The 57671-nt window shown below is 35.5% G+C and carries 48 protein-coding genes (2 of these 48 only partly in view); 21 read left to right on the top strand and 27 right to left on the bottom strand.

Annotation, left to right across the window (positions count from 1 at the left end; all coding sequences use genetic code 11):
- From EM308_RS04495 to EM308_RS04470, 6 genes are all read left to right on the top strand, one after another.
- Positions 1–664, top strand: partial view of a PSP1 domain-containing protein gene (locus EM308_RS04495; RefSeq protein ID WP_035632842.1) — the final stretch only. 746 nt of this gene lie to the left of the window's left edge; 664 of the gene's 1410 nt are visible here — the last part of the coding sequence; its start codon lies beyond the left edge, outside the window; its stop codon occupies positions 662–664.
- Complete coding sequence (locus EM308_RS04490) at positions 648–1127, top strand: gliding motility lipoprotein GldH (protein ID WP_035632839.1); 480 nt, start codon at positions 648–650, stop codon at positions 1125–1127. Before EM308_RS04495 ends, EM308_RS04490 begins: the two co-directional genes overlap by 17 nt.
- A 9-nt stretch (positions 1128–1136) precedes the next feature.
- A complete protein-coding gene (locus tag EM308_RS04485) occupies positions 1137–3455 on the top strand; it encodes a penicillin-binding protein 1A (protein ID WP_035632837.1) in 2319 nt (772 codons plus the stop codon).
- A 620-nt stretch (positions 3456–4075) separates the two neighbouring features.
- Complete coding sequence (locus EM308_RS04480; protein WP_035632833.1) at positions 4076–4780, top strand: CoA transferase subunit A; 705 nt, start codon at positions 4076–4078, stop codon at positions 4778–4780.
- Between the two features lie 91 nt (positions 4781–4871).
- Positions 4872–5528 carry a CoA transferase subunit B gene (locus EM308_RS04475; protein ID WP_035632830.1) on the top strand — a complete coding sequence of 219 codons (657 nt, stop codon included), beginning with the start codon at positions 4872–4874 and terminating at the stop codon, positions 5526–5528.
- 187 nt (positions 5529–5715) lie between these two features.
- Positions 5716–6330 carry an outer membrane beta-barrel protein gene (locus EM308_RS04470; RefSeq protein WP_035632828.1) on the top strand — a complete coding sequence of 205 codons (615 nt, stop codon included), beginning with the start codon at positions 5716–5718 and terminating at the stop codon, positions 6328–6330.
- A gap of 164 nt (positions 6331–6494) precedes the next feature.
- Here EM308_RS04470 and EM308_RS04465 read toward each other — a convergent pair whose 3' ends face one another.
- The 18 genes from EM308_RS04465 to hemA all read right to left on the bottom strand — a co-directional run bounded on the left by EM308_RS04465 (position 6495) and on the right by hemA (position 22765).
- Entirely contained in the window at positions 6495–8096 is a 1602-nt protein-coding gene (locus tag EM308_RS04465; RefSeq protein WP_035632826.1) for a fumarate hydratase, read from the bottom strand.
- A gap of 270 nt (positions 8097–8366) precedes the next feature.
- A complete protein-coding gene (locus tag EM308_RS04460; protein ID WP_035632882.1) occupies positions 8367–8840 on the bottom strand; it encodes an FKBP-type peptidyl-prolyl cis-trans isomerase in 474 nt (157 codons plus the stop codon).
- 80 nt (positions 8841–8920) lie between these two features.
- Positions 8921–10360 (bottom strand): nucleoside recognition domain-containing protein, encoded by a 1440-nt coding sequence (locus EM308_RS04455; RefSeq protein ID WP_035632822.1) that lies wholly within the window; start codon positions 10358–10360, stop codon positions 8921–8923.
- A gap of 214 nt (positions 10361–10574) precedes the next feature.
- Positions 10575–11288: a 3'-5' exonuclease gene (locus EM308_RS04450; RefSeq protein ID WP_035632820.1), complete on the bottom strand. Its 714-nt coding sequence runs from the start codon at positions 11286–11288 to the stop codon at positions 10575–10577.
- A 140-nt stretch (positions 11289–11428) separates the two neighbouring features.
- On the bottom strand, positions 11429–11899 hold the full coding sequence (locus EM308_RS04445; protein WP_035632818.1) for a methylated-DNA--[protein]-cysteine S-methyltransferase: 471 nt from the start codon (positions 11897–11899) through the stop codon (positions 11429–11431).
- Positions 11900–11916: 17 nt separating this feature from the next.
- Complete coding sequence (locus EM308_RS04440; RefSeq protein ID WP_035632816.1) at positions 11917–12117, bottom strand: helix-turn-helix transcriptional regulator; 201 nt, start codon at positions 12115–12117, stop codon at positions 11917–11919.
- The gene (locus tag EM308_RS04435) at positions 12107–12601 is read right to left on the bottom strand and encodes a hypothetical protein (RefSeq protein WP_035632814.1); all 495 of its coding nucleotides are present in this window, start codon (positions 12599–12601) and stop codon (positions 12107–12109) included. The genes EM308_RS04440 and EM308_RS04435 overlap by 11 nt, the downstream gene beginning before the upstream one ends.
- 167 nt (positions 12602–12768) lie before the next feature.
- Positions 12769–13149 (bottom strand): c-type cytochrome, encoded by a 381-nt coding sequence (locus EM308_RS04430; RefSeq protein ID WP_051877588.1) that lies wholly within the window; start codon positions 13147–13149, stop codon positions 12769–12771.
- A gap of 7 nt (positions 13150–13156) precedes the next feature.
- The gene (gene hemB / locus EM308_RS04425; protein WP_035632809.1) at positions 13157–14155 is read right to left on the bottom strand and encodes a porphobilinogen synthase; all 999 of its coding nucleotides are present in this window, start codon (positions 14153–14155) and stop codon (positions 13157–13159) included.
- 136 nt (positions 14156–14291) lie between these two features.
- Positions 14292–14750: an IS200/IS605 family transposase gene (tnpA, locus tag EM308_RS04420; protein WP_035632807.1), complete on the bottom strand. Its 459-nt coding sequence runs from the start codon at positions 14748–14750 to the stop codon at positions 14292–14294.
- A gap of 47 nt (positions 14751–14797) precedes the next feature.
- Positions 14798–15736 (bottom strand): oxygen-dependent coproporphyrinogen oxidase, encoded by a 939-nt coding sequence (hemF, locus tag EM308_RS04415; RefSeq protein WP_051877587.1) that lies wholly within the window; start codon positions 15734–15736, stop codon positions 14798–14800.
- A gap of 53 nt (positions 15737–15789) precedes the next feature.
- Positions 15790–17451 carry an ATP-binding protein gene (locus EM308_RS04410; protein ID WP_035632804.1) on the bottom strand — a complete coding sequence of 554 codons (1662 nt, stop codon included), beginning with the start codon at positions 17449–17451 and terminating at the stop codon, positions 15790–15792.
- 92 nt (positions 17452–17543) lie between these two features.
- Entirely contained in the window at positions 17544–17924 is a 381-nt protein-coding gene (locus EM308_RS04405; RefSeq protein WP_035632802.1) for a hypothetical protein, read from the bottom strand.
- Between the two features lie 68 nt (positions 17925–17992).
- Positions 17993–19021, bottom strand: a complete 1029-nt coding sequence (gene hemE, locus EM308_RS04400) for a uroporphyrinogen decarboxylase (RefSeq protein WP_035632879.1) — start codon at positions 19019–19021, stop codon at positions 17993–17995.
- A 58-nt stretch (positions 19022–19079) separates the two neighbouring features.
- Positions 19080–19742, bottom strand: coding sequence for a uroporphyrinogen-III synthase (locus tag EM308_RS04395; protein WP_035632799.1), 663 nt, complete (start codon positions 19740–19742; stop codon positions 19080–19082).
- A gap of 157 nt (positions 19743–19899) precedes the next feature.
- The gene (hemC, locus tag EM308_RS04390) at positions 19900–20826 is read right to left on the bottom strand and encodes a hydroxymethylbilane synthase (RefSeq protein WP_035632796.1); all 927 of its coding nucleotides are present in this window, start codon (positions 20824–20826) and stop codon (positions 19900–19902) included.
- A gap of 136 nt (positions 20827–20962) precedes the next feature.
- Positions 20963–21367 carry a GxxExxY protein gene (locus tag EM308_RS04385; RefSeq protein ID WP_035632795.1) on the bottom strand — a complete coding sequence of 135 codons (405 nt, stop codon included), beginning with the start codon at positions 21365–21367 and terminating at the stop codon, positions 20963–20965.
- Positions 21368–21508: 141 nt separating this feature from the next.
- Positions 21509–22765: a glutamyl-tRNA reductase gene (hemA, locus tag EM308_RS04380; protein WP_035632793.1), complete on the bottom strand. Its 1257-nt coding sequence runs from the start codon at positions 22763–22765 to the stop codon at positions 21509–21511.
- A gap of 227 nt (positions 22766–22992) precedes the next feature.
- Here hemA and EM308_RS04375 point away from each other — a divergent pair, with 227 nt between their 5' ends.
- From EM308_RS04375 to recA, 7 genes are all read left to right on the top strand, one after another.
- Complete coding sequence (locus tag EM308_RS04375) at positions 22993–23865, top strand: AraC family transcriptional regulator (protein WP_035632791.1); 873 nt, start codon at positions 22993–22995, stop codon at positions 23863–23865.
- A gap of 102 nt (positions 23866–23967) precedes the next feature.
- Positions 23968–24987, top strand: a complete 1020-nt coding sequence (hemH, locus tag EM308_RS04370) for a ferrochelatase (protein ID WP_035632787.1) — start codon at positions 23968–23970, stop codon at positions 24985–24987.
- A gap of 75 nt (positions 24988–25062) precedes the next feature.
- Entirely contained in the window at positions 25063–25620 is a 558-nt protein-coding gene (locus tag EM308_RS04365) for a CopD family protein (protein WP_035632785.1), read from the top strand.
- 98 nt (positions 25621–25718) lie between these two features.
- Positions 25719–27191: a sensor histidine kinase gene (locus EM308_RS04360; RefSeq protein ID WP_035632782.1), complete on the top strand. Its 1473-nt coding sequence runs from the start codon at positions 25719–25721 to the stop codon at positions 27189–27191.
- A gap of 18 nt (positions 27192–27209) precedes the next feature.
- On the top strand, positions 27210–27992 hold the full coding sequence (locus EM308_RS04355) for an enoyl-CoA hydratase/isomerase family protein (RefSeq protein ID WP_035632779.1): 783 nt from the start codon (positions 27210–27212) through the stop codon (positions 27990–27992).
- 108 nt (positions 27993–28100) lie between these two features.
- Positions 28101–30518 (top strand): glycoside hydrolase family 3 N-terminal domain-containing protein, encoded by a 2418-nt coding sequence (locus EM308_RS04350; protein WP_035632777.1) that lies wholly within the window; start codon positions 28101–28103, stop codon positions 30516–30518.
- Between the two features lie 133 nt (positions 30519–30651).
- Positions 30652–31677: a recombinase RecA gene (gene recA, locus EM308_RS04345; RefSeq protein WP_035632775.1), complete on the top strand. Its 1026-nt coding sequence runs from the start codon at positions 30652–30654 to the stop codon at positions 31675–31677.
- Positions 31678–31800: 123 nt separating this feature from the next.
- On the opposite strand, the gene EM308_RS04340 is transcribed toward recA, so the two are convergent.
- Positions 31801–32571, bottom strand: coding sequence for a lysophospholipid acyltransferase family protein (locus EM308_RS04340; protein WP_035632877.1), 771 nt, complete (start codon positions 32569–32571; stop codon positions 31801–31803).
- A 103-nt stretch (positions 32572–32674) separates the two neighbouring features.
- On the opposite strand from EM308_RS04340, the gene trpS reads away from it, so the two are divergent.
- The 4 genes from trpS to EM308_RS04320 all read left to right on the top strand — a co-directional run bounded on the left by trpS (position 32675) and on the right by EM308_RS04320 (position 40182).
- Entirely contained in the window at positions 32675–33649 is a 975-nt protein-coding gene (gene trpS, locus EM308_RS04335; protein WP_035632773.1) for a tryptophan--tRNA ligase, read from the top strand.
- 464 nt (positions 33650–34113) lie between these two features.
- Positions 34114–36009: a phosphoglycerate dehydrogenase gene (serA, locus tag EM308_RS04330; protein ID WP_035637664.1), complete on the top strand. Its 1896-nt coding sequence runs from the start codon at positions 34114–34116 to the stop codon at positions 36007–36009.
- A gap of 300 nt (positions 36010–36309) precedes the next feature.
- Positions 36310–39228 (top strand): FAD-binding and (Fe-S)-binding domain-containing protein, encoded by a 2919-nt coding sequence (locus EM308_RS04325; RefSeq protein ID WP_035637646.1) that lies wholly within the window; start codon positions 36310–36312, stop codon positions 39226–39228.
- A gap of 396 nt (positions 39229–39624) precedes the next feature.
- A complete protein-coding gene (locus EM308_RS04320; protein ID WP_035637648.1) occupies positions 39625–40182 on the top strand; it encodes a dihydrofolate reductase family protein in 558 nt (185 codons plus the stop codon).
- Between the two features lie 706 nt (positions 40183–40888).
- Here the strand turns inward: EM308_RS04320 and dprA are convergent.
- Positions 40889–41989, bottom strand: coding sequence for a DNA-processing protein DprA (gene dprA, locus EM308_RS04310; protein ID WP_035637652.1), 1101 nt, complete (start codon positions 41987–41989; stop codon positions 40889–40891).
- Positions 41990–42193: 204 nt separating this feature from the next.
- Here dprA and EM308_RS04305 point away from each other — a divergent pair, with 204 nt between their 5' ends.
- Entirely contained in the window at positions 42194–43180 is a 987-nt protein-coding gene (locus tag EM308_RS04305; protein WP_035637654.1) for an HU domain-containing protein, read from the top strand.
- Positions 43181–43726: 546 nt separating this feature from the next.
- Positions 43727–44989, top strand: a complete 1263-nt coding sequence (locus EM308_RS04300; protein WP_231560016.1) for a DcaP family trimeric outer membrane transporter — start codon at positions 43727–43729, stop codon at positions 44987–44989.
- A 287-nt stretch (positions 44990–45276) separates the two neighbouring features.
- On the opposite strand, the gene EM308_RS04295 is transcribed toward EM308_RS04300, so the two are convergent.
- Positions 45277–45840 carry a TetR/AcrR family transcriptional regulator gene (locus EM308_RS04295; RefSeq protein WP_051877798.1) on the bottom strand — a complete coding sequence of 188 codons (564 nt, stop codon included), beginning with the start codon at positions 45838–45840 and terminating at the stop codon, positions 45277–45279.
- A 487-nt stretch (positions 45841–46327) separates the two neighbouring features.
- Between EM308_RS04295 and EM308_RS04290 the strand changes: the two genes are divergently transcribed.
- On the top strand, positions 46328–46549 hold the full coding sequence (locus tag EM308_RS04290) for a hypothetical protein (RefSeq protein WP_156101351.1): 222 nt from the start codon (positions 46328–46330) through the stop codon (positions 46547–46549).
- A 309-nt stretch (positions 46550–46858) separates the two neighbouring features.
- Here EM308_RS04290 and EM308_RS04285 read toward each other — a convergent pair whose 3' ends face one another.
- The 6 genes from EM308_RS04285 to EM308_RS04260 form a co-directional block, all read right to left on the bottom strand.
- Positions 46859–49138: a helix-turn-helix domain-containing protein gene (locus EM308_RS04285; RefSeq protein ID WP_035637660.1), complete on the bottom strand. Its 2280-nt coding sequence runs from the start codon at positions 49136–49138 to the stop codon at positions 46859–46861.
- Between the two features lie 84 nt (positions 49139–49222).
- Positions 49223–49780: an OmpH family outer membrane protein gene (locus EM308_RS04280; RefSeq protein WP_035637662.1), complete on the bottom strand. Its 558-nt coding sequence runs from the start codon at positions 49778–49780 to the stop codon at positions 49223–49225.
- Positions 49781–50026: 246 nt separating this feature from the next.
- Entirely contained in the window at positions 50027–50875 is an 849-nt protein-coding gene (locus EM308_RS04275; protein WP_035639901.1) for a class I SAM-dependent methyltransferase, read from the bottom strand.
- A gap of 266 nt (positions 50876–51141) precedes the next feature.
- Complete coding sequence (mnmG, locus tag EM308_RS04270; protein WP_035639899.1) at positions 51142–53013, bottom strand: tRNA uridine-5-carboxymethylaminomethyl(34) synthesis enzyme MnmG; 1872 nt, start codon at positions 53011–53013, stop codon at positions 51142–51144.
- A gap of 186 nt (positions 53014–53199) precedes the next feature.
- Positions 53200–53619, bottom strand: coding sequence for an rRNA maturation RNase YbeY (gene ybeY / locus EM308_RS04265; protein ID WP_035639898.1), 420 nt, complete (start codon positions 53617–53619; stop codon positions 53200–53202).
- Positions 53616–56939, bottom strand: a complete 3324-nt coding sequence (locus EM308_RS04260; protein WP_035639895.1) for a DUF4175 family protein — start codon at positions 56937–56939, stop codon at positions 53616–53618. The genes ybeY and EM308_RS04260 overlap by 4 nt, the downstream gene beginning before the upstream one ends.
- Positions 56940–57196: 257 nt before the next feature.
- Here EM308_RS04260 and gltX point away from each other — a divergent pair, with 257 nt between their 5' ends.
- A protein-coding gene (gene gltX, locus EM308_RS04255) for a glutamate--tRNA ligase (RefSeq protein WP_035639893.1) crosses the window boundary here: on the top strand, positions 57197–57671 show its 5' end (the start). 1037 nt of this gene lie beyond the right edge of the window; only the first 475 of its 1512 coding nucleotides appear in the window; it begins with the start codon at positions 57197–57199; the stop codon falls past the right edge of the window.

The following is a 57671-nucleotide window of genomic DNA, read 5'->3' as shown; positions in this document are numbered from 1 at the left end:
TGGCCAATGTGGTAAATTGAAATGCTGTCTGAATTACGAATTGGACACTTACATGGATGCCTTAAAAGATTTCCCTGAGTTTGACACCAAATTAATTACCGAAAAAGGAGATGCCGTTTGCCAAAAACAAGACATTTTTAAAGGATTAATGTGGTTTGCCTATACTAATAATTTTGCCAATTGGCACGTTCTTAAAATTGATCAGGTAAAGGAAATTGTTGCCGAAAATAAACTAAAAAACAAAGTTTCCTCACTGGAAGACTATGCTGTTGAAGTCGTTGCCGAACCGGAACAAAATTTCAATAACGCAATGGGACAAGAAAGCTTAACGCGTTTTGACCAACCAAAAAGAAAGAAAAAACCAAATAAAAAAGCTAAGCCTTCAGCCGAAAAAACCATTGTTCCAAACAATGCAAACAAACCGGCACCAGCTATCCAAAAAAACAATCCTCAAGGCAGTAATGCAAGCACAAGCGTTGCTACCAAAGAGAATTCGACTAAGGAAAATCCACCAAAGGAAAATCCGAATGGCAACAATGGCAACAAAAACCGTAAGAAAAACAATCGCAGAAAAAACAACAATAATCGTCCGGCTTCTGCCGAAAACAACCAAGAACAACCAAGAAAACCCATAATTATTAAAAAAAATGAGAATAAAGAATAGTCTTTTACTGCTTTTGGTGGCAGTGCTCTTTTTTTCATGTGATAAAAAAAGGGTTTTTGACGAATATAAATCTGTTGGAAGCGCTTGGCACAAAGACAGTATCGTTACTTTTAATTTGCCTGTTTTGGATTCTACAAAAAGATACGATTTGTTTGTAAATTTAAGAGACAACAACAATTACAAATACAACAATATCTTCCTGATTGTGTCGTTGGAAACTCCAAATGGTTTCACCAAAGTAGATACATTAGAATACCAAATGGCCGAACACGACGGAACATTATTGGGTAATGGCTTTACTGATATTAAGGAAAGTAAACTCTATTACAAAGAAAATGTGCGTTTTAGAGGAAAATACAAAGTTCATATCAAACAAGCAGTAAGAGAAAACGGAAAAGTACCGGGAGTTAACTATTTAGATGGAATTACCGAAGTTGGTTTTAGAATAGAAAAAAAAGATTAAAACACGATTATGGCTATTAAAAAAAGTAACAATCAGACAAAAGGTATCGAAAAAGATATTAAATATTATTCCAGACAGTTTTGGAAAATTTTCTTTTATGGATTGGGCGGAATTGCTTTATTTTTCCTTTTTGCCTCATGGGGTTTATTCGGTTCCATGCCTTCGTTTGAAGATTTGGAAAATCCGGATTCCAATCTTGCCACCGAAGTCATCTCTTCAGACGGTGTTGTTCTCGGAAAATATTTTAAACAAAACCGTTCGGCTTTAAAATATTCTGATTTACCAAAAAATTTGGTTCAGGCACTTGTTGCCACCGAAGATGCCCGTTTTTACGAGCATTCAGGCATCGATGGCAGGGGAACTTTAAGAGCCATATTTACCCTAGGAACCAATGGTGGCGCCAGTACATTAACACAACAATTAGCCAAACAATTATTCCACGGAGAGGGGTCAAAATTTCTTCCTTTCAGAATTGTACAAAAAGTCAAAGAATGGATTATTGCCATTCGTTTGGAAAGACAATACACCAAAAACGAAATCATCGCCATGTACTGCAACGTATATGATTTTGGTAACTCAGCCGTTGGTGTTAGTTCTGCGGCTCAAACTTATTTTTCAAAAACTCCAAAAGAATTAACGGTAGACGAATCTGCACTTTTGGTAGGTATGTTTAAAAATTCCAGTTTATATAATCCACTGCGAAATCCTGATGGTGTAAGAAACAGACGAAATGTGGTGCTTTCGCAAATGGAAAAAGCAAACCTCATTACCGAAGACCAAAAACATCAATTGCAAAGTTTACCTATTACACTTCATTTTAAATTGGAAAGTCATAGAGAAGGAACCGCTACTTATTTTAGAGAATACCTTCGTGATTACATGAAGAAATGGGTAGAAGAAAACAAAAAACCGGATGGTTCCGACTACGATATTTACAAAGACGGACTTAAAATCTATACCACTATCGATTCCAGAATGCAGGCTTATGCCGAAGAAGCAGTTGCAGCCCACATGGCCAATATGCAGGAAGAGTTTTTTATTCAAAACAAAGACAACAAAAATGCTCCTTTCGTAAACATCTCCACGGCAGAAACCCAACGCATTATCAACCAAGCCATGAAATCTTCTCAAAGATGGGAGGAAATGAAGAATCAAGACAAAAGTGACGAGGAAATCATCAAATCTTTTAATGAAAAAACCAAAATGACGGTTTTCACATGGAAAGGCGAAAGAGACACCATCATGACGCCTTTGGATTCCATTCGTTATTACAAACACTTTTTGCAAGCCGGAGTAATGTCGATGGAACCACAAACGGGTAATATAAAAGTTTGGGTTGGAGGAATCAATTACAAATATTTCCAGTACGACCACGTAGGGCAAGGCGCAAGACAGGTAGGTTCTACCTTCAAACCTTTCGTGTATGCTACCGCGATAGAACAATTAAACATGTCGCCTTGCGACTCGATTCTCGATGGCCCTTTCATGATTCGTAAAGGTCGTCACCACGTAACCGAAGATTGGGAACCGAGGAACTCCGATAACAAATACCGCGGAATGGTAACCTTAAAACAGGCATTGGCAAATTCCATCAATACCGTATCGGCAAAATTGATTGACAAAGTAGGCCCCGAAGCCGTAATCGAACTCACTCATAAACTGGGCGTAAAATCCGAAATCATCAACCAGCCTTCCATCGCTTTGGGAGCTGTAGAAATTACGGTTGAAGATATGGTAGCTGCTTTCAGCACATTTGCCAACCAAGGAGTTTATACCAAACCACAATTTTTGACCAAAATCGAGAACAAAAGCGGGGAAGTTATCTACGAACCTATCCCCGAATCTCATGACGTTTTGAACAAAGACATCGCCTTTGCAGTAATTAAATTACTGGAAGGAGTAACCGAAACCGGTTCTGGAGCAAGATTGCGTACTCAAAACGGAGGAAACGGAGACAAACGTTGGACTGGATATCCCTATATGTTCAAAAATCCAATTGCCGGAAAAACAGGAACCTCACAAAATCAATCTGATGGTTGGTTCATGGGAATGGTACCAAACCTTGTAACAGGAGTTTGGGTAGGATGCGAAGACCGTTCGGCGCATTTCAAAAGCCTTACCTACGGACAAGGAGCCGCAATGGCCTTACCTATTTGGGGATATTTCATGAACAAATGCTATGGAGACCCTGGCCTTACGATATCCAAAGAAGATTTTGAAAGACCTAAAAATCTCTCCATCAAAGTAGATTGTTACGCACCAAGAGCAGCTGTAGTAAAAGACAGCACCGCAACGCCAGAACAAGACACCGAAGAGTTTTCACTATAAAAAAAATTTAACGCCAGCAATAATAATATCCATTATTGGGGCGTGTCCTCGTTGAGAAAAGGGGCTTATATACAAAGCCGCTTATAGAGCCCCTTTCCTCAACGAGGTCGGGCTATCCGCGCTACTTCGGTAGCTAGCTTCTATCCCTCACGCAAAACCAATAAACAAGATATTTTTATATGTAATCGGTAGTATTCCCCTCCACTGGAGGGGTGGCTGCAAGCCGGGGTGGGAAAATGAATTCGTATTAAACCCAAAATCTGGATTAGAATTGTATTGATTGTATTTCTTGTAGAGTACTCAGATTATCACAGATTTTTTAATGGCAAAAAAGAGAAAATAGCTTATTGAAAATTACTTTAAAAATTTCGCGGAACTTTGCGAATTCTTCGTGTTTCTTTGTGAAATAAATCCTAATGCAGATTTTAGGTTAAAATATCATTCTTCAAATTTGTTTAATTTGTGGCTATTTCACAATTCGTGTTAAACACCCCGCCCTTCGGGCACATCTCTTCAAAAGAGGAGAAATTACGAACCGGCATTGCAATCTCAAATAATTCCACTTATTTTATTACATTTACTATTGGAAACGAAATCGATGTAGTTACAAAAAATAATTTATGATTAACAAAAAAGTAAATACCGTACAAGAAGCGCTTCAAGGAATCGAAAACGGAATGACGGTCATGTTCGGCGGTTTTGGATTGTGTGGCATACCCGAAAATTCCATCGCCGAATTGGTTCAAAAAGAAACCAAAAACTTAACCTGCATTTCCAATAATGCCGGAGTAGATGATTTTGGACTGGGCTTGCTTTTGCAAAAAAAACAAATCAAAAAAATGATTTCCTCCTATGTGGGAGAAAACGCCGAATTCGAACGCCAAATGCTTTCTGGAGAACTAGAAGTTGACCTCATCCCACAAGGAACTTTGGCAGAAAGATGCCGCGCGGCACAAGCTGGAATTCCTGCCTTTTTTACTCCCGCCGGTTACGGAACCGAAGTCGCCGAGGGTAAAGAAGTCCGTGAATTCAACGGAAAAATGCACATCATGGAACATGCTTTCAATGCCGATTTTGCTATCGTGAAAGCTTGGAAAGGCGATACGGCAGGAAACCTCGTCTTCAAAGGAACCGCCAGAAACTTTAACCCTTGCATGTGCGGCGCCGCCACAATAACCATCGCCGAAGTCGAAGAACTCGTCGAAGCAGGAACATTGGACCCAAACCAAATTCATGTTCCGGGGATTTTAATACAGCGCATTTTTCAAGGAGCCCGTTACGAGAAAAGAATTGAGCAACGCACTGTAAGAGCTAGAAATAATTAGATAATGAGATAATTTGTCAATTAGATAATTCTTCACAGTGCGTTTTGAAATTATCTAATTATCAAATTGACTAATTGACACATTTAAAGACATGCTAATAAAAGAAGATATCGCAAAACGAATTGCAAAAGAAATAAAAGACCGCTATTTTGTCAATTTAGGGATCGGAATTCCGACTTTGGTGGCCAACTATATTCCAAAAGGAATTAACGTCGAATTTCAAAGCGAAAACGGCGTACTCGGTATGGGACCATTCCCCTTTGAAGGTGACGAAGATGCCGATATCATCAACGCAGGAAAACAAACGATCACCACTTTGCCCGGTGCTTCTTTTTTTGACTCGACGACCAGCTTCGGAATGATTCGCGGAAAGCACGTCGATTTAACCATTCTCGGCGCTATGGAAGTTTCAGAAAAAGGTGATATCGCCAATTGGAAAATTCCAGGAAAAATGGTCAAAGGAATGGGTGGTGCGATGGATCTAGTAGCTTCTGCAGAGAACATTATAGTTGCCATGATGCACGTTAACAAAGCCGGAGAAAGTAAAATTCTAAAAAAATGCACGCTACCGCTAACCGGTGTAAGTTGTGTGAAAAAAGTAGTGACCGAACTAGCCGTTTTGGAAATCACTCCAAAAGGTTTTAAGCTACTAGAGCGTGCTCCCGGAGTTACTGTAGAACAAATCATAAACTCTACCGAGGCCGATTTAATCATTGAAGGTGAAATTCCAGAAATGATAATTGATTAAGAAAACCTATTCAGATTAAAAAAATGTAAGAATTGTTTTTTTTACATTTAATATAAAAACTTAAAGTTAACAGAACTCCTTAATACTTAAAACCTTTTAGGAACTTTATCATCACTTATTAACAAACAATTAGTAATCTTTTTGATTTTTTCTCTATATTTGTTAGAAACAAACAAACCTTGAAATTATGAAAAAATACAGTTTATTACTTTTCGCTTTTTTATTGTCAGCTGGTATGATGGCTCAAGACAGAGGATCAGTTATACTTAATGCTTATGGAAGCTACGTGTTCTCAGACAAAGTGGACTTTGATTACGGACATATCAAAGTTGGTGATGGTTTTATGTATGGTGCAGGATTTGAATTTTTCCCTCAAAAGTCGTCATCTATAGAACTTAAATACTTACGATTTGACACATCAATGGAAGCTAACGTTTTTCAATACAACAGCAATAAAAGAGTAGACGGAAACGGTGCATTCAATTTTATTTTAATTGGAGGTAATCATTATTTTGATACTGGAAACAATGCAGTTCCTTATTTAGGAGGTGGGCTTGGTATGGCTATTACCGAAGGTCCTAATGGCGGAAGCGACACTAACTTTGCATGGGAACTTAAGGGAGGTGTTAAAATCAAAACACATTCCAAAGTTACTGTAAGCCTTCAGGCATCTGTCATATCCACTTGGGCCGCTGCCGGTACAGATACTTACTGGGGTTATTATGGTCCAATTGCCGTTCAGGATTATGCGGTTTCTTATCAATTTGGACTTGGAACCATTATTGGATTTGATTTAAAATAAAAGACAAACAAACACAGATAAAAAAAGCAACTCAATCGAGTTGCTTTTTTTTTATGGAAATATCTGAAAATGAGAAACCGCAAATTCACAAATTTTAATTCCAAAATCTTTGAAATAATTTGCGAATTTGCGGTTAAAATCTTTACAACTTGCCCTATAGAATATTACAAATTGGCGAAGAAATCATTCCCTTTATCATCAGTAATAATAAAAGCAGGGAAATCTTTAATCGTAATTTTACGAACGGCTTCCATACCTAATTCCTCAAAATCAACTACCTCAACCGAAAGAATATTTTCTTTGGCTAAGATTGCCGCTGGCCCACCGATAGACCCCAAATAGAATCCTCCGTAGGTTTTACAGGCATTCATCACATCTTTAGTTCGGTTTCCTTTGGCGAGCATTACCATACTTCCGCCATTTTTCTGGAACTCTTCCACATACACATCCATTCTTCCGGCTGTAGTCGGACCAAAACTTCCCGAAGCCATTCCTTCAGGTGTTTTTGCTGGGCCTGCGTAATAAATTGGGTGGTTTTTAAAGTATTCCGGCATTGGTTTACCCGCATCCAATAGTTCTTTGATTTTGGCATGAGCAATATCACGAGCTACAATCAGAGTTCCGTTTAATTTCAAACGTGTTTTGATTGGATATTGAGATAATTTTTTAAGAATATCAGCCATTGGTTGGTTCAAATCGATTTCAACCGCTTCTTCCAAATGTGGTGGCGTCTCTGGCAATAACCGTTTTGGGTTTACTTCCAATTGCTCCACAAAAATTCCGTCTTTGGTAATTTTTCCTTTAATATTTCTGTCGGCTGAACAGGAAACTCCCAACCCGACTGGGCAAGAAGCAGCGTGGCGTGGCAAACGGATTACACGAACATCATGTGTAAAATATTTACCTCCAAACTGTGCTCCGATATGACTTTCCTGGCAAATTAACTGTACTCTTTTCTCCCACTCCAAATCACGGAAAGCCTGACCGGCCATGTTTCCAGATGTTGGCAAATTATCAAAATAACCAGCAGAAGCTTTTTTCACCGCAGCCAGATTAGCCTCAGCCGAAGTTCCTCCAATCACCAAAGCCAAGTGATACGGCGGACAAGCTGAAGTTCCCAAATCCATTATTTTTGCTTTGATGAAAGCATCCAATGATTTTTCATTCAGCAACGATTTTGTTTGTTGGTACAAATACGTTTTGTTAGCAGAACCTCCGCCTTTTGCCAAAAATAAAAAGTCATACGTTGCTCCTTTTTTGGCATAAATATCAATCTGAGCCGGAAGATTCGAACCCGAATTTTTTTCCTCAAACATACTTATTGGCACAATTTGAGAATAACGAAGATTTCGCTCCTGATAAGTGTTAAAAATCCCTTTTGAGAGCCATTCAGCATCATCGACACCTGTATATACATTTTCGCCTTTTTTGGCCATTACAATCGCTGTTCCGGTGTCTTGACATGAAGGCAATTCACCATCAATGGCTACAACTGCGTTTTGTAATAAATTATAAGCAACAAAACGGTCATTGTCTGTCGCTTCTGGATCATCTAGAATGGCTCTTAATTTTTCTAAATGCGAAGTACGCAGCATAAAGGAAACATCTTTCAATGCCTCTTGCGCCAATAATTCTAATCCTTTCGGATCAACGGTTAAAATTTCTCGGTCTCCGAGTTTTTCAATTTTTACAAAATCAGAAGAAATTTTGCGGTATTGTGTATCGTCTTTTAAAATTGGATAAGGATCCTGGTATATAAAGTCCATAATTTAATTTTTTAGAATGCCAAATATAAGAATTGTTAAAACAACCACCGCTGATTTATATCACCTTTATATCACGTTCTTTATCAAATTATTGAAAAATTACAAAAATTTACACCTAATAAAACATCCGTAGAAACATTGCAAAGCAACACCTCTACGGATAACACTCCCTTAAAAAATAAAAGCACCTTGTGTTTTACAAGATGCTTTTATTTTTTTTTATTTTGACTAAAAACGAAAAGTCTTCAACTCAATTATTCGATAAAAATTTTAATTGTTAACCGAAATAAGTTTTACGTCAAAAACCAAGACTGTACCTCCGGGAATTCCGTTATAATTAAAACTGCCATATCCCAAATGAGCCGGTATTAACAAAATACCACTTCCGCCCTCTTTAAAATACTGAAGGCCTTCATTCCATCCTTTTATTACTTGGCTTAAATTAAATGAAATACCTGAATCAGCACTTTGATCAAAAACCGTTTTGTTTGTAAAATAAGCTTTGTAAGTTACTGTAATATTCGAAGTACCTGTTGGTTGTTTACCCGTTCCCTCTTCGGTGATTACATAATACAAACCTGAACTTGTTTTATGGGCATCTAACTGATTATTGGCAATGTAAGTTTGTATTTCTTTGTCATTTTGAGCTGAATAATCAATTGGGGTTACTTCTTCCTCTGGAGTATCTTTGGTGGTACAGGAAACAAAAAATGTAACGAGAATAGCTAAGAATGTATATTTCATGGTATAATAATTTTGGCGCGAATTTAAGTTTTTGAAATCTAAAAATTTCAAAAGTTTTTCTTAAAAAAACGCAATAATTATTAAAAAAACCAACTTGCCACAAAAATAGCTGTAATCACACAAATCAAGTCGACGATAAGCATTGTTCCCAAGGCATAACGAGTGTTTTTGATATTAACCGAACCAAAATATACCGCAATTACATAAAACGTACTTTCGGCACTGCATTGAAAAATACTGCTTAATCTACCAGTCAAAGAATCGGCTCCAAAAGTATTCATCGAATCAATCAAAAATCCTCTTGATCCCGCAGAACTGAACGGTCTAAGCAATGCTACCGGCAGAGCGTCGGTAATTTCTTTGCTTACACCCATATTTGAAAAAACAAAAGCAATCCAATTACTGATAATTTCGAACAAACCGCTGTTTCTGAATAATGAAATTGCCACCAACATTCCCAAAACATAAGGAAAAATAGTAACTCCTGTTTTCACTCCATTATTAGCTCCCGACACAAAAGCTTCAAAAACGGTAGTCTTTGCTTCTGTAAATTTCTTTTCTTTAACAAAAGACAAAATTAAAGTCGCAACAATAATTACCACCAATATCAAAGCAGAAAGATTCGAAGTGAAATAATTTTTTCCAATTAAATCCAAATGATTTACATACATCAGCAAGCCGACTATTGCTGCTATTAACGCCATTAAGGATACAACCAAAGAGGCACTTTTGAAATTAATTTTTTGCCTAATTCCTACAATTAAAAAAGCGGCAATTGTTCCAATAAACGAAGTAATGATACATGGCAACATCACATCGGCAGGATTTGTGGCATTTGCGGCCGCGCGATAACCAATGATAGAAGTGGCGATTAATGTAAGACCTGAAGCGTGCAAACACATAAACATAATCTGTGCATCGCTCGCCTTGTCTTTTTCGGGGTTGATTTCCTGTAAACTTTCCATTGCCTTTAATCCAAACGGAGTTGCAGCTGAGTCCAATCCCAAGAAATTAGCAGCAAAATTCAAGGTCATGTAGGAAATCGAAGGGTGATTTTTTGGAACGCTTGGAAACACTTTAACAAAAACCGGACTCAAAAGCTTGGCCAGTTTTTCGGAAGCTCCAGAAATAATTAAAAGCTCCATCAATCCGCAGAAAAAAGCCAGATAAGCCATAAGCGGCAATACCAAATCAAGCAACGTACTTTTGCAAGTGGGCAACAAACCATCTGATTTTTGAACCCCACTAAAAATTTTAACGGTTTTGTTTTTATACACATAAGTCGTGTCGGCATTCAGTGTATCACGGTTGATAATCATTGTCTGATCTTTCGCCTTTTTGATACTGTCTTTGATAAAAACAGGTACTTGCTCAATGTATTTTTCGGATATTAAAATAGGGTCATCTTTTTTTCCATTCAATACAAAATCTAAACTATAACTGCTCCCAGTAAACAAACTGACAGCAACGAAAACAATCGACGAAATGAAAATAACCAACCAAAATCTACTTAATACCATAATTTATAATTTTTGTAAATGTAAATGAATCAATGGCAATTTCAAAATTCAATGGCAATGGCAATGACACTATCAATTGCAAAATTCAATGGCAATATGAAAAATATTCAATTTTGATTGACTTTTGAAAATTAAGAAGGAATTTTAATGTTTTTAAATTCTTTTTATTGTCATTGATATTGAATTTTGCAATTGATATTGTTATTCAAATTCTTTAAACATGAATTATTTCTTCCTCAATCAATAAATCTTCTCGTCGTAATCGGAGAAAAATTTGTGCCACAGCGATGGTATCTTTTTCACAATACGTTACAATTCTGTCAATGTCTTTTTCTACATAAAAAACGTGACCTACCTGACTCCCATCAATATCGCCTTTTGGCGATGGGATACCGAGAACTTTACACAATAATTTCAATGAAGTGAAATGTTTGTAATCGCCAAACTTCCACAATTCCAAAGTATCAAGATGCGGAATTTCCCATGGTTTTTTGCCAAATAAATTGAGTTTATCGGGAATTGGAATTTGGTTGATAATCATTCGGCGCGCCAGAAACGGAATATCAAATTCCTTGGCGTTATGCCCGCATAAAAGATGCTGCGGCTGATTGAAATGGTTGTTCAGCAAATTATTGAAATCTTTTAGGATTTTTGGCTCTTCGCCAAAGAAAGAAGTAACCCTGAAATTTCGGACATCTCCTTTGATGACAAAATACCCCACAGAAATACAAACAATTTTCCCAAACTCAGCCCAAATTCCTGCTCGATCATAAAATTCTTCCCCCGAAAACTCCTCTTTTCTTTGGTATGATGTTTTTTGTTCCCAAAGGTTTTTCATTTCGTCATCCAAAGAATTATAATCCGCAGCATCGGGGACGGTTTCAATATCGAGGAAAAGGATGTTGTTGAGATTTATTTTTTCAATCATAAAAATTTATTTTGCCCACAAATTACACGAATTATCACAAATTAATTAGTGCAAAAAATCACTCAAATTCTGATAAATTAACTTTTATAAATCTATAAAAATAATTTATGCAAATTCGTACAATTCGTTTTTATTTGCTTTTAAAATAAACTTTGCTGAGTGCTTGGATTTTCGTGTTCCAAAAGCCATTTTTTTCTCCATAAACCTCCTGCGTAACCTGTGAGCGAACCATCAGTCCCAATGACTCTGTGGCAGGGAACCACAATCCAAAGCGGGTTTTTCCCATTGGCGGAAGCCACAGCACGAATGGCTTTGACATCACCCAATTTTTTGGATAATTCCAAATAAGACATCGTTTTTCCAAAAGGAATTTCGAGTAACGATTTCCATACTTTTTGCTGAAATTCGGTACCAGCAGGATTTAATTTGAAAGTAAAATCAGTTCTTTTTCCTTCAAAATAATCATTGAGTTGAGAAACAACTTCCTGTAAAACGGTCGGAATTTCTTTTGAAACAATTCCCTCATCTGAAACGGAAATTACCGATATACCATTTTCGTCACCAATAATTTCGGCAATTCCTAAAGGTGTTTTTATGTAGGCTGTTTCCATTTTATAAAAGTAAAAAATTAATCCGTTTCCTCAAGTTCGAAAATCTCATTAACCGATTTCTCAAATAATCTTGCAATTTTCAAAGCCAAAACTGTAGAGGGAACATACTTTCCTGCCTCAATTGCATTGATGGTTTGACGGCTTACGCCAATCTTTTCCGCCAATTCTGCTTGGGTGATGTTGGCAATGGCACGCTGCACTTTTACACTATTCTTCATCGCTAGACATTTTATTATATTGGTACAACTTCCAGTGAAAAAGAATAATAAAGAAAAGCAAAAGAGAAAATATGTTTGCATATAGAATGTCTAAAAATGTCATTCCATAAACAAAAATTAATCCAAAAAGAAGAATTACATAATTAACATAGGTCGCCCAAACCAAACTTTCTAATCTTATTTTCGACACCATTTCATCTTCTACTTTTACTTTTGAAAAGCCCACCAAAATTCCAGATATAATTAAAGGACATAAAATCAATTCGTCTATTATGTTATTTTTAATCATTTTAAAAAAATGTGTCTTGCGATCCCAAAAATCAACATCTATTATTGCAAAAACCTTAAAGTTTAATTTCTCTTCAAAGTAATCATTAAACAAATCTTGATTAAAAAGGCATAAAACATAAAAAACCAAAACCGAAATAAACACAATCCACCCGAATTTTTTAAACCGATGTGGAAACAAATAGTTGATTTTCATAACGTTCAATTTTTAAATTAGTAATCAAATGTAAAATTTATTTTCCAATAAGACAAGTTTATTTTACATTTTGTAAAATAAAATACACAAATTTAAAATGTTACAATAAAAAAACCATTCGTTTACACAAATGGTTCTTCTGCTTTTTAAATTAATATCTATTAAGACTATTTCAAATTGGAATAAATATAGGCTTCTATCGCTTTTAATTCTTCGTCTGAAAAAGTTTTAGTAATTTCCAAATTGGCTTGCATTACCGGAAACTGCTCCGGATCAACAATCGCCTCACCTTCACCTTTGAGAAAATTAACCAAATTTCCGCTTTTGTCTTTATAGATTTTGGCGATTGCTGCAATACTTGGTCCAACTACTTTTTGGTCAACTTGATGACAGGCAACACAATTTCCTTTGCCTTCAAAAAGATCTTTTCCTAAAGCTTCGGGAGTTTGAACTTCAGTACTTTCATTTGATTTTCCAAAAGGTTCCTGGCTTTCTTTTTTACAGGAAAAAGCTAGAACTGCTGCTGTTATTAATACAATTTTTTTCATTCCGATATTATTTTTTATTCAAAAGTACGGCGGCTTCCTTTGCAAAATAAGTCGAAATCAAACTTGCGCCTGCTCTTTTGATACACATTAATTGCTCCATCATAATTTTGTCGTTGTCTAACCAACCTCTTTCGGCAGCGGCTTTTATCATCGCATATTCGCCCGAAACATGGAAAACCGTTACGGGAACATCCACAGCATTTTTCACCTCACGAACGATATCCAAATAGGCTATTCCGGGTTTTACCATCACCATATCCGCGCCTTCTTCTACATCCCAAAGAGCTTCTTTTACGGCTTCGATTCGGTTGGCATAATCCATTTGATAGGTTTTTTTGTCTTTTGGAACAACCACATCGGCTTCTCTTGGCGCGCTGTCCAAAGCATCGCGGAAAGGTCCATAAAACGCCGACGCATATTTTGCTGAATAGCTCATGATTCCCACATTATGGAAACCGGCGGCGTCTAATCCTTGACGCAATCTTAAAACGCGTCCGTCCATCATATCAGATGGAGCTACAAAATCGGCACCTGCCTCGGCATGTGAAACGGCCATTTTTACCAAAGCGTCGTTAGTAGCATCGTTTTCGACATCGCCATTGGTAATAATTCCGTCGTGACCGTAAATCGAATAGGGATCCAAAGCCACATCGGGCATTACAATCATTTCGGGGCAAGCCGTTTTGATCGCGCGAATGGCTTGTTGCATCAATCCGCTTGGATTCCAAGCTTCTTTGCCTGTATTGTCTTTTAAATCCTCGCTTACTTTTACGTAAATATTAACTGCACGGATTCCTAATTCAAATAATTCTTTGACTTCGGCAACGGTTAAATCTATCGAACGACGGAAAATCCCCGGCATCGAGGGAATTTCAACCTTTACATTTTCGCCTTCGGCAATAAACATCGGGAACATAAAATCGGCCGGACTTAAAGTCGTTTCGCGAACTAATGAACGAATGGATTCGTTAACGCGTAATCTTCGGCCTCTGTGTAATGGGAACATATGATTTATGATTTTTAAAGCTCCATCGGAGCGCAATATTTATAGAATGTTTTTTTAAAATTCAATCAGAGCTCCATCGGAGCGACATATTTATAGCATCCGTCGGAGCGATATATTTATAGACATATTTGTATTTTCAAACATCTTCAAATACATATTCATTATTATAATCTATATTGAATGCTTCTAAAAAATCAATGTATTCTTCTTTGAATGTTTTCTTTTTATGATGTTCTTCTTGATTTTGAATATAATTGATAACGTTTGTCAATTGTGAATGGTTATATGAAAAAGCACCAAAACCGGTTTGCCATTCAAACTTCCCATTAATCCACCTCTTTTCATTGATAAATTTGGATGAATTAGATTTTATATCTCGAACTAAATCAGATAATGCTTTATTAGGTTTTAATCCAACCAAAATATGAATGTGGTCATGCATTCCGTTAATGGCAATTAATTTTTGGCCTTCATTTGTAATGATTCCTGTGATATATTTATATAGCTCATCTTTCCAATTTTTGGAAACTAAATTTTGCCTTCCTTTAACCGCAAAAACAATATGAATGTAAATTTGTGTATAGGTATTTGCCATTATTTTGCTATAAATATGTCGCTCCCATGGAGCTTAAATTCTTGATTTCAAATTCTTGTTCTATAAATATGTCGCTCCCATGGAGCTATCCAATCAACAGGTTTCTCTAATACATTCAATAATTTTTCTTCTTCACTTCCCGCTTCTGGATGATGGTCATACACCCATTGCACGTGTGGAGGTAAAGACATTAGAATACTTTCAATTCTTCCGTTGGTTTTTAGTCCAAAAAGCGTGCCTTTGTCGTGTACCAAATTGAATTCCACATAACGACCACGACGAATTTCCTGCCAGGTTCTTTGTTCTGGAGTGAACGGAAGATTTTTTCTTCTTTCTACAATAGGCAAATAAGCATCCAAAAAGCTGTTTCCCACTTCAGATACAAAGTTGTACCAATCTTGCATAGAACGTTCTTGAGTGGCTTTTAAATAATCAAAAAACAAACCGCCAATTCCTCGTGCTTCGTTGCGGTGTGCATTCCAAAAATACTCGTCGCATTTCTTTTTGTAAAGTGGATAAAACTCGGGATTATGCTTATCACACGAAGTTTTACAGATTTGGTGAAAATGTTTGGCATCTTCTTCAAACAAATAATAAGGCGTTAAATCCTGACCTCCGCCAAACCATTGCTGAATCACATTACCATTATCATCGTACATTTCAAAGTAACGCCAATTGGCGTGAACTGTTGGCACCATTGGGTTTTTTGGATGCAAAACCAAACTCAATCCACAGGCAAAAAAATCGGCTTCGCCTACGTTGAATAGTTGACGCATTGTATCCGGCAATTTTCCATGAACCGCCGAAATATTCACTCCGCCCTTTTCGAAAACGGCTCCGTTTTCAATCACTCGGGTTCTTCCACCACCGCCTTCAGGGCGTTCCCAAATATCTTCACGGAATTTGGAAGTTCCGTCAGCAGCTTCTAATCCTGCGACTATTGTGTCTTGAAGGTTTTGTATGTATGTATAGAATTTATTTTTCAATGTTAAAAGTATTAAAAGTGTCTAAAAAAGTGTCTAAAAGCATCTAAAAGTGTCTAAACTGTTTCCCAATAATATCCCGGTAAACATTGTATTTTACCCTCATTACCTAGAGCAGAAAGAAAATTAGTTACTTTCTTTTTCTTTTTATCCTCCGAAAGAATAGCTGAAAGTTTAGGAATAATTAAATCATCAATTGCTTTTCGTTTTGTTTTCCCAAATTTCTTCAAATATTCCAAAATCATTTCTTTAAAATGAGCATCATCAAAACTTCTATTCGCTAAATATTCTCTTTTTAATTCTTCGTTATTAACTGATTCTACAATAATATGCGAAAGATAAATATTGGGTTTTCTACCTTCAATATATTTGTTTTTTTTAAGAAGCTTAAATTCACTTTCAGAAATATCCTTCTTCTTTTGCACTTTATCAAGAAGAATAATTTCTTCTAATCTCAACTCTTTATTGTGAATTAATATTCTAGCAAAATTTTCATCTAAAATTTTGCCCGTTATTGTCACCTTAACTTTGTTATCGTCAAAATTATAATCAGGCAAAGGGAAAAAACGTTGTTTTTGAAAGTTAAATATTTTTCGAATGCCTCCGCCTTGAGTCTCAATCATATCCAAATTTTTCATTGCTTCGACTAAAAATGGATTTCGATACACCTCTTCCGGAGTGTCATTTAGTACTACGTCTTCAACTGATTTAGGCAAAAAAGAACCATAATTAGAGAAAACCAAGTGGTCGTCTTCAAACTCAACAACATTAATTCGGGCTCCTTTTGAATAATCTTGATGAGCAATTGCATTATTTAAAGACTCTCTAATATTGAATGGCTCATATCGTAACACCTCATCTGGAAACAAGGTTCCATCTCGTAAATAACGGTATTTTAAATTTCTGATTTTTTTATAAACTTCATCAACAGACAATAAAAACGGAATGGAAAATATCTCAAAATCCTTATCCTGATTGTCAACAGTTTTTAAATTCCATCTGATTTTTACCGATGAGTCCAAATAATGTTCGGACTCGTCTTTCCCTAAAAGAATTAAAGCTGTTCTAGTTATTTTTCCTTTAATGGTAAGTTTGGATTTATTTAAAAAGTCGGCATCGTTCCAATTATCAACTTCATCTGAATATTTAGGATTCCTTTTTTTAAATTCAACCCGAGCTTTTTTAATCGCCTCCTGATCCAAATCTTCTATGGTTGCCTCTTGTATAATTACTTTAGACCAATCCTCATTAACTTGAAATTGAGTCAAAATAGCATCTAATCTTGCTTTGGTCATTTCGACCAAATTATCATCAATACGTTGCCACGTTTTTTTATGAGCATAAACGGGTAATCTGAACTGATGCTTAGGAATTTGAAAAATCCAAACCGTCTTGTTAGTATCAGATGTAATGAATTCTTGAACACTAAATGTTTCAACGTTTAGATTCGTAATATTTCCATTAATTCTAAATCGAATATTCTCAATTGTGTAACCTGCAAAATCTTGAATTCCAATGATATTCAATGTCTTATCTTGAATTCCAATTATCAAATTTCCACCTTGCATATTAGCAATTGCTGAAATATAAGATATCACATCGTTCCCGGCATCACCCGAAACAGAATTCTTTAACGACTTAAACTCTTTCCATTCGCATTTTTCATTTTCGATGGGATATCTTGTCTTTAAATAATCTTGTAACTCTTTTTCAGTCATAGTGTTGATATAATTGTCATTACAAATATAGAAAAGCAAATTTATTTTTATAATTCAATCAAATAATACGTCTTCACTTCTTACTAATCCTTTTATAAATTGGCCTTCAAAGCGGCTAACTTATTAATAATTCCAAACGAAAAGACTTTGCTTTCCTGTTGGATATAATTATAAATAGCAATGGCTTTTTCTTTAAAATCAAACTGACTATCCTTGGAAAAAGCAACCAAAAAATCAGCAAATAACTCCAACTGATTCCAATCCAAATGAAGCCGTTGCAAATGAATAATCAATTCTTCTTCTTCAAATTCTTGAAGACTTTCGACATTCATCGCCAAGTCTTTTAATTCATTTTCTAGAAAAAGTAGGTCTTCCAAATTCCAAAACTTGGGCACATAAACCAATGACATCAGCTTTTTGAGCACATTGTCAATTCGGATACTTTCCTGATCTCGTAAGCCTTTGTTTAGCATTTTCTTATTGGTTGTTTGTTGATAGTTGTTAGTTGATAGTCGTTAATGATTTTCCCAACAACCGCCAACTATTTTTCTCCGTATTCCTTCACCGCATCCACAAACGCTTTGGCGTGGTCTACAGGGATATTTGGTAAAATTCCGTGACCTAAGTTCACAATGTATTTGTCTTTTCCGAATTCGTCAATCATTTCATGAACCATTTTCTTGATGGTCGGAATCGGAGAAAGTAATCTTGATGGATCAAAATTCCCTTGTAAAGTCACGTTCCCACCAGATAAATAACGTGCATTTCTTGGTGTGCAAGTCCAATCAACTCCCAAAGCCGATGCCTTACTTCTTCCCATTTCGTTAAGGGCAAACCAGCATCCTTTTCCGAAAACAATAACGGGAGTAACCTCTGCCAAAGCCTCAACAATTTGGTTGATGTATTTCCATGAGAATTCCTGATAATCGACAGGCGAAAGCATTCCGCCCCAAGAATCAAAAATCTGAACGGCATTTACTCCCGCTTTTACTTTTTCTTTTAGATATAAAATCGTGGTATCGGTGATTTTTTGCAATAAAGTGTGTGCTGCAACCGGGTTTGAAAAACAAAATCCTTTGGCTGTATCAAAGCTTTTCGATCCTTTTCCCTCAACGGCATAACAGAAAATTGTCCAAGGCGAACCCGCGAAACCAATCAAAGGCACCTCATCGTCCAGCATTTCTTTGGTCAATTTTATGGCGTCCATCACATAACCCAAAGTTTCTTCGATATTTGGAACAAAAACCTGATTTACCTGTTCCATCGTGCGAATTGGATTTGGGATAATTGGACCCAAATTATCTTTCAATTCTACGTGAATTCCCATCGCTCTAGGCACTACCAAAATATCCGAAAACAAAATCGCTGCGTCTGGTTTAATGATGCGAATAGGTTGCACAGTAATTTCGGCAGCCAATTCCGGAGTTTCACAACGCGTGAAGAAATCGTATTTGTCACGCAAAGCGCGGAATTCTGGTAAATATCTTCCTGCCTGACGCATCATCCACACCGGCGGGCGTTGTACTGTTTCTCCTTTTAAGGCTTTTAAAAATAGGTCGTTCTTTATCATTTTAGTTTGTTTGTCTTTCAAGAGACCTAACAGGTTTTGAAAACCTGTTAGGTCTTAATTATTTATATTCTGCTATTACATCCTCAATCACGTTTTCAACCGATGGCTGTTCTGCGACGATTATATTTCTGGTTGTTTTTTCTAAAGCTTCAGCGGTGGTTTCGCCAATGCAAAAGCAAATTTCGTTTTTTATTTTGTTTTCAGCCAAATAACTTTCTACGCCCGAAGGACTAAAAAACAGTATGGCATCGACTTTAGTTTTTATTTTATGAGGCGTCAGCGTGGTTTCATACACCTGAATTTCGTTGAAGTTGACTTTGGCTGTTTTCAAGGCTTTTGGCAAAGTTTCTTTTCGGAGATTGCCACTAAAAAAAGTATAGCTTTGTTTGCCATAAATCAAAGTGATGATTTCGGCCAAATCGGAGGCGTAATCCACATAAACCTCAACCGTGAAGCCATTTTCTTCCAACAAGGCTTTGGTTTTCAAACCAACACAAAATACGTTTTTGGATTTTAATTCTCCATTTTTTGGATGAAGCAAAATGCTCTGAACCGCATTTTGACTAGTAAATATCAAATTATCGTTGATTTCTTTTAAGTCAAAATCTGAACTTTTGGTTTTGATGAAATTGGCTTCGGTTACCTCAAAATCCTCTTTTATCAATTCTTCTTTTTGAACGGATGAAAGAATTTTGGTGGATAGTATGTGGATTTTACTCATTTTTTGTTTTTTTGAATAATTCTGAAAAAGCCAAATGTTTCTCTTTTAGCCCCGATCGAAGGGAAAATCCTTTTTTTTGCCGATTTTTCATCGGCTAAAAAAAGATTGGAATGAGAGCGGGAACCCATCTTGGCAAAAATGCCTAATCATTCGCTCCTTATTTTTTCAAACTTTCTTTTATCGTTTTCATTAACTCTGTTCCACCATTTGCAAAAATTTCCTGAGCCGAATTATAGCCTAGTTTTTTCCATTCTTCGATAGGAACTATTTTGTTAACTTCGATTTTTTGTTTTCCGTCAATCGAAAATAAAACTCCTTTGAAATCAATGGTATCTTCAATTTCGTTGTATTTTGCTAAAGCCCCGATTGGTGCGGTACAACCCCCTTCTAGCGTTTTTAGGAATTGTCTTTCAATATGTGTACAGACTTCGGTTTCAATATCGTTTAGTTGTCCAACAGCATCGCGGCAAAAATCGTCTTCGGCCATCGCCACAACTACCATTGCTCCTTGCGCGGGAGCGGGTATCATCCAATCTAAGTTAATGTAATTTTCGGGTTTCAGGTTGATTCTTTCTAAACCGGCAGCGGCAAAAACGGCTCCGTTCCAATTGTTTTCCTGTAATTTTTGCATTCGGGTATTTACGTTTCCGCGCAAATCGACTACGGTATGATTGGGATATTTATTCCACCATTGAGCCTGACGGCGCAAACTTCCGGTGGCAACAGTTCCTTCTCCCTGCAAAAAATCAAGATTGCCTTTGTGCACCAAAATATCTACAGTATTGGCTCTTTCCAAAACAGCAGCTTGAACAATCCCCATGGGCAAAGCAGTGGGAACGTCTTTCATAGAATGTACAGCAATATCAACCTGACCATTTATCATGGCAATGTCGAGCGTTTTGGTAAAAATTCCGGTTATTCCCAGTTCGTAAAGTGGCTTATCGAGAATGATATCGCCTTGTGATTTTACGGCAATAATTTCGGTTTTATAACCCAAATCGTTTAGTTTTTTTTCTACCGTGTGGGCTTGCCATAAAGCGAGTTCACTGTCACGGGTTCCAATACGTATTGTTTTTTCAGCCATTTTCTTTTTTTTACCATTAAGATATTAAGGAACATTAAGCTTTGTATTGTATTTGAGAAAATTAAGTTTTTAAAAGGTATAAACTTAATTTCCTTAATCTCTTAATGGTTCAATCTCTTTAAGGCAATTTTTATATTTAATCTGTTAATCTTGTAAAAAACTCATTTACAAGTGGTTTCATTGATTTTGTTATGTTCAGGGTGTTAAAATTTATCAATAATCCTTGAGGTCTTTGTAACAATTTCATATACGTAAGCAATTGTGCTTCGTGAATTGGTAAAAGGTTCTCTATCGCTTTCAATTCAACAACTACACAGTCATTCACAAGTAAATCAATTCTTAAATCAGATTCTAATTCAAGGTCGTAATAATCTATTTTAACAACCAATTGTTGTTTAACATCATATCCATTTTGTTCTAATTCATATTTAAGGCATTGTTCATAAATGCTTTCTAAAAGTCCGGGGCCTAAAGCTTTATGCACTTTTATGGCAAACCCCGTAATTTCATAAGCTAATTGCGTAACATCTTTTTTTGTCATAGAACGTTTTTTTTCACCATTAAGATATTAAGGTTCATTAAGATATATTTTATAACACCTCTAATCTTAATTCTCTTAATATCTTAATGGTTAAATTATTTAGCCTCAAAACTTAATTCTCTTAATATCTTAATGGTAAAACTATTTTGAATTCGTTTCTATTTGAAATACTTTTTCGATCCAATCGATACTTTCGTCTACCATTGTGTCTTCATTTTTTAAATGGTTGGCAAAATGGGTTGTAATTTTTTGGATGATTCTTGAACTAATAATTTCGGCTTGTTCTTCATTGAAGTTTGCAATTTTTTTGCTTTGAAAATCCAACTCCGAATTTTTTATCGTGTTTAGCTTCTCTTTCAAGGCATTAATCGTTGGCGCAAACTTTCTTGCTTTGGTCCAGGCGACAAATTCCTCCTTTATTTCTTCAATAATAGACTCTGCTGCCGGGATATGGGCCTTTCTGTTTTCCAATGTCTCGTCAGTCATCTGAGATAAATGATCCATATGAATCAAAGTAACACCTTCAAGGTCTTTGACATTTTCGTGAACATTTTTTGGAATGGATAAATCCAAAATCAACATCGGTTTTTTCAGATTCAGAATGGCTTTGTCGATAGTCGGATTTTGAGCTCCCGTAGCCACCACCACAACATCGGCTTTTTGCAGTTCGATATGCAGTTCCGAGTAATCCTTAACAATAAGATTCAACTTTCCAGCTAATTTCTCGGCTTTGTCTTTGGTTCTGTTGATTAAGGTAATGTGTTCGTTTTTGGTGTGTTTTACCAAATTCTCGCAGGTATTTCTTCCGATTTTCCCTGTTCCGAAAAGTAAAATATTTTTGTTTCCAATGTCTGGAACGTTCTTGATAATATATTGAACCGAAGCAAAAGATACCGATGTGGCACCCGAACTGATTTCGGTTTCGTTTTTTATTTTTTTGCTCGCTTGAATCACTGCGTTGACCAATCGTTCCATAAACGCGTTGGACAATCCTATTGCTCTGGCTTCGGCAAAACCGTTTCGTATTTGGCTGATGATTTCAAAATCTCCCAAAATTTGGCTATCCAAACCAGTTCCAACACGGAATAAATGCGAAATCGCTTCTTGATTTTTATAAACATAAGCCACTTTTTGAAAATCCTCAACAGTTCCGTTGCTGTTCTCACAAAGTAATTTTATTAATTGATAAGGGTGTTCGGCATAGCCGTAAATTTCGGTTCGGTTACACGTTGAAGTTACAAATAAACTCTTGATTCCCTCGGTTTTGGCTTGTTCCAATAAACGTGTTTGAGCTACAGTATCAAGACTAAATTTACCTCTTATTTCGGCGTCAGCTTTTTTATAGCTTAATCCAATAGAGTAAAAAAACTGATGCTTAGAACCGTTATGATTTTCCATATATACACTTTCACTTAAAGTATTACAAAATTATTATTATCGTTTCTATAAAAACAACGCCAAAAGTACTTTTTGTGTCGCTACATGCTTTTTTGATTTTAATTCGTTATTTTATGATAAAAACTGCTATTTTTGTGGCATTAATGAGGTCGTATTTCGGCTTATTTAGAATGATTTTAAATAAATAACTAAAAAAGGATTTTTTTATCTGTTAAAAAAATATCGCTATGGGTTCACAAGATATTATAACAATTGAAGATGATTTTACCCTACTTCGTTTTCAAAATGACTCCGATGTTTCCTTTCAAGCTCAGCATGAGGTTAGTAGTGGATTGATTCAATTTCATTTTGGATTAAAGGGGAAGGCAAAATTTAACTTTAACCAAGGGAATTATGCATTGGATTTAAATGAAGAAAAATCTTATTTATTTTACAATCCTCAAAAAGAATTACCACTCAATTTGGAATTAGCGCCTAATACTTGGGTCATTTCAATTTTAATTTCGATTCAAAAATTCCACCGCTTATTTTCAAATGATGCAGGACATATTCCGTTTTTAAGCGATGAGAATAAAGACAAAAAATATTATAAAGAGGGAGATATCAGTCCTTCGATGGCAATTGTTTTGAGTCAATTGTTTCATTATAATTTGAATCCTTCCATCAAGAATTTGTATTACAAAGGCAAAGGTTACGAATTATTGAGTCTGTATTTTAATCGTTCCGAAGACCCAAATGCAGAACAATGTCCGTTTTTGATTGACGAAGAAAACGTGTACAAAATAAAAAAAGCCAAAGAAATCATCATTGCCAACATGGCTGAACCACCAGGATTACAAGAACTTGCAGACGAAATAGGTTTGACTTTAAAGAAACTAAAAATGGGTTTCAAGCAAATTTATGGCGATACCGTTTATGGCTATCTTTTCGACTATAAAATGGATTATGCCCGTCAATTGCTAGACACTGGTTCATACAATGTCAATGAAGTGGGATTGAAAATTGGGTACAGCACCGGAAGCCATTTTATAGCGGCTTTCAAAAAGAAATTTGCCACAACCCCAAAAAAATATTTGATGTCTATCAATTCAAATGTGTAAAACATTATCAATTTTAGATATTAAATCATAACCAAAAAATAACATATATCATATTCATAAAAAGTTGCGTTGGCTACTTTTGACAAAAATTAAATTTAAAGAATGAAAGGCGTATTATTAGTAAATCTAGGCTCTCCAGAAAGTCCAACAGCAAAAGACGTAAAACCTTATTTAGACGAATTTTTAATGGATAAATACGTAATCGACGTACCGTATTTGTTAAGAGCTTTTTTAGTCAGAGGTATTATTATGCGAAAAAGACCGGAAGCGGCAGCGCACGCCTATCAGAAAATTTGGTGGAAAGAAGGTTCGCCGTTAATGGTTCTTTCAGAAAGAATGCATAAAAAAGTGCAACCTTTGACCGATATTCCTGTGTCACTCGCCATGCGTTACGGAAGTATGTCGATTGAAAAAGGGCTTCAGGAATTGCATGACCAAGGCGTTACCGAGGTACTTCTTTTTCCTTTATATCCGCAATATGCAATGGCTTCGACCTTGACTATTTTGGTTTTGGCAGAAGAAATTCGGAAGAAAAAATTCCCTCAAATGAAGTTTACTGATGTTCCGGCCTTTTACAACAAACCCGATTACATCAAGACTTTAGCTAATTCAATGAAAAAACATTTGAATGGATTTGAATATGACAAACTGGTGTTTTCGTATCACGGGATTCCGGAGCGTCACGTTCGCAAAACCGACAAAACCAAATCACACAAAAAATTTGTTACCAACGAAATGTGTTGCGAAGTAGGAACGCCTCAAGCCGAATTCTGCTACAGAACTCATTGTTATGAAACTACCCGCTTGGTTGTGGAGCAATTGGGTATTCCAAAAGACAAATATTGTGTTACTTTTCAATCGAGATTAGCCGGTGACAAATGGCTGCAACCTTATACCGATGTTGAAATCAACAATATGCCAGCTAAAGGAATTAAGAAAATCGCCGTTGTGACTCCAGCATTTGTAACCGATTGTCTGGAAACATTAGAAGAAATAGCCATGCGTGCCAAAGAAGATTTTGAAGCCAACGGTGGCGAAGATTTCATGGCAATTCCGTGTTTAAATGATGATGATGAATGGTGTGAAACCGTTGGAAACTGGATTAATACTTGGACTAAATAATATTTGTTTCATGTTTAAGGTTTCAAGTTTCAACTAAAAAAACCTTAAACTTGAAACTTGAAACAAATAATTTTTATGGAATATTACAACTATCTTAAATCCTTGCACATCATTTTCGTGATTACCTGGTTTTCGGGACTTTTCTACATTGTCCGATTGTTTGTATACCAAATAGAAGCCGCAGACAAACCTTCGCCCGAAAAAGAAATTTTGCAAAAACAATACAAAATTATGTCTTACCGCTTATGGTACATAATCACTTGGCCAAGTGCCGTTTTAGCTAGCATTTTTGCGTTTTGGATGTTGTTTTTTACTCCGATGGGCAAAGTTTGGTTACAAATGCCTTGGATGCACGTTAAACTTGGCTTTGTTTTTGTGCTATATTTATATCATTTAAAATGTCAGCAAATTTTCAGTCAATTACAAAAAGATGAAGTAAAATACACGACCAATTATATGCGTTTGTGGAATGAAATTGCCACAATAATTTTGTTCGCTGTGGTATTCTTGGTGGTATTAAAAAATGCCGTGAACTGGATTTATGGTGTGATTGGTATTTTCTTGTTTTCGATTACAATTATGTTGGGTTTTAAATTTTATAAAAGAATTAGGGAGCGAAATAGTAATCAGTAATCAGTATATTAGTATTCAGATGTTTGGCTAAGACCAAAACACTGAACACAGGTTACTAACTGAATACTTAAAAGCCGAACACTGAATACTTAAAAAATATGCTTGAAAAAATTAAGATTCCGATAATTTCATTACGCGTTAGAATCTTTATTTCAATGGTTGTTTTAATCATTGCCACCTCTCTTTTGCTCATAACTATTTCTATCTTTCAATACAAAAGTGTAGCCAAAGAATACAATCAAAAACGGATTGAAAACATGGAATTTTATGTAAAAGAGCATATTAACTACATGCTTTCCAACACGATTTATCCGCTGACGGATGAGAATATAAAATTAATTTTCAAAGATAAAATTCACGAAATATCGGACATTCAAAATACTGAAATTCAGATTTATTCACTGAACGGAAAACTACTCACCTCTTCGAAAGAATCTTTTTCAATAACCACACAAAAGCCAACACTATCAAAATTCATTCTGCGTTTGGTGAATGCCTCAATTGACAAAAGATTTGTCGAAGTCAAAACTATCAACGGAATCAAATACCGTTCTTCCTACAGCCTCATAAAAAACAAAAAATTTAAACCGATTGGCGTTCTCAAATTACCAAACATTCCGGATGATGGTTATTATGAGAAAAAACTAAACAACTTCCTTGTCAGCCTATTACAAGTGTATGCTATAATGATTGCGTTGGCATTTGGATTGGCTTATTTTCTTTCTTCTTTTATTACCAAACCCATCTATGATTTTGCCGAAAAATTAAGAGAAACGAGTTTGAAACAAAAGAACGAGAAAATTCCTTTTTCAGCCAAAATAAAAGAAATCAATATGCTTTTGCTCGCCTACAACAGAATGATTGAAGAGCTCGAAAAAAACGCTATTGTTCTTGCCCAAAACGAGCGGGATTTGGCCTGGAGAGAAATGGCCAAACAAGTGGCTCATGAAATCAAGAATCCGCTTACGCCAATGCGCCTCTCCATTCAAAGTTTCCAAAGAAAATTTCAGCCCGAAGACCCGAATATCAAACAAAAACTGAACGATTTCTCTGAATCATTAATTCAGCAAATAGATACGATGAGCTCGGTGGCTTCGGCCTTTTCGGATTTTGCATCGATGCCAGCACAACAAAACGAATTGCTCAATGTTGTTGAAGTTGTCGAACTTACTCTAGATATTTTTCATGAAGATTTTATAGTTTTCGAATGTTCTGAAAAAGAGATTATTTCCAAAATTGACCGTACACAACTCATTCGTGTAGTTACCAATTTGATTAAAAACGCTATTCAGGCCATTCCGGAAAATCAGGAAACCAAAATGATTCTGGTCACCGTAGAAAGAATAGAAAATGAAGTTATTATTACGATAAAAGACAACGGAACCGGAATAAATCCGGAACACATCAATAACATTTTTGAACCAAAATTCACCACCAAAAACAGCGGAATGGGTTTAGGCCTCGGAATCATAAAAAACATCATCGAAAACTACAACGGAACAATTACCTTTGAAACTAAATTTGGAAGAGGAACTATTTTTATCGTCACCTTGCCCATTATTAACTCATAACTACAACATTACAACAACATGAACTACAACAATCTTTTGATTACGATAGAGAACAACATCGCAACAGTTGTCATCAACAGACCAACTAAACTAAACGCTTTGAACATTGAAACCATCAATGATTTACACAAAGCCATAAAAGTATTGGGAAAAAACAAAGAAATTCAAGTTATCATTCTAACCGGTTCTGGTGAAAAAGCATTTGTTGCCGGAGCAGATATTTCGGAATTTGCCCATTTTACCATAGAAGAAGGAGCACAATTAGCTCTTCAAGGTCAAGAATTACTTTTTAACCGTATCGAAAGCCTAAAAACCCCTGTTATAGCCGCCATCAACGGATTTGCTTTGGGAGGAGGATTGGAACTAGCCATGGCGTGCCATATCAGAGTTGCATCTGAAAATGCCAAAATGGGTCTGCCAGAAGTTTCGCTCGGAGTAATTCCGGGTTACGGAGGAACGCAACGTTTGCCACAATTAGTTGGAAAAGGCCGTGCAATGGAAATGATTATGACTGCCGATATGATTAACGCAGAACAAGCCAAACACTACGGATTGGTAAACCATGTTGTTCCGCAAGATGAACTGATTGATTTTTGCACCGGAATTGCCCAAAAAATAATGAGAAACTCACCATTGGCCATTGGCAGAGCCATAAAAGCCATCAATGCTAATTATACCGAAGGTAAAAACGGTTACGAAACCGAAATCAAAAACTTTGGAAAATGCTTTGGAACAGAAGATTTCAGCGAAGGAACAAAGGCTTTTTTGGAGAAAAGAAAGGCGGTTTTTACAGGTAAATAATAAAACTTTAAAGAATAATTAGTTGTCAGATACTAATCTACATAGCTTCTCTCTATTTTTCAAACATATTTGCCTTTTTTTGCATCAAACACACGATATTTATATGCTATGATAAAAAAAAATGTATGGTATGCTACCATCGCAATTGTTTTTATGAGTCAATTGTCGAATGCACAACAAAAAGACAAAATCTATAAAAAAGGTTGGATTGATTTCAATAAAAATGGAGTAATGGATGTGTATGAAAATCCTAAAGAGCCTTTGGAAAAAAGAGTGAATAATTTGCTATCGCAAATGAATCTCAATGAGAAAACATGCCAAATGGTAACACTTTATGGATATAAGCGTGTATTGAATGATTCTTTACCAACGTCAAAGTGGAAAAATGAGATTTGGAAAGATGGTATTGCCAATATCGATGAGCAATTGAATGGTGTGGGAAAAGGAGGGAGTTTGAGCAAAAACTTAATATTTCCCTTTAGCAATCACGCAGAGGCAATCAATACAATACAACGATGGTTTATTGAAGAGACAAGATTGGGGATTCCTGTAGATTTCACTAATGAAGGAATTCATGGTTTGAATCATACCAAAGCGACTCCGTTTCCTGCGCCTATAGGCATTGGCTCTACATGGAATAAAAAGCTAGTGTTACAAGCAGGACAAATTGCGGGTCGCGAAGCAAAGGCTTTAGGATATACCAATGTATATACTCCCATTCTAGATTTGGCCAGAGATCCTAGATGGGGCCGTGTTCTAGAGACTTATGGAGAAGATCCTTATCTAGTAGGCGCCTTGGGAACACAAATGGTAAATGGAATTCAAAGTCAGGGTGTAGCTTCGACTTTAAAGCATTATGCGGTTTATAGCATACCAAAAGGGGGGCGCGATGGAACTGTAAGAACTGATCCGCACGTAAATCCTAGAGAATTACAAGAAATACACCTTTACCCTTTCAAGAAAGTAATACACGATGCACAACCAATGGGAGTAATGGCTAGTTACAATGATTGGAATGGAGAACCAATTATTTCAAGTCACTATTTTTTGACAGAGTTATTGCGTTGGGAATTTGGGTTTAATGGATATGTAGTAAGTGATAGTGATGCGGCTGAATATCCTTTTACCAAACATCAAACCGCACCTACTTACGAAGATGCTATAAGACAAGTAGTAGAAGCAGGATTGGATGTTCGAACTAATTTTTGGCAGCCTAGTACCTACCTTTTGCCTTTACGGAAATTAGTAAATGAAGGCAGACTGTCCATTAATATTATAAATGAACGAGTAGCCGAAGTGTTAAGAGTAAAATTTAGATTAGGTCTTTTTGATTCTCCGTATGTTTTAGACACAAAAAATGCCGATAAAATTGTAGGTGCCGATAAAAATCAAGATTTTGTATTGGATATCCAAAAACAATCCTTAGTTCTTTTAAAAAATGAAGGGAACTTACTTCCATTAGATAAAAATAAAATAAAAAAAATATTGGTCACAGGTCCTTTGGCAACCGAAGACAATTATATGGTAAGTCGTTACGGACCACAAGAACTTAAAAACACCACAATTCTTGATGGTATAAAAGAATACCTTGGTAAAGATGTAATGGTGAACTACGTAAAAGGATGCGAAACAATAGATGCTAACTTTCCAGAAAGTGAAATAATTCATTTCCCAATGACCGCTAAAGAACAAAGCGATATTGATGCTGCTGTACTTGAAGCCAAAGAAAATGATGTAATTATTGTGGCTCTAGGTGAAGACGAGAAACTAACAGGTGAGGGCAAGTCTAGAACTTCGCTGGATTTGTCGGGTCGTCAGCAACAACTATTAGAGGCTTTGTATGCTACCGGAAAACCCGTCGTCTTAGTGCTCATCAATGGACAACCGCTCACAATCAATTGGGCAAATAAATTTATCCCGGCTATTTTAGAAGCTTGGTTTCCAAATCATTTAGGAGGAAAAGCAATTGCAGAAACATTGTTTGGGGATTATAATCCAGGAGGGAAACTTTCTGTTACATTTCCAAAATCAACAGGACAAATTGAATTTAACTTTCCGTTTAAACTAGCCTCTCAGGGCGCGCAAGGAGGAGAGGAAGGGCCCAACGGATATGGAAAAACACTTGTCAATGGTGCACTTTATCCTTTTGGATACGGGCTTAGTTATACAACTTTTAGTTATTCTGATTTAAAAGTAAGTCCAACTAAATTAAATTCGCAAGCAGAAATTAAGGTTTCGGTGAATGTAACAAATACCGGAAAACGTTCTGGTGATGAGGTCGTACAATTATACATAAGCGACAAATATAGTAGTGTAGTAACTTATGACTCCGTATTGAGAGGATTTGAAAGAATAACGCTGAAACCGGGAGAAACCAAAACAGTAAACTTCACTTTACAGCCATCAGATTTGATGTTATTGGATAAAAATATGAAATGGACAGTTGAGCCTGGAGATTTTGAAATAAAAATAGGATCCTCCTCTGAGGACATAAAATTAAAAGAACTCATTACCATTTTACCTTAAAAAACAACTTCTTTTTAAAAGAAAAACAACTTTTGCTACTTCGGAAAAAAGAAGTATTTTTACGAACATTAAAATACAAATGAATCCTTTTTTTTTTGGTAAAAAACTAAGGAAAACCAAATAAACAATACATATGGCGACGAAAGAAAACAACAGTTCAGAGAAAGAAGCCAAGTTAAAAGCGTTACAGCTTACACTTGACAAATTAGACAAAACGTACGGAAAAGGAACTGTAATGAAAATGGGCGACAAAGCCATTGAAGAAGTAGAGGTTATTTCTTCGGGGTCTTTGGGAGTTGATTTGGCTTTAGGAGTTGGCGGTTATCCAAAAGGAAGAATTATAGAAATTTTCGGACCGGAATCTTCCGGTAAAACCACTTTGACGCTTCATGCTATCGCCGAAGCTCAAAAAGCAGGCGGAATTGCAGCATTTATCGATGCAGAGCATGCCTTTGACAGAAACTATGCCGAGAAATTAAATGTTGATATCGAAAATCTAATCATTTCACAACCAGACAACGGGGAACAAGCACTTGAAATTGCCGAAAACCTAATTCGTTCGGGAGCGATTGATATCGTGGTTATTGACTCGGTTGCCGCATTGACACCAAAAAGCGAAATTGAAGGCGAAATGGGAGATTCCAAAATGGGTCTTCACGCTCGTTTGATGTCTCAAGCATTGAGAAAATTAACAGGAACCATCAGTAAAACAAATTGTACTGTTTTCTTCATCAACCAGTTGAGAGAGAAAATCGGGGTAATGTTTGGAAATCCTGAAACAACAACTGGAGGTAATGCCTTGAAGTTTTACGCTTCGGTACGTTTGGATATTCGTCGTTCTACGCAAATTAAAGACGGAGAAAACGTTTTGGGTAACCGAACTAAAGTGAAAATCGTAAAAAACAAAGTGGCACCGCCATTCAAAGTTGCCGAATTTGACATCATGTACGGTGAAGGAATTTCAAAAACAGGCGAAATCTTAGATCTTGCCGTAGAATTTGAAATCATCAAAAAATCTGGTTCTTGGTTCAGTTACGGAGATACCAAATTAGGTCAGGGCCGTGACGCCGTGAAAAACCTGATTAAAGACAATCCGGAATTGGCGGATGAACTCGAAGAAAAAATCAAAAGCCAAATTAAAGAATTGGCTGAAGCATAAAACAAGAAAGACTGTCTCGTTCCAAAAAACGAAATAGTCTTTTTTTCTTTAAACCATTAAGATATCAAGGTAAATTAAGGCTTAATGAAACTTAATATCTTAATGGTTCAAATAAAATTTATTTTAATTTTTTTGAGCTGATTCGTCCTTTATTTTAAACGCCATCAATTCATCATGAATTAAGTTCCGAACGTGTTCCCTCAATTCTTTTCTATCTAAAAGTTCGCCTGTTGGGGAAACAGTGTCGACTGCCGGCAAAATCTTAGCACGCATAATGCCCGGACTACCGCTATAAAACGTATAAGACAATCTTTTTTTGTTATCCGGAAACACCAAAGGTACTATTTGCAATCCATGCTCCGATGCTAATCGGAAGGCGCCGTCTTTGAAATGATCTAGGAAAATGGTTTGGTCGTGAGGAACTCCACCTTCGGGAAAAATACAAATACTTAACCCTCTATCGATTCGCTTTTGTGCTTCATTGAACACTTCCATTCGGCTTTTGGAACAACTTCTGTCCACCATAATCATTGTTCTTTTGTAAAAGAAACCAAACAACGGAATTTTTGCCAATGAAATTTTTCCAACAAAAACAAAAGGATTTTCAACCACTGAAAGCATCAGCATGATATCGGTCATCGAGGTATGATTGGCCACGAACATATAACTTTTTTTCGGGTCCAATTTTTGCATCTTTTCTACTTTGGTATAAAAACCCATAAAAAAAAGCACTCCTTTTCCCCAAATACGTGCCAATTTAAAAAAATAAGGGTACCCCTTTTCGGTCAATATGGAAGCCGTCAAAAATGGCAGCATAATCAAGATGAGAACAAGCATTACAACGTAAAACCAAATCCTCCAAACGGCCCAAAAAATCTTTTTTAAACTTTTCATAGAGCCAAAAGTAAGGAAACTTGCGGAAAATTTAGCAAAAGAATTAACTTTGCGTCCAATTATTATATTTCCAAACAACACTACGAGTTTTAAATAAATAAAAATGGCAAAAATACTTACAGGAGTTCAAAGTACAGGAACTCCGCATTTGGGAAACTTATTGGGCGCAATCATACCAGCAATCGAACTCTCAAATAAACCGGAAAACGAATCTTTCCTTTTCATCGCCGACTTACATTCGGTTACACAAATAAAAGATGGAAAAACGCTAAGAGACAACACTTATAGCGTTGCCTGCGCTTGGTTGGCTTTTGGTTTAAACATCGAAAAAGTGATTTTTTACCGTCAGTCTGATGTACCGCAAACAGCAGAATTATCTTGGTATTTGAGCTGTTTTTTTCCGTTCCAACGCTTGACTTTGGCACACTCTTTCAAAGACAAATCTGATAGATTGGATGATATTAATGCCGGTTTGTTTTCGTATCCAATGCTGATGGCTGCCGATATTTTGCTGTATGATGTTCAATTCGTTCCTGTTGGAAAAGACCAATTACAACACTTGGAAATTACCCGAGATGTGGCATCACGTTTCAACCATCAAATGGGAGAAACTTTTGTAATTCCCGAAGCCAAAATTCAAGAAGACAGCATGTTGATTCCGGGAACAAACGGAGGAAAAATGAGTAAATCAGCCAATAACATCATCAATATTTTCTTGGACGACAAAGCGCTTCGTAAACAAATCATGAGTATTGAAACTGACAGTACGCCACTGGAAGATCCAAAAAATCCTGATACGTGCAACTGCTTTACTATTTATCAATTATTGGCAAATGAATCGCAAATCGAAACAATGAGAGCCAACTATTTGGGTGGAAATTACGGTTACGGTCACGCCAAACAAGCTTTGTTTGAACTGATTCAGGAAAAATTCAAAACCGAAAGAGAAAAATACAATTACTACATCAATAACCTTCCCGAAGTGGATGCTCTATTGAAAAAAGGAGCTGAAAAAGCCGGTGCAATTGCCGATGGCGTTTTGGCAAGAGTACGTGAAAAATTAGGGTTTGAGGTATAATTTAACCGAAAATTCGCAAATTTTATATTTAAGACCTACAACGACAGAATTCAAAATTTCACGAATTAGCACAAATAAATTGGGTGTTAATTCGTGATTTTTTTATTTCTGAAACGATATTTTTTATAAAAAAAACAAGAAAAAAAGTTTCAAGGAAACTTATCAAATTCTCTGATTTGAATCTAAAACAAAGCTGAATTTATATTTATTTTAAGAAATATCGTTCTTATTTTGCAAAAAACTAATTGAAAAAACATTTTTCAAAATAAAAAAAACAAAATTTAAAATTGGTTTTTCAGCTTTATTTTAAAAAAAATCCAACCAAAAAGAAGATTTACAACAATAATCTCAAATCTCGTTAAAGAGGGCAGTATTATACCAAATAATTTTCTCATTACCAATAGAGAGGCTATCTTTGCACAAAAATTGACAAATAATTTCTATTTGTGAAAAACAGTAAAAAAATGACAGAAAATCAGGAAACATTTATATTCGATTTTGACAGTACTTTCATTAAAGTCGAAGCACTTGATGTGTTATGTGAAGTAATATACCAAGACAGTGCAGCCGGAGAGCAAATTTTAAACGAGATCCAACATTTGACCAACTTGGGAATGGAAGGAAAGCTTTCGCTAAAAGAATCCTTGACCAAAAGAATTCAACTGTTGCAAGCTAATAGAGATCATATCGGGACTGTGATTGACGAGTTGAAAAAGAAAGTTACTGCTTCGGTAATTCGTAACAGAACGTTTTTTAAACAACATTCGGACAATATTTATATCATTTCAAACGGTTTTAAGGAAATTATCATCCCTATCGTTTCAGAATACGGCATCAAGCCGGAACACGTTTTGGCAAATACTTTCAAATTTGACCACGACGGAAAAATAATTGGTTTTGACGAAAAAGACGAATTGTGTGAAAACCAAGGAAAAGTCAAAAAAATCAAGTCATTAAACCTTGAAGGCGAGGCAATCATGATTGGTGACGGTTATACTGATTATGAAACACTTGAAGGTGGAGCGGTAAGCAAGTTTTTTGCTTTTACAGAAAACGTAAGCCGTAAAATTGTTGTGGACAAAGCAAGTCAAATTGCGCCATCATTGGACGAAATTCTTTATGAACTATCGTATAAAGCTTCTGTTTCTTATCCAAAAAACAGAATCAAAGTTCTTTTGCTGGAAAACATTCACCCGGATGCCGTGGACATCTTTGAACACGAAGGATATTCGGTAGAAACAATGAAAGGTTCTTTGAATGAGGATGAATTAATAGAAAAAATAAAAGGCGTTTCCATCCTTGGAATTCGTTCCAAAACCAACGTTACTGCCAAAGTTTTGGAGCATGCCAATAAACTGCACGCCATCGGAACTTTCTGTATCGGAACCAATCAAGTAGATTTGACCGCTTGTAGTATGAAAGGGATTTCGGTTTTCAATGCGCCGTACAGCAACACAAGATCGGTTGTGGAATTGGCTTTGGGACAAATCATTATGTTGGTTCGTAACACATTTGAAAAAAGCAAAATGATGCACCAAGGTGTTTGGGACAAATCGGCCACCAATAGTGTTGAAATTCGTGGAAAAAAATTAGGTTTGGTTGGATACGGAAGTATCGGATCACAACTTTCTATCGTTGCCGAAGCATTGGGAATGAAAGTGTATTTCTATGACGCTGTCGACAGATTAGCATTAGGAAATGCCAAAAAATGTTCTTCTCTGAGAGAATTATTGGCTCTTTCGGATGTGGTTTCTTTACACGTAGACGGACGCGCGAGCAATAAAAACATAATCGACGCCGATGCTTTTGAAAGCATGAAACCGGGAGTTATTTTCCTAAATCTTTCAAGAGGACACGTTGTTGACATTAAAGCATTGGTAGACAACCTTAAAAACGGTAAAATTCATGGCGCAGCCATTGATGTTTTCCCTGAAGAGCCAAAAAACAATGACGAACCATTCGTTTCTGAATTAATCGGGATGAAGAATGTGATTTTGACACCACACATCGGAGGAAGTACCGAAGAAGCGCAAGAAGACATCGGACATTACGTTGCCAACAAAATCATTAATTACATCAACACAGGAACTACTTACGGAAGTGTAAACCTTCCTGAAATTCAACTTCCTGAACTTCAAAGTGCACACAGAATTATGCACATTCACGAAAATGTAAAAGGTATTTTGGCACAAATCAACAATATTCTTTTGGAGTATGACAACAATATCTTGGGACAATACCTGAAAACAAACGAAACTTTGGGTTATGTAATTACCGATATTGATAATTTCCATAACAAAGATTTGGAGAAAAAATTAAAAGCGATTCCAAATACCATTAGATATAGAATTCTATATTAATGATTTTTGATTGTTGATTAACGATTTTTGATTTCAGATTTCGTCGTATTAAAAATCAACATTCGTTAATCTAAAAACTAAAAAGCTTTGCGTCTTTGCGCCTCTGCGAGAAAAATGGCTCGCAAAGACGCAAAGGCGCAAAGTTGCTAAAAACAAAAAGATTATCAATTTTAATTTAAAATTGTTGATTATTCCCGAGATTATTGGGATTGATTTCAGATTTTGTTATTGTAAAAACAAATTTTACTCTTTCGCCAGAAATCAAAAATCAACAATCGTTAATCTAAAATCTAAAATAAAATGAAGCTTGAAAATCTTGAAAAGCAATTAGACGGTAAATTATTGTACGACCATACCATGCGTACGCTTTACGCCACTGATGCAAGTGCTTACAAAGAAATGCCGTTGGCGGTAGCAATTCCAAAAACGAAAGAAGATATTCAAAAAATCATTGCTTTTGCACGAGAAAACAAAAGCAGCGTAATTCCGCGTGCGGCCGGAACTTCTCTTGCCGGACAGGTTGTTGGAAACGGAATTGTGGTTGATATTTCACAGGAGTTTACCAAAATCCTTTCGGTTGATCCAGTTGAAAAATCGGCTTGGGTAGAACCAGGAGTAATTCGTGACGAACTGAATATACATTTAAAATCCTATAAATTATTTTTTGGCCCGGAAACGTCCACCAGTAACCGTTGTATGATTGGCGGAATGGTGGGTAACAATGCCTGTGGTGCTAGATCAGTGATTTATGGTTCTACGCGTGAACATTTGCTTGAAATCAAAGGTTTTTTGGCCGATGGAAACGAAGTTAGTTTTGGCGCATTGACCAAAGCCGAATTCGAAGACAAATGCAACGGAATAAATGTGGTAAGTTCATTGGAACAAAACATTTATTTGCAAGCTAAAGAATTATTGTCATCGCCAACCAACATCGCATTATTTGACGAAAATTATCCTAAAAAATCAATCCCGAGAAGAAATACAGGATATGCATTAGATTTATTGGCGGATAGCGAGCCTTTTGGCGATCCAACCCAAAAATTCAATTTCTGTAAATTAATAGCTGGTTCCGAAGGGACATTGTTCTTTTCAACCGCCATAAAACTGAATTTGGTTGATGCGCTAAAACCGTTTGCCGGTTTGGTTTGTGTACACCACAACAGCATCAACGAATCGTTGAAAGCCAATCTTGAAGCATTGAAATTCAACCCAGACAGTGTTGAGTTAATCGACCATTATATCTTGGAATGTACCAAAGAAAATATTGAGCAAAGCAAAAACAGATTCTTTGTAGAAGGCGATCCGCAAGCGATTTTGGTTGTTGAATTTTTAAGAGATTCTAAAGAAGAAATCATCGAAGCGGCCAAAGAAATGGAAGAATTGATGCGTTCCAAAAATCTTGGCTACCACTTCCCGATTGTTTGGGGTGAAGACACCAATAAGGTTTGGAATTTGCGTAAAGCGGGCTTGGGATTATTATCTAATATTCCCGGCGATGCCAAAGCCGTTGCCGTTATTGAGGACACTGCCGTTGACGTAAACGATTTGCCTGATTTTATCGAAGATTTTAACGCTATTCTAAAAGAGCGAAACCTTAGCTGCGTGCATTATGCTCATGCGGCGACAGGAGAATTACACCTTCGTCCGATAATTGACCTAAAAACCAAAGAAGGCACAGCGTTGTTTAGAACTATCGCTACCGATATTGCCCATTTGGTTAAAAAATACAAAGGTTCGCTTAGTGGCGAACATGGAGACGGAAGACTTCGTGGCGAATTCATTCCGCTGATGTTGGGAGACGAAATCTACCAATTGTTCATCCAGGTGAAAAACACTTGGGATCCTTGGGGAATTTTCAATCCGGGCAAAATCGTGAATACGCCACCAATGGACACGAGCCTGAGATATACTCCGGGTCAGGACACGCCAATGCCGGAAACTTACTTTGATTTCTCCGAGCATAACGGAATCCTACGTGCCGCCGAAATGTGTAACGGATCCGGAGATTGCCGAAAAACAGAGAAAAGCGGAGGAACCATGTGCCCAAGTTATATGGCTACCCGTGACGAGAAACACACCACTCGAGCCAGAGCCAACATATTGAGAGAAACCATCACCAATTCGACCAAAGAAAACAGATTTGACGATGAAGCTTTACTCGATGTACTCGATTTGTGTTTAAGTTGCAAAGGATGTAAATCCGAATGTCCTTCGAATGTGGATATGGCGAAACTAAAAGCGGAAACCCTACAACAATATCACGATAAAAACGGAGTGAAATTCCGTTCGAAATTAATTGGAAATACACCAAAAATAAACGAATTATTTGGTTCATTGCCTTGGATGTATAATTTTGGAACCAAAGGAATTATTGGGAATATTGTAAAACGCGCCACCGGTTTTGCCACCGAAAGATCGCTTCCGCAAATGTACAAAATTACTTTTGGCAAATGGTTCAGAAACTACAAGCAAAGCGGAAATTTCACTCAAGGAAAAGTCTATTTGTACAATGACGAATTCCTAAATTTCTATGATGTCGAAATTGGTCAAACTGCCGTGAAGCTCTTTAACCGTTTGGGTTACGAAGTGGCGGTTCCGCACATTGGATACAGCGGAAGAACCTATCTTTCTAAAGGAATGTTGAAAGAAGCCCGTGAAATTGCCGAGAAAAACACTCAGGCTTTCGCCAAAGAAATGCCAGAAAACGCAATTTTAGTCGGAATTGAACCTTCGGCAATCTTGTCTTTCCGAGATGAATATCCGGATTTATGCCGTGGCGATTTGAAAACCAAAGCCAAAACATTCTCTAGCAGAGCGATGCTTATCGAGGAATTTTTGGCCAAAGAACTAGACGAAGGCCGCATCACATCGGATTCTTTTACAGAAAACAACGAAAGAGTTCGCATGCACGGTCACTGTTTCCAAAAAGCCTTATCGTCATTGGTACCGCTTAAAAAAATCCTGATGTTGCCAAAAAATTATACTGTCCTCAATATACCAAGCGGATGCTGCGGAATGGCGGGATCTTTTGGATATGAAAAAGAGCATTATGACATTTCGATGAAAGTCGGCGAATTGGTTTTATTCCCAACCATCCGCGCCGAAGAAGAAGCGACATTGATTTCAGCCTCAGGAACGAGCTGCAGGCATCAAATAAGCGACGGAACAAGCCGAAAAGCATTTCACCCTGTCGAAATACTTTTTAAGGCTTTAAAATAAAGATATTCGATTTTAGATTTTTAATAACGATTCTGGATTGCAGATGTTTTTAGGAGCATCTGCAATTTTTTTTGACTTAAATTGTGGTAGAATTTTTTACAAAAGCTAGTACGAGCGTAAAATCATTAAAGTACGCGTTTCACAATATGTTTTTTCAAAATTTAACTCGCAAAGGCGCAGAGACGCAAAGTTTGGAGCCGCTTTTTTTGCGTCTTTGCGACTTTGCGAGAAAATACAAATCTTAACTTTAATGACATTGCGCTCGCGCAAACTGTGGTTTCATTTGCCCACAGATTACACGGATGCAACGGATTGTCACGGATTTTATTTTTTTAACTAAATTTATACTTTCATCTGTGTGAAATTCGTTGGAAACTAACATAAAAACTCAAACCCTTGAAAAAAATAATCGCAGCAATCAATATGACACTTGATGGATTTTGCGATCATACAGCAATAGATGCTGATGAAGAAATTCATGAACATTACGCAGAGCTGTTACGCAGTGCAGACACCCTTCTATACGGCAGAACAACGTATCAACTTATGGAATATTGGCGGGAATTGGCAGTAAACCCAAGTGGTGTTAAATCGATGGATGACTTTGCCATTGTTATGGATACTACTCCGAAAATTGTTTTTTCGCATACGCTAAAAAGTGTAGACTGGAAAAGCGCAAAATTAGCAACTCGCTCTCTCGAGGAAGAAGTTACAGCACTCAAACAATCTGACAATAAGAATGGTAAGGACATTTATGTAGGCAGTCCGGGTTTAATTATTTCCATGGCAAAACTGAATTTGATAGACGAATTTCAGCTTTGTGTTCACCCTGTTGTAGTGGGAAGTGGTTTACCTTTGTTTAAAGACATAAACAACAGGATTGAGCTTAAACTTCTAAAAACAAAAATTTTAAAATGCGGTGCAGTAATTCTTTACTATGAACCGATAATATAACTATCCGTAAATTGTACCAAGGATGTTTTTTGCCACAGATTTCCACAGATTATCACAGATTTTAAACGCAGTTATAAAGAAAATCTGTGAAAATCCTTTTAATCTGTGGCGAGTTTTATCTATTTGGCATTTGTTACGGATTGTCATAACGAATAAGAAAAATATTCTGTTAAACTTTACGGATAAAGACATTGATAGAAAGACTAACCTTTTTAGTTTATACTCAAATTAATCAAATTTAAAAGGTTTTATCATACATTTGAATAATGTATCCGTATCATAATAAAATAAAATCAAGAATCGCCAATAATGAATTGGTTCACTTTGAATTTGTAGAAAAATACAAGAATATTTCCCCTTGCCTGTTATTGTATTTTAGAACAGAACCTTTTATTCGTCCAATACGAGAACATCGTTTTGAAGAATATAATACATTACTTCAAGGTTTCACTAAACTCCAAAATGAATAACCGAATTGCAAAAATTCACAATCATTAAGAATCTAAATCTCTAGCTATTATGTCTGATTCAGAAACAGATATATGCATTTAAAATAAGTGGAAATTGATTTTTTCACGCAGATTTCGCAGATTCTTAATCTCTTTTGGAGTTTCTAAAAGAAAAAATTTGTGAAAATTTGTGTAATTTGTGGCAGTTTCCCAATTTGGTTCTAATAAAGAAGGAATCTGAAATCGTTAATCCACTATCAAATCGCCTCAAACATTTTCCCCGGCAAAGGCCTAATCACGCCTTTTAATTCCATATTCAGGAGCAATCCAGAAATCCTGTAGATTGGGAAATCACAATGCAAAGCGATAATATCCATCAGTTCTTTACCTGTTTTCAAAAGATAATCATAGACCTTTTGTTCGTCGTCATCAAGGGTGACAAACAATTGTTTTTGAATCGGTTTGGCTTCTTTTTCTAAATCCCAATTCAAGTTATAAATCAAATCGGCGGCACTTGTGAGTACATTAGCTCTTTGTGTTTTTATTAAATTGTTGCAACCTTGACTGTATTTGTCCGTAGTGCGGCCGGGAACTGCAAAAACATCGCGATTGTAATCATTGGCCATGTTGGCGGTGATAAGCGAACCACCCTTATCGGCAGATTCGATGACAATTGTGGCTTCGGATATTCCTGCGACAATGCGGTTTCGGCGAACAAAATTTTCTTTATCCGGATTTGCAGAACTCCAAAATTCGGTCATAAAACCGCCATTTTGTTCCATTTTGGCAACATATTTTTTATGCGGTTTGGGATAAATTTGGTTCAGACCGTGTGCAACCACGCCAATCGTTTGCAAATCATGATCCATTGCCAGTTGGTGCGCCACAATATCAACACCATAAGCAAAACCACTCACTATTATGGGATCAAGAGGCGCAAGATCTTCAATCAGTTTTCGGCAAAATTCAGTTCCGTAAGATGTAATTTGTCGCGTGCCAACGATGCTGATTATTTTTCGGTTTTTCAAATTGATATTCCCTGAGGAAAACAGCAAAACTGGGCCGTCGATACAATGTTTTAATCGGTCGGGATAATTTTCGTCTTGAAAACTCAGTACCGCAATATTGTTCTTTTGAATAAAATCCAATTCTTTTCGGGCTTTATCAAAAATGCTTTTATCCTTGAAATTTTTCAGTAAAACAGTTCCCACGCCATCGATGGCGGCAAGCTGTGATGATTTGGCATTCAAAACCTTTTCGGCACTTCCAAAATGAGTTAGCAGTTTTTTGGCCATTATATCTCCAACTCCTTCAACTCGTAACAAAGCCAATAGGCTAAATAAATTTTCTTCTGACATATCTTACAATTATAAGACAATTTTTTGAATATCAGTTATTATTCAAAATTAAAAAACTAAGATTTTTTATACAAAAATTTAAGTCTATTATTTTCTTAAAAAAGACCAAAACCATAAATAATTGATAACGTTATACATACGAATTGTTAATAAAAATTGTGAATAAAATTTTGATAACTATTACGGTTATATATCTTTGTTATTATGAAAATAGAACTTTACATCTCGCAGCTTTTATACCGTTATCAATGCGTAACGGTTCCAGGTTTTGGAGCTTTCCTGACCGAAATCCAGTCGGCTCAACTGCTTGAAAACTCACATTCTTTTTTCCCGCCAAAAAAGATGATTTCCTTTAACACGCACATTAAAAACAATGACGGATTATTGGCAAATCATATCGCCCAAGTGGAAAAAACATCATACGATTATGCCGTAAGCGCAATCGAATATGAAGTTTTGAATTGGAAAAAAACTTTGCAGGAGAACCGCACATTTTTAATCAAAAATATTGGTGTACTAAGTTTGAATGCTGAAAACAATATCATTTTCACACCAAATGAGCAAACCAATTATTTGGCACAGTCTTTTGGATTAACTCCTTTTGTTTCACCAGCGGTGAAAAGAGAAGTGGAACTTCCGAAAGCTGAAATCGTGGTTGAGAAAACTGCAACGAATATCGAGGAAGAAACGCCTGTTTTCAATCTCGAATCAGAAACAAGAGAAAGAAGCCCGTTCCTTAAATATGCGGCTGTATTTGTGATTGGATTAGCTGTTGCCGGTTCTATTGGTTATCCGATGTACCAAAATCAAATTGCATCTGAAAGAGTTTTGGTTGAAGCAACCGTGCAAAAAAAGGTTCAGAAAAAAATTCAGGAAGCTACTTTCTTTATACAATCACCAATACCTGCGGTTACTCTTTCTTTGAAATCCAACAAAGAGGAAAAAGAAGAGGTAGCTAAATTACCGTATCACATCATGGCCGGTGCCTTCAGAAGCGAGGCTAACGCCCAAAAAAGATACAGACAGCTTATAGCCAAAGGCTTTGACGCTAGAGTTTTGGGAATTAACAAAAATGGATTATACCCTGTTTTATACGGAAGCTACGCTACTTTTGCGGAAGCGGAAAAAGAAAAAGATTCAATTACTGAAACTGATAATCCAGAAGCATGGATTTTGATTCAGTCTTTGTAGAAATATAAAATTCATTACTTAAAATCACGAATGAAGCCAATCAAAAGGTTTTGTTCGTGATTTTTTGTTTTAAGCCTTTTCGGTTTGATTTAATCTCTAAAAAAAGAATGATTTTAAAAGCACAGTTTTGTTTTTTTGTAAAAAAGAAGCATTTCCTTCATTCAAGAAAAAACGATCATTAAAACAGCCAAAAAAGCTCGAATCTGAAATCAAAATAAGCATATTATAGTTTTAGTTCCTAATAAAATCTGGCAAAGACGTAAAGACGCAAAGTATTCGTTGCAAAACTTTGCGCCTTTGCTTCTTTACGAGAAAAAATCCTTACTCAAAAACGTCAATCCCTCAAGCGTGCAATTTGAGACCAATACGAAATTCTAAGTTCAAAAATTGGTTAAAAATAAAACGGATAGAAAAAATATAAAGTACTGTAGTTAAAAAAGTTACAAAACTTTTATTAAATTTGATAAGTAAACCCATCGTTTTCAGTATCTCATTTGCAGCATATTAAAGAAAAATGCTTTTTAATACTAACTAAACCTAAGAATTATGATGAAACTATCCAACTCTTATCTGTTTCTTTTTTTGTTTAGCTGTTGTCTTTTTGCCCAAAAAAATGATCAAGATAAATCAATGGAAATCTTTGGATTTATTATGATGGACTCCGGCTATGATTTTGGCAGAATGAACCCGGATTGGTATGATACCATGAGGCCTACCCAAATTTTGGACAGCCAGGGGAATGAATACCAAAATCAGGGTGTGTATTTTATGAGCGTCAGACAAACTATGTTTGGAATAAAAAATTATATGGATACTCCTTTGGGCGAAGTAAAAACCCATTTTGAATTTGACTTATTTGGAATGGGGAAAGAAGTTGGAAATACAGCATTTCGGCTTAAACACGCCTATTTTGAATTGGGCAAATTTCTAGTAGGACAAACCAATAGTTTGTTTACAGATACCGATGTCTATCCAAATATTGTAGAATTTATGGGTCCAAATGCTTTACCATTCCTCAGAAACGTGCAGGTGCGTTACACCCCAATTAGCAATGAACACAATCTGTTTTCAATAGCAGTAGAACGCCCAGGTGCCACTGCCGATCAGGGACCTTACGGAACAGGCGGATTCGAATACAGCACATTGCTTGTTGATGTAAAACCACGATTTTCGGTTCCTGATTTTACAACAGAATACCGATATACTGATTATTGGGGTTACATGGAATTGGCCGGTACTCTTCGCAGTATGAAATGGGAAGACAACAACTCCGATCAATACGATTTAACAGGAAGTACAGTAGGTTGGGGTTTGAGTTTGAGCACTAAATTAATGTTTGGAGAAAACATCATTTTTCATGGCGCATTTACCACAGGTGCTGGAATCCAGAACTATATGAACGATGCCGAAGCTGATGTGGGAATCAAAAGACAATATGACAATCAAGTAGCACCAATCAAGGGAATCGCCATTCCGATGATAGGGGTTGTGAGCTATTTTGATATTAATTGGAGTCCGAAATTCAGCACTTCTTTTGGATATTCTATGGTTAAAAATGACACCACCGAAGCACAATTATCCACTGCCTATAAAAAAGGGCAATATGCAAGTGTCAATCTTTTATATTCACCGGTAAAAAACTGCATTTTGGGACCAGAATTACAATGGGGCCAAAGACAAAACAATGATTTTGCTGGAGATCCGCAATTCAATCTTCCGGCAGCAAGAGGAAACATCGGAACTGACGTGAAACTGCAGTTTTCCTTTAGATATGTCTTCAATAATACTTTTTATAAAAACAAATTATGACCGTTCGTTAAGTGAACCAAAAAAAGTTTTTTTACCATTAAGGTATTAAGAAAATTAAGTATAAACCCGGGAATCCAAATTAAAATTTGATTAATTTTTTTCACGCAGATTTCGCAGATTTTTTACCTTAAAACAATAAAAAATCCGTAAAAATCCGTTTAATCAGTGGAAATCTGTGGCAAAAAATATTTTTGATCCAATTTACGGAAGTCATATTAAATTTTTAGACTTAATTTTCTTAATATCTTAATGGTAATAAACTGACCAATCTGTCTAAATGTATTTAATTAATCTTCAATCATTTTCCAAAACATTTCAAAAGCTTCTTCAATCAACTCAGATTGTTGAGCACTTTCAAATTTATTTGAAGAAATATAATCATACAAGCCACTTGTTTGCGAACAAAACAACATGTAGATAAATAAGACTGGTAACTGTTTTATAAGAACAACGTCAATTCCGTTTTGTATTAATACACAAACCGGATTTTCCTCTTTATTCAAAACAGCTAATCCAGAAACCTTAGAGAAAGGAGAATGATTGAATTGCTGTAGATATCGAAAGTGATATGGTTTTTCGAGGCTCCAGGATACTGCTGCAGAAAAAACAAATTGAAAGGACTCTTTGGAAACAGAAAGGAAACCCATTCTCTCAACAATATAATCGTCCATTTCTTTATTAATCAAATGGTATAGAGCAAATATTAATTCTTCTTTTGTTTTAAAATAATTAAAAAGAGTACCTGTTGCCACACCAGAATATGAGGCTATTTTACTCGTAGCCGTTCCATGAAAACCATTGTCAACAAAGAGTTTAAGTGCTGTTTCGAGAATTGCTTGTTTCTTATCCATTTTATAAATTGATTAATCAGTCAATAAAATTACTATTAATCTTTTTTAAAAACAAATAAATCTAATATTTGGCTTATTTCTATCGCTTTGTTTTATCATTCTGAAAGAATGTTAATCAAGTTGCTGTGATTCCAACTGAATGACAATGTTGTGTTTAACTAGAGGTATTTACAATTACACAATTCTTAGAGCATTTATAATAATTAACCCTCCTCCTACTGTTTGGTCATCGCGAAGACTGAAGTAACTCCTCGTTGAATTTTCACCCCAATAATACACAACAGTTTCCTCTACCAATTATCAAACTAAGTTTATTGATTTAATGATAATTTAATACTTGTTGTTAATCGGATTAATACGCACTTTGGCTGATTTTTTTTTAATAGAAATTTACTTAATATAATTTTATATATATCTAATTTTTAGGTAAATAAAAAAAACATTTTTGGAGCTATTTATTGAAATTAAACTAAAAAAAAAAGTAAAGATGAAAAACGATCAAATTACCACAAAAGAATCACTGTACTTAGTCTATGCCTATGTAAGTATCTCAACATTTGTATTAATGTCGATCAGTAAATTAACTGAAAATCTTGAAAAAGCCCTAAATTTCAATCCGATTGTTTCCCTAATCATCATTTTAAACATGATCGTTTTTATCGCGTTGCTTTTTTATAATAGAAAACATCAAAGTATCGCGCACAAATAAAAATTATCTTTTGTAAAGAACCTACAATAACACAAAAAAAGCGGCTGAATGTCTATATTCAGCCGCTTTTTTTATGATAGAAAATTATGTAAAACCAAATTTAGATTTGTCGAAACTTAAACTCCGTTGCTTTCAATATCACTAGGTTAATCTTGATTTTTCACGCTAAGACGCAAAGGCGCTAAGTTTAGAATGTATTTCTTTATGCCTATGTACCTTTGCGAGAAATTGTTTTTTTAAGAAAACTGAGAAAACCTTATCAATAATTACTTTGCCTAAATCACTTTTTGTAACTGGTAAACAAATGATTTATTTAACATTCAAACTTGCCTTGAACATTCGTAGCTCTTCCCAGGTGAATTCGTCGCCGTATTTTTCTTTTAAAGGAGAAACCGTTTCTTCTTTGTAACCTTCAAAAGCCTCACTGAGGGCTTGTAATTTATCTTCAGCAAAAACTTCGTCGATTGTGATTGTTTTTGACTGAATTAATTTTGTTAAATGACCCAAAATCGTTTCCTGAGTAAACTTGCGGATTGTGGCGATTTCCTGAACTGTTTTCTTTTCCAGCCATAACTCATACGTTTCCTCAATAGTTGATTTCTTGGGTTCTTTTTTTCCGGTTTTCTTTGAATTTGATGTATAACGCTCGGCGTCTTTTTCGTCATCAATAAGCGTGATGTTAGCTTTCTTAAAATCTTCGAAAACGCGCTCTACTTTATTGATTTTGTATTGTTTAATTTCAGCAGATGTCAATTTCTCTTTCGAAATGGTTTCCCCTTTCACCAAAACCTCTATCATTAATTTGGCTTTCATCAATTGGAGTACCGCCCTGGTTTGCAAATCATCAAGCAGGACCAATTCTTCATAAAAACCCTTTGCTTTTTTGAGTCGTTTTGCTTCTTCAATTTTCCACAGAATTTCATACACCAACTTATCCATTGGCTCCATAAAATAATTGAATGCAGCATTGATTCGGTCAGAAATATGATTGAGTTCCAATTGTTCGTTGTGGAACAATTTATCCAACTGAACCAAGAATTTCGATGACGGTTCGAGCAATTGCCAAATGACCCCTACTTGATTTTTTGCCCAAAGTGCGTGTTTGGCTTTTGGTGAATTTTCGGCCTCTTCATTGTAACTGAACTGATGGTTTCGCCATTCTTGGGCCAATTCATTCCAATCGAAACAGTTTTTCAGATAGTTGAGAATAAAATTTTTGGTTTCCCTCTTTAAGGCATTTTCCAAAACTTCATCCGAAGCTTTATTCTCTGCATATTCCATAACTTCTTGATCGTTGGAAATACCATTCATTTGCATCGGAGAAAGCAAAATAAGCCCGTTTAAGGAACGCAAACGCGACAAAGCCACATATGCCTGCCCTGGAAGAAAAACGCGCGATACATCGAGCACAGCTTTGTCAAACGTCAAACCCTGACTTTTATGCACCGTAATCGCCCAAGCCAATTTGATTGGGTAATGCACAAAACTACCCAAAACCTCCTCCTCTATTTCCTTGGTCATTTCGTTTACGTTATAACGAATATTTTGCCATTCGTACTTCTCAACTTCAATCATTTTGTCTTCATCAGGAAAATGCACCCATATTTCTTTGCTGGTCATTGTTTTTACAATTCCCATTTTTCCGTTGAAATAGTTTTTTTCAAAAGACAAATCGTTTTTCACAAACATGATTTGTGCACCAACTTTCAAATGCAAATTAGGATCAATGGGATAAATTTTTTCCGGAAAATCTCCAGTGATGGCTGGCAAAAAAGACATTTGATTTCCTTCTAAATCCTCGAGCGATTGCGCATTCATCACATCGGCTTTTGCATTATGAGTGGTCAAGGTGATATAACCTTTGTTAACTTTTAAATCAAAATCCGGATTTACAAATTCATTCAAGGTTTGTATATCTTCTCTCGTAATCTGATTATTTCGAAGATTATTCAAAACCGAAATAAATCGATCATCCGTTTGGCGATAGATTTTGGATAATTCAATATATAAAGGCGGATACTGCTGAATCACATGTGCATGAAAAAAGAATTTTCCGCGGTAATAATTGCGTAGTGTACGCCATTCTTCGTCTCTGATAATTGGAGGTAATTGTAATAAATCTCCTATAAATAAAACTTGTACACCACCAAAAGGGGAAGATTTCCTGCGAACTGTTTGCATCATAAAATCCATGGCATCCAGCAAATCTGCACGTAACATACTGACTTCGTCAATAATAAGCAATTCCATGTTCTTGATTACAGCCCGTTTTTGACCGCTCATTTTAAAATGTCTACGCAAAGTAGCCTTGGTTTCAAACTTAATCGAATCAGAAAATTGTGGAGCCGAATTGTCAGGAATAAATCCCCCAAAAGGCAATTGAAACATCGAATGAATCGTAACACCACCAGCATTCAAAGCGGCAATTCCGGTTGGAGCCACCACAACTGTATTTTTATGAGTTGTTGCAATAATCTCACGCAAAAGTGTAGTTTTTCCCGTTCCCGCCTTACCTGTTAGAAAAACCGATTGATGTGTTTGGTTGATGAAACGGAGTGCGTATGCTGCGGCTTCGGAAATAGATTGCATGTAACAAAATTTTAAAATGGAAATAAAAAAAACCTTCACTCTAATTAAAGATGAAGGTTTTATAATGGGTTTAAAAAGAAAATATTATTGTTTATCTGCTGCTTTAACTTTAGAAGCGTATTTTTCGTTCAATAATTTTACAACTTCTTTAGTAATATCATATTTATCTTGAGCATACAATACCGAAGCAGCGTCACCAGTTCCGTAGATATAATCATATCCTTTTTCTTTACCGTAATCTTTGATAAATTTTTTCACTCCTTTTACAAGAGAATCCATTTCTTTTCCGCTTTCTTGTTGCAATTGCATTTGTAAACCTTGTTGCGCACGAGCCAATTGTTGTTCTCTACGTTGCAATTCAGCACCTTTTTTCTGAGCCCATTCTTGTCCATTAGCTTGAGCATTACTTTGAAAACTAGCAGCTTCTTGTTTAAATCTATTGATTTCAGCTTCCAATTGTCTACCTTTTTCAGCAGCTACACCTTTATATTTAGCCTCTAAGTCTTTAGTCTCAGTATATTCTTTCATCAGCTCTGCTGTATCAACATAAGCTGTTTTAAACTCTTTTGTTTTTACTTCTGTTTTTTTATCACAAGAAACAAGTGATATTGAAATTGCGATAAATAATAATACTTTCTTCATTTTGGTATGTTTCAATTTTTTTAGTATGGATGACAAAAATATAAAAAAATAGATAGCATTGACAAAAAGTTTAAAAAATGCTGCTATTTTATATGTATAAATAAAATTTATTTAGTATTAAGATTCAATAGTGTTTGATTATTTAAAACCAATTTATTAGAAGGTTTCTACTAGATTTTTTTAAAAAAAAGGTCTTATTCCCTATTTCTAACCAAAAAACAAGCTTAAAATCGCTTAAAATAAGTTTTAGTTGTTTTTAAGGATGTAAATGTGCGATGAATACTCCATTTTTTTGCTCGCTTTTAAATTCGACAGCAATCCGATGTAAACAGCTTTGAAATAATTCATTTTCCCAGTTTTGTATTTTTCCGAAAGCAAACTCACATAAAACGAATCAAATTTCATAGGAAGCACTTTTTCCAATTTCATATTTTCTTTCTGAAAAAGTAATTCAATTGCTTTTTTAGAAAAATGCCAAAAATGAATTGGCACATCATAAGCTGCCCAAAAATTTCCGTAATGATTTGCATCAAAAGATTTGAAATTGGGTACAGCAACAATCAAAGTTCCATTAGGTTTTAGCAAGCGTTTTAATTCTTTGATTTGTTCCTCTAAATTGGGAACGTGTTCCAAAACGTGCCACATCGAAATCACATCACAAGAATGACTTTCCAATTCTGATGTTTTTTCCACAAAAGAAACGCCTTTACTTTTTGCAATAGATTTAGCTTTATCACTAGGCTCTACTCCTATCGTTTTCCAACCGTCTTTTTGTGCAACAGACAAAAACTCACCAGTTCCGGCTCCAATATCCAAAATCAACCCTTTTGAAGGCTGATAAGAATTGATCAAGTTTAATTTATTTTTTAAAGCAATATTTTTTACAAAATGATAGGCTTTTTCAAAAATTGATCTTTTGGAATCGGTATGCGAAATATAATCGGCACTTTCATAATATTTTCCTAAAACATCCAAACTTGGTTGCGGATACGTGATCAACATATCCAAATCTTCATCATGATATAAATCGAAAGTTTCCTGGGAAACAGAATAATCTTTTACTTTTAAAAAATGCTTTTTGTTTTTAATATCCATTTTGGGCTTTTGGTCTTCTGTTTTAAGTTTTCACTTTAAAATGAAAACAAAAATTACACATTAAATTTTATATTAATTTACAAAGGAACAATAAATAAAAGCATTTATTGTTCCTTTCCTTATTTTTTTAAATATCACTTTTCTAACAAATACAAGGCTTTCGAGCGTAGTTTCACGTGGAACAAATGATTTTTGATTTAAGATTAATGATTTAAAATTCCAGATTTAAATCAAAAATCTAAATTCTGCAATCTGAAATCTAATCCTCACCTTCCCATATAAATCAAAAGCACAGAAATATCACTTGGAGAAACTCCACTTATTCTCGAAGCTTGAGAAATTGTAACTGGACGAATTTTGTTCAGTTTTTGTTTCGCTTCAATCGACATTGATTTAATTTTATTATAATCAAAATCCTCAGGAATCTTCACATCTTCCAAACGAGTTAACTTATCAGCATTGTTTCGTTCCTTTTCAATATAACCTGAATATTTAACCTGAATTTCGGCTTGTTCCAAAATTTCCTGATCCAAATCATTGGAATCAATATATTCTTTTACTTTTTCAAATTTTAAAATATCCTCTAACTCAATTTGAGGTCTGGAAAATATTTTAAACATTTTATCACCTTGATTAATCAAAGCAGATTCTTTTGCTTCAAGAATAGGATTTGTTTCAGCAATAGAAACACTGGTCTCTCTAAAAAAAGCAACCATTTTTTCTGATTCTTTCAATTTACGTTCCATTCGTCTTAAACGTGCTTCAGAAGCCAAACCTATTTCATAAGACATCGGTGTCAACCTAAAATCGGCATTATCCTGACGAAGCAAAGTTCTGTACTCAGCACGAGATGTAAACATACGATATGGTTCTTCTGTTCCTTTCGTAATCAAGTCATCGATCAAGACTCCGATATAAGCTTCATCTCTTTTCAAAATCAAAGGCGCTTGCTCATGAACTTTTAGATGCGCATTTATTCCTGCCATCAATCCTTGAGAAGCTGCTTCTTCATATCCGGTCGTTCCATTTATTTGTCCCGCAAAATACAATCCTTCAACCAATTTTGTTTCCAAAGTATGTTTCAATTGTGTTGGCGGAAAATAATCATATTCTATTGCATAACCAGGACGAAAGAATTTCACCTTTTCAAAACCTGCAACTGTACGCAAAGCTTCAAACTGAATATCCTCCGGTAACGAAGTTGAAAATCCATTTACATAAACTTCACACGTATTCCAACCTTCTGGCTCAACAAAAAGCTGATGGCGCTCTTTATCCGCAAAACGATTAATTTTATCTTCAATCGAAGGACAATATCTTGGACCGATACTTTTTATTCTTCCATTAAACATTGGCGAACGATCAAATCCTTCTCTCAAAATATTATGCACTTCGTTTGAAGTGTACGTCATGTGACAAGATTTTTGAAACTCCAAAGGTTTCGTCAAATCAGAATAAGAAAACTTATCTGGTTTCGCATCTCCTTTTTCTTCATTCATTTTTGAATAATCCAACGATCTTCCATCCACACGAGGAGGCGTTCCGGTTTTCATTCGACCAGCTTCAAAACCAGCTTGAATTAAATCTTCAGTAATTCCAAACGCAGCACTTTCTCCAGCACGACCTCCTCCAAATTGTTTTTCTCCAATATGAATCAAACCGTTCAAAAAAGTTCCATTTGTCAGAACAACAGATTTAGAACGAATCTCCACTCCCAACGCAGTTCTAATTCCTTTTATTTTTCCATCTTCAATTATTAATCCTTTGACCATCTCTTGGTAAAAATCAAGATTTGGAGTTCCTTCCAACATCATTCTCCATTCTTCGGCAAAACGCATACGGTCACTTTGAACACGCGGAGACCACATTGCAGGACCCTTAGATTTGTTCAACATTTTGAACTGAATAGCAGTTCTATCAGAAACAATTCCTGAGTATCCACCTAGCGCATCAATCTCCCGAACAATTTGACCTTTTGCAATCCCACCCATTGCAGGATTACAAGACATCTGTGCGATGTTTTGCAAACTCATCGTTACCAACAAAGTTTTGGATCCCAAATTTGCGGCCGCTGCCGCTGCCTCACATCCAGCGTGACCCGCACCCACCACAATTACATCATACTCTTCTAAAAACATTGTCTTTATATTTCTCCCAGAAACGGGAAATTATTATTTTTTTGTTCCACGTGAAACATTTCTCGAAACATTTTTAAAAATGTTTCACGTGGAACACCTAAAGAATCACTATTAATTTATTTTTAAAAAAACGCATGTTCCACGTGAAACATAATATTTTTTTATATAATTTTGATAAGTTTATAGCTATTGTTCCACGTGAAACATAGCTATTTTTTCATCTTCTTTACTGCGCATCAAGGCTTCGTCTTCATCAGATTTATCTTTATAACCACAGTAATGCAAAACCCCATGAACCAATACCCGTTTTAATTCTTCTTCAAAACTTGTATTATAATCGTTGGCGTTATCCAAAACTCTTTCAATAGAAACAAAGATATCTCCACCAATTTCATTACCCATAGTATAATCAAAACTAATAATGTCAGTTAAGGTATCATGATTAAGGTATTCTACATTTATCTTGTGAAGATATTCGTCATCACAAAATATATAATTAATTTCTCCTTCAGATTTATTTTCAGATTCAATTACAGCGCTTAACCAAGTAGCTATTGCTTCTTCGTTTTCAAGTATAAAATCTGATTCGTAATTAAAATTGATCATTTGTTATTAAAATAAACTTGAACTTTTTGATTAAAATTCGAGCGCAAAGGTAACGATTGTCTATTTAATATTTCTATGCTATTCAAATAATCTGAAAGTGACTTAGGCAAAGGACTCACTTGATTAGTAAAACTCTTAGTATTTGTTTCAGACTGGCGTTTAGGGTCTTCACCTTGTAAACGAATGGCGGTCTCTAATTTCAACAATTCCTGCTTAATATTATTAGTTCTCTGAAGCGTTTCGTTATTAAAACCTTTATTCAATAATTGTTTTTCTAATTGCTTCATTTGTTCCAAAGCGTTCTGGCCGTTATTACCCAAACCTTTTTTACTTAACTCTTCCTGCAGTGCTTCGCGCAATTGTTTTTGCTCTTTGTAAATGTCCATTGTGGCTTTAGCATCTCCTTCACCATCGCCGTCAGAGTCTCCATTCTGACCTTGGCCTTTGCCAGATTGTGAACCTTTGTTTTGACTATCGCCAAGTTTACTTCCTTCACCAGGTTTATTGCCGGGTTTCATACCTTGCTTCATTTTATCATTTAATTCACCTTGCTTTTTAATAATATCAGGCAATTGCATACCTGAACCTTGTCCTGATTTTGGTTTGCCCCCACTACTGCTTCCAGACATTTGCATTTGCATATTATTCAAAGAATCACTTAATAAATCAGCTAATTTATTAGCAGAAGATATTGCATATTGCTGTTGCAATAAACCTCTTTGCCATTGCGATTCGGTAAAACTATCAAGCGATTTATCAATATTATATTGAACATTGGCAACTTCTTTTGTAACAGATTCGGCTATTTTAGGTTGACGCAAAGACAACGCAAAAAGACTATCATCAACATGCTTAAATTGCGTTTTTAAATTTTGCTGATTTCGAATGTATTTACTAAACGATGGAGAGCCTGATTTTGTAGCCTTGAATTGATTCATAACATCTTCCTGAGAAAAGGAATAGGTCAACAAATTATCTAATATCTGACGCAACATCTTAACATCTTCCTCTATTTGATCTTTACCACCTTGTTCCAAAGCGGTACTCATAGACTTAGACATTTCTTTCATCTTCTTGGACGCACTTTTTTGACTTGGTTTTGCCTTTGGTTTATTGTTATTTTGCAGTTCAGAATTGGCTTTATTAAGATCCTCTTTGATACTTTTTTCCTTGTCTGAATCTGACGGAATATCAATTGGAGATTTCAAATCTTCGTTGTCTTTATCCAATTTTTTTAATTCATCTTGGATACTTTCAAATTCATCTGTTAATTTCTTTTGTTCTTGAGCAGAATTTTCTTTTTCATTCTCGGATAACTTATCTTCTTTCTGAGATAATTTATCTAATTTATCAGCAATTTGTTCGGCCTTTTTCTCTACATAATAACGCTTAGTTAACTCAACTAATTGTGCCAAATTCTTATTTTGACTTTTACTGTTTTGTTTAAATTGTTCGAGTTTTTCTTCAAAATTTTCATCCTGAATTTTATTGTTTAACTCATTAAGTTCATCAAGTAATTTTTTGTTTTTATCTAATTCTTTTTCTGTATTCTCAAGGCGTTTTTGCAATAATTCTTTGGTCTCATCCTTTTGCTGAGGATTAGATTTATCAAGATTGTTTTTCATTTTGCTGGCAAACTCCTTCATCAATTCATTCTGTTGTTGTTGCTGTTTAATGAAATTATTAACCTTTTGGCGTTCATTAAAATCTAAACCTTCTTTTTCTTTATTCGTTTGTTGGATTTTTTCAATCTCTGAAAACTGTTTATCTTGTTTAAATAATGTTTTTTGCAAACCATTTATAGCATTATTTTGTTCCTGAAATGCGTTATTTTGTTTTTCTACATCCGATAAAATTCTACTTGAAAAAACAGTAGAGCGAGAACTTTTGAAATGATGAATTGCATCATTATCAAAAACCTCAAAATAAAAGTCATAATTAACACCTTTTTCCAAATCAAGATTACCTGGAAAATTAAAAACAAATTGATCAAAAGTTTCATGCTTAACCAGGATTGTTCCACGTTTGGCATTGGTAGGTTTTCCAGATTCATAATACACAATCTGTAACTTAGACAAACCATAATCATCTCCAACTTGACCAACAAAATAAGAACTTTCGACCCCTAAACTATCAGGTGCTTTAGTGATATTAATCGTTGGAAACTGATCCCTTACAACATTTAGCTGATAATTGAGTTTTTCGAAGTTTTTCACTTCTTTATTTGATGTAATTATTTGATATTCTGTATTTTGAACTATATTTTTTGAAAAATTAAAAGTGTTTTCACTTTTAGCAAATGGAAAAGTCTGAGAATCATTAATCAAGATCACTTTTTGAGTAGCATTAGTATTCATTCGCCAAGTAACTTGAGTTCCTTCAGGAATTATGCCATTGCCGGTTCCTTTTACAACAGTGTTCTTTAATTTTAAATAAGAAGGATAAACAAAGGTCATCTCAAAATTTGAAATCGTTGGAACAGCCACCACTTTCAGTTCAAAATCGGGTGAAACAACTTTGTTTGCCTCCAGATGAAAAGAAACGTTATTTATAGGTTTAGTAATCTTGAATTGAAATTCTCCGGGACGAATTGTCTCAAGGAAATAACTTTCGTCACCAAGAAAAATCATCACATTATCTGGTACCACAGCACCTTCGGATTTAATTTTTAAAACAAAATCCTTTCCTTGCTCTGTAACCAAATTTTGATTTTGAACAACAAATTTGAATGGAGCCGGCGGAATAAATGCCGAATTGAAATGCACTACCCTATCGAAACTCTGAGAAATAATATTACTATTTCCAGAAATGAAAAAGAATAATAAAAGTACAATTGGCAAAATAGCCAAAGGCAAATACTTTCTGTTTGTACCAAAATCGATTGCTTTTCCAAAAGGAATTGGTCGCAAAGCATTTGCTTTTTGTTCAATAGATGCTAATAAAAGTTCTGAATTATACGCTGAAAAATCAGATTTTGCAAGCTGTAAATAATTAGTTAAAGTATCATTTACTTCTGAAAAATGATTTCCAATGATGATTGAAGCCTGTGTATAATCGATTCCTTTTTGAAATTTTAATATTTTGAATATTGGAAAAAGAATAAAACGTAGTAATAAAAAGACTTCCACAGCTATGAAACCCCAAAACAAAAAAGTTCTTCCCTTTGGTTGTAACCAAAGAAAGTACTCTATAAAGAGCGTAAATAGAAAATAAATTAAACCGAGGCCAATAAAAAATAATATCCCCCGAATCAATTCATTTGTATAATACTTCTTTATAAAAGCTTCTAACTTTTGATGTATAGAATTTGACTTTTCCAAAATTACTATATTAATTTAATAACCAATAAAAGTAATAATTTTAACGTTTACAGATAGATAAATAAAGCATAATATTAAAAAGTAAATCACTTAATAATCCAAATCAGAAAGATAAGGTGAAAAAATTAACCGCAAATTCGCAAATTAAATCAGAAACCGCACTTAATAATTTGCGAATTTGCGGTATTTCTTTTTTGAATCTGAGACTAAATAAATGGACGAACTGAAAATCGTATATTTGCAAAAAAATTACAAAAATGTCTAAACCAGTTCGTGTGCGTTTTGCACCAAGTCCTACAGGACCTTTACATATTGGCGGCGTACGTACCGCTTTATTTAATTATTTATTTGCAAAGAAAAATGGTGGAACCTTTTATTTACGAATAGAAGATACTGACCAAAATAGATTTGTGCCAGGAGCCGAAGAATATATAATGGAATCCCTTGAATGGTTGGGGATTTCACCTGAAGAAACGGTTGGAAAAAATGAAAAATTTGGACCATACAGACAAAGCGAAAGAAAACATCTTTACAAACAATATGCAGATCAATTGATTGAATCAGATAATGCTTATTATGCATTTGATACTGCCGAAGCCTTGGATGCTCACAGAAAACAACACGAAGCAGAAGGTAAAACATTTATTTATAACCATCATAATCGTGAAAAATTAGATACTTCTTTGGTTATTTCAAAAGAGGAAACAGCCAAAAGAATAGCAAATAATGAAG

It is taken from the genome of Flavobacterium gilvum (genome assembly GCF_001761465.1).
GTDB lineage: Bacteria > Bacteroidota > Bacteroidia > Flavobacteriales > Flavobacteriaceae > Flavobacterium > Flavobacterium gilvum.
Note: the sequence above shows the minus strand (reverse complement) of the source record. Positions and strands in the feature narration are given on the sequence as shown.

What these genes read in the sequence shown, in the direction of transcription:
- EM308_RS04490 (WP_035632839.1), top strand. Translation starts at nt 648, where the DNA reads ATGAGAATAAAGAATAGTCTTTTACTGCTTTTGGTGGCAGTGCTCTTT.
- EM308_RS04485 (WP_035632837.1), top strand. Translation starts at nt 1,137, where the DNA reads ATGGCTATTAAAAAAAGTAACAATCAGACAAAAGGTATCGAAAAAGAT.
- EM308_RS04480 (WP_035632833.1), top strand. Translation starts at nt 4,076, where the DNA reads ATGATTAACAAAAAAGTAAATACCGTACAAGAAGCGCTTCAAGGAATC.
- EM308_RS04475 (WP_035632830.1), top strand. Translation starts at nt 4,872, where the DNA reads ATGCTAATAAAAGAAGATATCGCAAAACGAATTGCAAAAGAAATAAAA.
- EM308_RS04470 (WP_035632828.1), top strand. Translation starts at nt 5,716, where the DNA reads ATGAAAAAATACAGTTTATTACTTTTCGCTTTTTTATTGTCAGCTGGT.
- EM308_RS04465 (WP_035632826.1), bottom strand. Translation starts at nt 8,096, where the DNA reads ATGGACTTTATATACCAGGATCCTTATCCAATTTTAAAAGACGATACA.
- EM308_RS04460 (WP_035632882.1), bottom strand. Translation starts at nt 8,840, where the DNA reads ATGAAATATACATTCTTAGCTATTCTCGTTACATTTTTTGTTTCCTGT.
- EM308_RS04455 (WP_035632822.1), bottom strand. Translation starts at nt 10,360, where the DNA reads ATGGTATTAAGTAGATTTTGGTTGGTTATTTTCATTTCGTCGATTGTT.
- EM308_RS04450 (WP_035632820.1), bottom strand. Translation starts at nt 11,288, where the DNA reads ATGATTGAAAAAATAAATCTCAACAACATCCTTTTCCTCGATATTGAA.
- EM308_RS04445 (WP_035632818.1), bottom strand. Translation starts at nt 11,899, where the DNA reads ATGGAAACAGCCTACATAAAAACACCTTTAGGAATTGCCGAAATTATT.
- EM308_RS04440 (WP_035632816.1), bottom strand. Translation starts at nt 12,117, where the DNA reads ATGAAGAATAGTGTAAAAGTGCAGCGTGCCATTGCCAACATCACCCAA.
- EM308_RS04435 (WP_035632814.1), bottom strand. Translation starts at nt 12,601, where the DNA reads ATGAAAATCAACTATTTGTTTCCACATCGGTTTAAAAAATTCGGGTGG.
- EM308_RS04430 (WP_051877588.1), bottom strand. Translation starts at nt 13,149, where the DNA reads ATGAAAAAAATTGTATTAATAACAGCAGCAGTTCTAGCTTTTTCCTGT.
- hemB (WP_035632809.1), bottom strand. Translation starts at nt 14,155, where the DNA reads ATGTTCCCATTACACAGAGGCCGAAGATTACGCGTTAACGAATCCATT.
- tnpA (WP_035632807.1), bottom strand. Translation starts at nt 14,750, where the DNA reads ATGGCAAATACCTATACACAAATTTACATTCATATTGTTTTTGCGGTT.
- EM308_RS04410 (WP_035632804.1), bottom strand. Translation starts at nt 17,451, where the DNA reads ATGACTGAAAAAGAGTTACAAGATTATTTAAAGACAAGATATCCCATC.
- EM308_RS04405 (WP_035632802.1), bottom strand. Translation starts at nt 17,924, where the DNA reads ATGCTAAACAAAGGCTTACGAGATCAGGAAAGTATCCGAATTGACAAT.
- hemE (WP_035632879.1), bottom strand. Translation starts at nt 19,021, where the DNA reads ATGATAAAGAACGACCTATTTTTAAAAGCCTTAAAAGGAGAAACAGTA.
- EM308_RS04395 (WP_035632799.1), bottom strand. Translation starts at nt 19,742, where the DNA reads ATGAGTAAAATCCACATACTATCCACCAAAATTCTTTCATCCGTTCAA.
- hemC (WP_035632796.1), bottom strand. Translation starts at nt 20,826, where the DNA reads ATGGCTGAAAAAACAATACGTATTGGAACCCGTGACAGTGAACTCGCT.
- EM308_RS04385 (WP_035632795.1), bottom strand. Translation starts at nt 21,367, where the DNA reads ATGACAAAAAAAGATGTTACGCAATTAGCTTATGAAATTACGGGGTTT.
- hemA (WP_035632793.1), bottom strand. Translation starts at nt 22,765, where the DNA reads ATGGAAAATCATAACGGTTCTAAGCATCAGTTTTTTTACTCTATTGGA.
- EM308_RS04375 (WP_035632791.1), top strand. Translation starts at nt 22,993, where the DNA reads ATGGGTTCACAAGATATTATAACAATTGAAGATGATTTTACCCTACTT.
- hemH (WP_035632787.1), top strand. Translation starts at nt 23,968, where the DNA reads ATGAAAGGCGTATTATTAGTAAATCTAGGCTCTCCAGAAAGTCCAACA.
- EM308_RS04365 (WP_035632785.1), top strand. Translation starts at nt 25,063, where the DNA reads ATGGAATATTACAACTATCTTAAATCCTTGCACATCATTTTCGTGATT.
- EM308_RS04360 (WP_035632782.1), top strand. Translation starts at nt 25,719, where the DNA reads ATGCTTGAAAAAATTAAGATTCCGATAATTTCATTACGCGTTAGAATC.
- EM308_RS04355 (WP_035632779.1), top strand. Translation starts at nt 27,210, where the DNA reads ATGAACTACAACAATCTTTTGATTACGATAGAGAACAACATCGCAACA.
- EM308_RS04350 (WP_035632777.1), top strand. Translation starts at nt 28,101, where the DNA reads ATGATAAAAAAAAATGTATGGTATGCTACCATCGCAATTGTTTTTATG.
- recA (WP_035632775.1), top strand. Translation starts at nt 30,652, where the DNA reads ATGGCGACGAAAGAAAACAACAGTTCAGAGAAAGAAGCCAAGTTAAAA.
- EM308_RS04340 (WP_035632877.1), bottom strand. Translation starts at nt 32,571, where the DNA reads ATGAAAAGTTTAAAAAAGATTTTTTGGGCCGTTTGGAGGATTTGGTTT.
- trpS (WP_035632773.1), top strand. Translation starts at nt 32,675, where the DNA reads ATGGCAAAAATACTTACAGGAGTTCAAAGTACAGGAACTCCGCATTTG.
- serA (WP_035637664.1), top strand. Translation starts at nt 34,114, where the DNA reads ATGACAGAAAATCAGGAAACATTTATATTCGATTTTGACAGTACTTTC.
- EM308_RS04325 (WP_035637646.1), top strand. Translation starts at nt 36,310, where the DNA reads ATGAAGCTTGAAAATCTTGAAAAGCAATTAGACGGTAAATTATTGTAC.
- dprA (WP_035637652.1), bottom strand. Translation starts at nt 41,989, where the DNA reads ATGTCAGAAGAAAATTTATTTAGCCTATTGGCTTTGTTACGAGTTGAA.
- EM308_RS04305 (WP_035637654.1), top strand. Translation starts at nt 42,194, where the DNA reads ATGAAAATAGAACTTTACATCTCGCAGCTTTTATACCGTTATCAATGC.
- EM308_RS04300 (WP_231560016.1), top strand. Translation starts at nt 43,727, where the DNA reads ATGATGAAACTATCCAACTCTTATCTGTTTCTTTTTTTGTTTAGCTGT.
- EM308_RS04295 (WP_051877798.1), bottom strand. Translation starts at nt 45,840, where the DNA reads ATGGATAAGAAACAAGCAATTCTCGAAACAGCACTTAAACTCTTTGTT.
- EM308_RS04290 (WP_156101351.1), top strand. Translation starts at nt 46,328, where the DNA reads ATGAAAAACGATCAAATTACCACAAAAGAATCACTGTACTTAGTCTAT.
- EM308_RS04285 (WP_035637660.1), bottom strand. Translation starts at nt 49,138, where the DNA reads ATGCAATCTATTTCCGAAGCCGCAGCATACGCACTCCGTTTCATCAAC.
- EM308_RS04280 (WP_035637662.1), bottom strand. Translation starts at nt 49,780, where the DNA reads ATGAAGAAAGTATTATTATTTATCGCAATTTCAATATCACTTGTTTCT.
- EM308_RS04275 (WP_035639901.1), bottom strand. Translation starts at nt 50,875, where the DNA reads ATGGATATTAAAAACAAAAAGCATTTTTTAAAAGTAAAAGATTATTCT.
- mnmG (WP_035639899.1), bottom strand. Translation starts at nt 53,013, where the DNA reads ATGTTTTTAGAAGAGTATGATGTAATTGTGGTGGGTGCGGGTCACGCT.
- ybeY (WP_035639898.1), bottom strand. Translation starts at nt 53,619, where the DNA reads ATGATCAATTTTAATTACGAATCAGATTTTATACTTGAAAACGAAGAA.